This window comes from Brevibacterium sp. (assembly GCF_052105255.1).
Taxonomy (GTDB): domain Bacteria; phylum Actinomycetota; class Actinomycetes; order Actinomycetales; family Brevibacteriaceae; genus Brevibacterium; species Brevibacterium linens_B.
Genome location: NZ_JBQDYQ010000022.1, coordinates 1 through 50,041, shown reverse-complemented (window position 1 = coordinate 50,041; position 50,041 = coordinate 1). Strand labels below are relative to the sequence as shown.

General features: G+C 65.5%; 45 protein-coding genes, 1 tRNA gene, 1 other RNA gene and 2 pseudogenes. 23 read left to right on the top strand and 26 right to left on the bottom strand.

Going from position 1 to position 50,041, the window contains the following annotated elements:
- Positions 1–138 precede the first annotated feature (138 nt).
- Entirely contained in the window at positions 139–1,128 is a 990-nt protein-coding gene (locus ACTIIH_RS08325) for a DUF559 domain-containing protein (protein WP_441451390.1), read from the top strand.
- A gap of 70 nt (positions 1,129–1,198) precedes the next feature.
- Here the strand turns inward: ACTIIH_RS08325 and bcp are convergent.
- Both bcp and ACTIIH_RS08315 read right to left on the bottom strand, forming a co-directional pair.
- A pseudogene (gene bcp, locus ACTIIH_RS08320) lies at positions 1,199–1,677 on the bottom strand (thioredoxin-dependent thiol peroxidase).
- On the bottom strand, positions 1,674–2,867 hold the full coding sequence (locus ACTIIH_RS08315; RefSeq protein ID WP_441451389.1) for a glycerate kinase: 1,194 nt from the start codon (positions 2,865–2,867) through the stop codon (positions 1,674–1,676). The pseudogene bcp and the gene ACTIIH_RS08315 overlap by 4 nt, the downstream one beginning before the upstream one ends.
- A 198-nt stretch (positions 2,868–3,065) precedes the next feature.
- Between ACTIIH_RS08315 and uraD the strand changes: the two genes are divergently transcribed.
- From uraD to aceE, 4 genes are all read left to right on the top strand, one after another.
- Positions 3,066–3,557 (top strand): 2-oxo-4-hydroxy-4-carboxy-5-ureidoimidazoline decarboxylase, encoded by a 492-nt coding sequence (gene uraD / locus ACTIIH_RS08310; RefSeq protein ID WP_441091113.1) that lies wholly within the window; start codon positions 3,066–3,068, stop codon positions 3,555–3,557.
- The gene (gene uraH / locus ACTIIH_RS08305) at positions 3,554–3,877 is read left to right on the top strand and encodes a hydroxyisourate hydrolase (RefSeq protein WP_169251509.1); all 324 of its coding nucleotides are present in this window, start codon (positions 3,554–3,556) and stop codon (positions 3,875–3,877) included. The genes uraD and uraH overlap by 4 nt, the downstream gene beginning before the upstream one ends.
- A 155-nt stretch (positions 3,878–4,032) precedes the next feature.
- Positions 4,033–4,917, top strand: a complete 885-nt coding sequence (gene pucL / locus ACTIIH_RS08300) for a factor-independent urate hydroxylase (protein ID WP_441451388.1) — start codon at positions 4,033–4,035, stop codon at positions 4,915–4,917.
- A 95-nt stretch (positions 4,918–5,012) separates the two neighbouring features.
- Positions 5,013–7,757, top strand: a complete 2,745-nt coding sequence (aceE, locus tag ACTIIH_RS08295) for a pyruvate dehydrogenase (acetyl-transferring), homodimeric type (RefSeq protein ID WP_441451387.1) — start codon at positions 5,013–5,015, stop codon at positions 7,755–7,757.
- Positions 7,758–7,776: 19 nt separating this feature from the next.
- On the opposite strand, the gene ACTIIH_RS08290 is transcribed toward aceE, so the two are convergent.
- Positions 7,777–8,556, bottom strand: a complete 780-nt coding sequence (locus tag ACTIIH_RS08290; protein WP_441451386.1) for an IclR family transcriptional regulator — start codon at positions 8,554–8,556, stop codon at positions 7,777–7,779.
- 379 nt (positions 8,557–8,935) lie between these two features.
- On the opposite strand from ACTIIH_RS08290, the gene ACTIIH_RS08285 reads away from it, so the two are divergent.
- On the top strand, positions 8,936–10,243 hold the full coding sequence (locus tag ACTIIH_RS08285) for a DUF6986 family protein (RefSeq protein WP_441091109.1): 1,308 nt from the start codon (positions 8,936–8,938) through the stop codon (positions 10,241–10,243).
- Positions 10,244–10,277: 34 nt separating this feature from the next.
- Positions 10,278–11,102 (top strand): bifunctional allantoicase/(S)-ureidoglycine aminohydrolase, encoded by an 825-nt coding sequence (locus ACTIIH_RS08280; protein ID WP_441451385.1) that lies wholly within the window; start codon positions 10,278–10,280, stop codon positions 11,100–11,102.
- Between the two features lie 82 nt (positions 11,103–11,184).
- Here ACTIIH_RS08280 and ACTIIH_RS08275 read toward each other — a convergent pair whose 3' ends face one another.
- A complete protein-coding gene (locus ACTIIH_RS08275; protein ID WP_441451384.1) occupies positions 11,185–12,660 on the bottom strand; it encodes a malate:quinone oxidoreductase in 1,476 nt (491 codons plus the stop codon).
- A gap of 214 nt (positions 12,661–12,874) precedes the next feature.
- Between ACTIIH_RS08275 and ACTIIH_RS08270 the strand changes: the two genes are divergently transcribed.
- Positions 12,875–13,936 carry an aminotransferase class I/II-fold pyridoxal phosphate-dependent enzyme gene (locus ACTIIH_RS08270; RefSeq protein WP_441091106.1) on the top strand — a complete coding sequence of 354 codons (1,062 nt, stop codon included), beginning with the start codon at positions 12,875–12,877 and terminating at the stop codon, positions 13,934–13,936.
- A gap of 2 nt (positions 13,937–13,938) precedes the next feature.
- Positions 13,939–15,345 (top strand): FAD-binding oxidoreductase, encoded by a 1,407-nt coding sequence (locus ACTIIH_RS08265; RefSeq protein ID WP_441451383.1) that lies wholly within the window; start codon positions 13,939–13,941, stop codon positions 15,343–15,345.
- Positions 15,346–15,363: 18 nt separating this feature from the next.
- Here ACTIIH_RS08265 and ACTIIH_RS08260 read toward each other — a convergent pair whose 3' ends face one another.
- A complete protein-coding gene (locus ACTIIH_RS08260; protein ID WP_441091104.1) occupies positions 15,364–15,969 on the bottom strand; it encodes a flavin reductase family protein in 606 nt (201 codons plus the stop codon).
- 146 nt (positions 15,970–16,115) lie between these two features.
- Here ACTIIH_RS08260 and ACTIIH_RS08255 point away from each other — a divergent pair, with 146 nt between their 5' ends.
- A complete protein-coding gene (locus ACTIIH_RS08255) occupies positions 16,116–17,123 on the top strand; it encodes an isopenicillin N synthase family dioxygenase (RefSeq protein ID WP_441091103.1) in 1,008 nt (335 codons plus the stop codon).
- A 39-nt stretch (positions 17,124–17,162) separates the two neighbouring features.
- On the opposite strand, the gene mmuM is transcribed toward ACTIIH_RS08255, so the two are convergent.
- Positions 17,163–18,101 (bottom strand): homocysteine S-methyltransferase, encoded by a 939-nt coding sequence (gene mmuM, locus ACTIIH_RS08250; protein WP_441451382.1) that lies wholly within the window; start codon positions 18,099–18,101, stop codon positions 17,163–17,165.
- A 21-nt stretch (positions 18,102–18,122) separates the two neighbouring features.
- Between mmuM and tgt the strand changes: the two genes are divergently transcribed.
- The gene (tgt, locus tag ACTIIH_RS08245) at positions 18,123–19,379 is read left to right on the top strand and encodes a tRNA guanosine(34) transglycosylase Tgt (RefSeq protein WP_441451381.1); all 1,257 of its coding nucleotides are present in this window, start codon (positions 18,123–18,125) and stop codon (positions 19,377–19,379) included.
- A gap of 218 nt (positions 19,380–19,597) precedes the next feature.
- Here tgt and ACTIIH_RS08240 read toward each other — a convergent pair whose 3' ends face one another.
- Complete coding sequence (locus tag ACTIIH_RS08240; RefSeq protein WP_441451380.1) at positions 19,598–20,365, bottom strand: queuosine precursor transporter; 768 nt, start codon at positions 20,363–20,365, stop codon at positions 19,598–19,600.
- Positions 20,346–22,928 carry a M3 family metallopeptidase gene (locus tag ACTIIH_RS08235; RefSeq protein WP_441451379.1) on the bottom strand — a complete coding sequence of 861 codons (2,583 nt, stop codon included), beginning with the start codon at positions 22,926–22,928 and terminating at the stop codon, positions 20,346–20,348. The genes ACTIIH_RS08240 and ACTIIH_RS08235 overlap by 20 nt, the downstream gene beginning before the upstream one ends.
- Before the next feature lie 94 nt (positions 22,929–23,022).
- Here ACTIIH_RS08235 and ACTIIH_RS08230 point away from each other — a divergent pair, with 94 nt between their 5' ends.
- Positions 23,023–24,093, top strand: coding sequence for an AI-2E family transporter (locus ACTIIH_RS08230; RefSeq protein ID WP_441451378.1), 1,071 nt, complete (start codon positions 23,023–23,025; stop codon positions 24,091–24,093).
- Positions 24,094–24,110: 17 nt separating this feature from the next.
- On the opposite strand, the gene ACTIIH_RS08225 is transcribed toward ACTIIH_RS08230, so the two are convergent.
- Positions 24,111–24,335 carry a hypothetical protein gene (locus tag ACTIIH_RS08225; protein ID WP_441091097.1) on the bottom strand — a complete coding sequence of 75 codons (225 nt, stop codon included), beginning with the start codon at positions 24,333–24,335 and terminating at the stop codon, positions 24,111–24,113.
- Between the two features lie 482 nt (positions 24,336–24,817).
- On the opposite strand from ACTIIH_RS08225, the gene ACTIIH_RS08220 reads away from it, so the two are divergent.
- Positions 24,818–25,237 carry a DUF779 domain-containing protein gene (locus tag ACTIIH_RS08220; RefSeq protein WP_441091096.1) on the top strand — a complete coding sequence of 140 codons (420 nt, stop codon included), beginning with the start codon at positions 24,818–24,820 and terminating at the stop codon, positions 25,235–25,237.
- A gap of 70 nt (positions 25,238–25,307) precedes the next feature.
- Here the strand turns inward: ACTIIH_RS08220 and ACTIIH_RS08215 are convergent, their stop codons facing one another.
- The 6 genes from ACTIIH_RS08215 to ACTIIH_RS08190 are packed head-to-tail and all read right to left on the bottom strand — an operon-like array spanning position 25,308 to position 33,038.
- Complete coding sequence (locus tag ACTIIH_RS08215) at positions 25,308–26,645, bottom strand: alkylhydroperoxidase domain protein (RefSeq protein ID WP_441451377.1); 1,338 nt, start codon at positions 26,643–26,645, stop codon at positions 25,308–25,310.
- A 1-nt stretch (position 26,646) separates the two neighbouring features.
- Entirely contained in the window at positions 26,647–27,699 is a 1,053-nt protein-coding gene (locus ACTIIH_RS08210) for a putative FMN-dependent luciferase-like monooxygenase (protein ID WP_441451376.1), read from the bottom strand.
- Between the two features lie 5 nt (positions 27,700–27,704).
- A complete protein-coding gene (locus tag ACTIIH_RS08205; RefSeq protein ID WP_441451375.1) occupies positions 27,705–29,399 on the bottom strand; it encodes a dipeptide ABC transporter ATP-binding protein in 1,695 nt (564 codons plus the stop codon).
- The gene (locus tag ACTIIH_RS08200; RefSeq protein WP_441451374.1) at positions 29,396–30,256 is read right to left on the bottom strand and encodes an ABC transporter permease; all 861 of its coding nucleotides are present in this window, start codon (positions 30,254–30,256) and stop codon (positions 29,396–29,398) included. Before ACTIIH_RS08200 ends, ACTIIH_RS08205 begins: the two co-directional genes overlap by 4 nt.
- The gene (locus tag ACTIIH_RS08195; RefSeq protein ID WP_441451373.1) at positions 30,253–31,332 is read right to left on the bottom strand and encodes an ABC transporter permease; all 1,080 of its coding nucleotides are present in this window, start codon (positions 31,330–31,332) and stop codon (positions 30,253–30,255) included. The genes ACTIIH_RS08200 and ACTIIH_RS08195 overlap by 4 nt, the downstream gene beginning before the upstream one ends.
- Positions 31,329–33,038: a TIGR04028 family ABC transporter substrate-binding protein gene (locus tag ACTIIH_RS08190; RefSeq protein ID WP_441091090.1), complete on the bottom strand. Its 1,710-nt coding sequence runs from the start codon at positions 33,036–33,038 to the stop codon at positions 31,329–31,331. The genes ACTIIH_RS08195 and ACTIIH_RS08190 overlap by 4 nt, the downstream gene beginning before the upstream one ends.
- A gap of 190 nt (positions 33,039–33,228) precedes the next feature.
- On the opposite strand from ACTIIH_RS08190, the gene ACTIIH_RS08185 reads away from it, so the two are divergent.
- The 3 genes from ACTIIH_RS08185 to ACTIIH_RS08175 all read left to right on the top strand — a co-directional run bounded on the left by ACTIIH_RS08185 (position 33,229) and on the right by ACTIIH_RS08175 (position 35,475).
- Positions 33,229–33,930 (top strand): VOC family protein, encoded by a 702-nt coding sequence (locus ACTIIH_RS08185; RefSeq protein WP_441451372.1) that lies wholly within the window; start codon positions 33,229–33,231, stop codon positions 33,928–33,930.
- On the top strand, positions 33,918–34,586 hold the full coding sequence (locus ACTIIH_RS08180) for a VOC family protein (protein WP_441451371.1): 669 nt from the start codon (positions 33,918–33,920) through the stop codon (positions 34,584–34,586). The genes ACTIIH_RS08185 and ACTIIH_RS08180 overlap by 13 nt, the downstream gene beginning before the upstream one ends.
- A gap of 103 nt (positions 34,587–34,689) precedes the next feature.
- Positions 34,690–35,475 carry a DUF3152 domain-containing protein gene (locus ACTIIH_RS08175; RefSeq protein ID WP_441451370.1) on the top strand — a complete coding sequence of 262 codons (786 nt, stop codon included), beginning with the start codon at positions 34,690–34,692 and terminating at the stop codon, positions 35,473–35,475.
- 81 nt (positions 35,476–35,556) lie between these two features.
- Here the strand turns inward: ACTIIH_RS08175 and ACTIIH_RS08170 are convergent, their stop codons facing one another.
- The gene (locus tag ACTIIH_RS08170; protein ID WP_441451369.1) at positions 35,557–37,305 is read right to left on the bottom strand and encodes a DHA2 family efflux MFS transporter permease subunit; all 1,749 of its coding nucleotides are present in this window, start codon (positions 37,303–37,305) and stop codon (positions 35,557–35,559) included.
- Positions 37,302–37,952, bottom strand: a complete 651-nt coding sequence (locus ACTIIH_RS08165) for a TetR/AcrR family transcriptional regulator (RefSeq protein ID WP_441091085.1) — start codon at positions 37,950–37,952, stop codon at positions 37,302–37,304. The genes ACTIIH_RS08170 and ACTIIH_RS08165 overlap by 4 nt, the downstream gene beginning before the upstream one ends.
- 176 nt (positions 37,953–38,128) lie before the next feature.
- Here ACTIIH_RS08165 and ACTIIH_RS08160 point away from each other — a divergent pair, with 176 nt between their 5' ends.
- The gene (locus tag ACTIIH_RS08160) at positions 38,129–40,678 is read left to right on the top strand and encodes an ATP-dependent Clp protease ATP-binding subunit (RefSeq protein WP_441451368.1); all 2,550 of its coding nucleotides are present in this window, start codon (positions 38,129–38,131) and stop codon (positions 40,676–40,678) included.
- Between the two features lie 127 nt (positions 40,679–40,805).
- Here ACTIIH_RS08160 and ACTIIH_RS08155 read toward each other — a convergent pair whose 3' ends face one another.
- The 3 genes from ACTIIH_RS08155 to ACTIIH_RS08145 all read right to left on the bottom strand — a co-directional run bounded on the left by ACTIIH_RS08155 (position 40,806) and on the right by ACTIIH_RS08145 (position 42,750).
- Positions 40,806–41,618, bottom strand: a complete 813-nt coding sequence (locus tag ACTIIH_RS08155; RefSeq protein ID WP_441451367.1) for a YidC/Oxa1 family membrane protein insertase — start codon at positions 41,616–41,618, stop codon at positions 40,806–40,808.
- A 135-nt stretch (positions 41,619–41,753) separates the two neighbouring features.
- Complete coding sequence (locus tag ACTIIH_RS08150; RefSeq protein ID WP_441091082.1) at positions 41,754–42,059, bottom strand: hypothetical protein; 306 nt, start codon at positions 42,057–42,059, stop codon at positions 41,754–41,756.
- A gap of 52 nt (positions 42,060–42,111) precedes the next feature.
- The gene (locus ACTIIH_RS08145) at positions 42,112–42,750 is read right to left on the bottom strand and encodes an endonuclease (RefSeq protein ID WP_441451366.1); all 639 of its coding nucleotides are present in this window, start codon (positions 42,748–42,750) and stop codon (positions 42,112–42,114) included.
- Between ACTIIH_RS08145 and ACTIIH_RS08140 the strand changes: the two genes are divergently transcribed.
- The gene (locus ACTIIH_RS08140; protein WP_441451391.1) at positions 42,749–42,955 is read left to right on the top strand and encodes an ATP-dependent Clp protease proteolytic subunit; all 207 of its coding nucleotides are present in this window, start codon (positions 42,749–42,751) and stop codon (positions 42,953–42,955) included. The genes ACTIIH_RS08145 and ACTIIH_RS08140 overlap by 2 nt on opposite strands.
- A gap of 135 nt (positions 42,956–43,090) precedes the next feature.
- Entirely contained in the window at positions 43,091–44,119 is a 1,029-nt protein-coding gene (locus tag ACTIIH_RS08135; RefSeq protein ID WP_441451365.1) for an iron-siderophore ABC transporter substrate-binding protein, read from the top strand.
- Positions 44,120–44,166: 47 nt separating this feature from the next.
- On the opposite strand, the gene ACTIIH_RS08130 is transcribed toward ACTIIH_RS08135, so the two are convergent.
- From ACTIIH_RS08130 to ACTIIH_RS08120, 3 genes are all read right to left on the bottom strand, one after another.
- Entirely contained in the window at positions 44,167–45,678 is a 1,512-nt protein-coding gene (locus tag ACTIIH_RS08130) for a L,D-transpeptidase (protein WP_441451364.1), read from the bottom strand.
- 191 nt (positions 45,679–45,869) lie between these two features.
- Positions 45,870–45,965, bottom strand: an RNA gene (ffs, locus tag ACTIIH_RS08125) — signal recognition particle sRNA small type.
- Positions 45,966–45,967: 2 nt separating this feature from the next.
- Positions 45,968–46,678: a hypothetical protein gene (locus tag ACTIIH_RS08120; RefSeq protein WP_441091077.1), complete on the bottom strand. Its 711-nt coding sequence runs from the start codon at positions 46,676–46,678 to the stop codon at positions 45,968–45,970.
- A 95-nt stretch (positions 46,679–46,773) separates the two neighbouring features.
- Between ACTIIH_RS08120 and ACTIIH_RS08115 the strand changes: the two are divergent.
- The 4 genes and pseudogenes from ACTIIH_RS08115 to ACTIIH_RS08100 form a co-directional block, all read left to right on the top strand.
- Positions 46,774–46,923 (top strand): annotated as a pseudogene (locus tag ACTIIH_RS08115) (helix-turn-helix domain-containing protein); the annotation flags it as partial.
- A 75-nt stretch (positions 46,924–46,998) separates the two neighbouring features.
- On the top strand, positions 46,999–47,349 hold the full coding sequence (locus tag ACTIIH_RS08110) for an MmyB family transcriptional regulator (RefSeq protein ID WP_441091115.1): 351 nt from the start codon (positions 46,999–47,001) through the stop codon (positions 47,347–47,349).
- Between the two features lie 269 nt (positions 47,350–47,618).
- A tRNA-Ser gene (locus ACTIIH_RS08105) sits at positions 47,619–47,706 on the top strand.
- A gap of 341 nt (positions 47,707–48,047) precedes the next feature.
- The gene (locus ACTIIH_RS08100) at positions 48,048–48,221 is read left to right on the top strand and encodes a hypothetical protein (protein ID WP_441451363.1); all 174 of its coding nucleotides are present in this window, start codon (positions 48,048–48,050) and stop codon (positions 48,219–48,221) included.
- Positions 48,222–48,239: 18 nt separating this feature from the next.
- Here the strand turns inward: ACTIIH_RS08100 and ACTIIH_RS08095 are convergent, their stop codons facing one another.
- The 3 genes from ACTIIH_RS08095 to ACTIIH_RS08085 form a co-directional block, all read right to left on the bottom strand.
- On the bottom strand, positions 48,240–48,413 hold the full coding sequence (locus ACTIIH_RS08095; protein ID WP_441451362.1) for a hypothetical protein: 174 nt from the start codon (positions 48,411–48,413) through the stop codon (positions 48,240–48,242).
- Between the two features lie 17 nt (positions 48,414–48,430).
- Positions 48,431–49,735 carry a SpoIID/LytB domain-containing protein gene (locus ACTIIH_RS08090; protein ID WP_441451361.1) on the bottom strand — a complete coding sequence of 435 codons (1,305 nt, stop codon included), beginning with the start codon at positions 49,733–49,735 and terminating at the stop codon, positions 48,431–48,433.
- A gap of 124 nt (positions 49,736–49,859) precedes the next feature.
- On the bottom strand, positions 49,860–50,041 hold a 182-nt coding region (locus ACTIIH_RS08085), incomplete at its 5' end, for a DJ-1/PfpI family protein (protein ID WP_441451360.1).

The window sequence follows — 50,041 nt, the reverse complement described above, 5'->3', positions numbered from 1 at the left end:
AGTTCCTACTCTGCCAGCCAGTCCCAGACCAGCCACCATCAATACTCACAGTAGTTCTGGGGAGAAGTTATCCACAGATTAGTACGGACTATTGCCGTATGATGCCGGATAGTGCAATTTGGTTTCATGTACCTAAGTATGACGACTCAAAAGCTCTATCGGCTCGGGTTCACCAAAGACGAGATCCGGCGCGGGGAGAAGTGCTGCCTCGAACGCGTAGCGCGAGGACGATATGTGGCCACCGGCTCCTGTGCGGACGCGCGACATGAGCCGATCTGGGCGGCCCTGACCGAAGCCGACTTCGAGGAATTCGGCTACCAGGGCGATATGCGCGATGAGATCGAACCCCTGAGAGTGCTCATTCGCACGCGGGCCGAGAAGATCCACTCCGCATCGGGGCGATGGCGGGTGACGAAAGGGCGCGAGGTCTTCTCCCATGTGTCGGCGGCACTCATCCACGACCTCCCGATCGCCTATCCGGTCGGGACGAGGGTGGAGGTGTTCCGGCCGAACGTCAGTCGAAAGTACCGGCACCTCTATGTGCGCAATCGCGAGATTCCGTCTGCTCACCGGAAGATGGTCGGCATCTATGCGGTGACGACGATGGAGCGCACGCTCATCGACATCGCCCGAGACTATGGTCCGGACGTGTCCGTGCCGATGCTCGACGAGGCGATCCGCCGGCGCCGCACCACGCGTTTCCGCATCGAAGCGGTGCTGGCGGAGTGTCCCGAATCCCGCGGGGGCGCCGCGGTGCTGCGTGCTCTCGACCTCACCGACGGCAGGCGCGAGGCCCCCTCGGAGTCGATCGCAGCGGTGCGCTTCTTCGAACACGGCATCACCGGATTCGAACCGCAGGTGGAGTTCTTCGGCCACCTCGGCGAGGTCATCGCCCGCGTCGACTTCTGCAACCACGATGCCCGACTCATCGTCGAGATCGACGGGATGGAGAAGTACACGATGGAGGGCCGTTCGACACGAGAGAGCCTCGCCGCAGAGAAGGCGCGTGAAGCAGCGCTCGAGGCCCGGGGGTACAAGATCATCCGGCTGACCTTCGGAGACCTGTTTCGCACCGCGCCGTTCGAACGCATCCTCGGGACCCTTGCCGCGCGTCTGCGCACCGGATGATGTGCCCAGAAGCACCTGACGGCGGCCCAGCAACCTCGCGCGCGGTTGCTGGGCCGCCGTCAGGTAGCAATTAGGGGAGGAGTTGGGTGCGGAGGCGGGCGACGTGGCCGCGGGCGTCGACGTCGTACTCGGCGTGGCTCAGCGTGCCGTCGGCGCCGATGACGAAAGTCGAGCGCTGGGTTCCCTGGAACGTGTGCTCCCCGATCGTCTTCTGCCCATAGCTGCCGTAGGCCTTCGCCACCGCCGCACGGGGGTCGGACAGCAGCGAAAACGTCAGTCCCTCCTCGGCGGCGAATTCCTTGAGCGACTCGGTGTCATCGGGGAGACGCCGAGGACCTCGAAGCCGGCGGCTGCCAGCGCAGAGAGATTGTCCCGGAAATCGCAGGCCTCCGTCGTGCAGCCCGGCGATGCCGCCTTCGGGTAGAAGTAGACGATGACGCTGCGGCCGGCGAAGTCGTCTTTCGATAAGGTCCGCCCCTCGGCGTCGGTGAGGATGAAGTCGGGAGCGATGTCTCCGACGGTGAGCTGAGTCTGAGTAGTCGTGGTCACGGTGCGTCCTTTCGTCGTTGAAATGGTCTGTTCAGCGGCGAGCTGAGTGCGCACGCCTGCGCGGCCGTGTCCTCGATGAGCGCTTCGGCGCGCTCGGACAGGGTGGTGAGGTCCGCCGGTCCCGGTGCGATCGACAGCGCCGCCGTGATCCCGGCCTCCCGGCACTCCGCGGCGGACAGGCCGACCCGACCGGCGATGACGATCACCCTCGCCGAGGCGGGGGCGTGGTCCCGTACGGCCGCGACGACCTTCCCGCCCAAGGATTGGGAATCGAAGGATCCCTCTCCCGTGAGCACAAAGTCGGCATCGGCCAGCGCCTCGGACAGTCCCGCAGCCTCGGCGACCATCGTCGATCCGGGGACCACCTCGGCGCCGAGCAGCGTCGTCAGCGCCAGCGGAATCCCGCCGGCGGCCCCGAATCCCGGAGTCGCTGCCAGGTCTCTCGCCTCGGTGGAGCTGCCGGTGAGCAACCCCGCCAAATGACCGAGTCCGGAATCGAGCACGGTCACCGAGTCCGTATCCGCTCCCTTCTGCGGGCCGAAGACCGAAGCGGCCCCGCGGGGCCCGGTGAGCGGATTGTCGACGTCGACGGCGATGCGCCACCGCACCGTCGTGGCCCGTCGGTCCAGCTCCGAGGTGTCGACCGCGGAGATCGATGCCAGCCCGCCTCCGCCCGGTGTGACCGGCTGACCTGCGGCGTCGGTGAAGCGTGCGCCGAGGGCGGCCAGGATTCCGGTCCCGCCGTCCGTGCTCGCCGAGCCGCCGATGCACAGCAGGATCTCCTCGACCCCGAGTTCGAGTGCCGCGGCTGCGATGAGCCCGACGCCGTAGGTATCGGCGCGTTCGGGCTGCAGCCCCACATCCGAGACCTGTGGCAGGCCATTGGCTTGGGCGGCTTCGATGACCGCGGTCCGTCCGTCCGGGGAGAGACCGAAGTCCGCCGAGGTGGTCCTGCCCAGGGCATCGACCGTGTCCACGGTGCGCGGCCGAGTTCCCCAGACGGCGAGCAGAGCGTCGAGCGTGCCCTCCCCGCCGTCGGCGAAAGGCAGCTCGGCGACTCGCGCGTCGGGGAAGACCGCCCGGGCGCCCCGGGCCATGGCGGCCGCGGCGGCAGGGGCGGAGGCCGAACCTTTGAAGGAATCGGGCGCACAGACGATCGTCGGGGTCTGATCATTGGGATACAGGCTCATGCACTCATTCAACCTCATCGTCGATGGCCGGACATGCGGCGGTTGCCATACACCCAGTATCCACCATGCGAAATAAATTTTCCACAAAAGTGTGTGAGCAATTTGACATTGCCGATGACGCCCAGCAGACTCGGAGCAGTTGTTCGGAAATGGTATTCCGAACGGTGAAAGTCATTCAGCCCTGCCAAGGAGGTCACCGTGGACCTGGCCGAGTTCAACCGACTCCCAGCCGATGATGCCCGCGGAATTCTGCGTCCCTGCCTCGACGTCGACCGGTGGATCGACGCGGTCGTCGACGCCCGCCCCCTGGCTGACCTCGACTCCGCCAAGGCCGCATCACGAACTGCGACACCGCTGACCACCGTCGAGATCGACGCCGCGATGTCCCATCATCCGCGCATCGGCGAGAAGGCGAAGGGCGACAGCGCCGAGGCAGCCCATTCGAGCAGTGAACAGGCCGGACTGGGCACCATGGAAGCCGATGTGCAGTCCCAGCTGGCCGCAGGCAACGCCGCCTACGAAGCCCGCTTCGACCGCGTCTTCCTCATCCGCGCCGCCGGGCGCACCCCTGAGGAGATACTGTCCGAACTGCAGCGCCGCATGGACAACACCGCAGAGGATGAGACCGCCGAGGTCGGGCAGCAGCTCATCCAGATCGCCGAACTCAGACTCGAAGGAATCCTCGCATGAGCTTCATCACCGCCCACGCGCTCGACTCGATGGTCGGCACCCCTGCCGCCGACCTCGAGGTCACTCTCTACTCCGGTGACGAGGTCATCGTCTCGGCCCGCACCGACGACAACGGACGTGTCTCGGACTTCGGCCCCGACCACCTCGAGCCGGGCAACTACCGGATCGTCTTCGGCACCGGCGAATACTTCGCGGCCCGAAAGGTCGACCACTTCCATCCCGTGGTCACCATCGACTTCACCGTCCAGGCCGGCCAAGAGCACTATCACATTCCGCTGCTGCTCAGCCCCTTCGCCTACAGCACCTACCGCGGCAGCTGAGCCGCGCCTACAGCCGCTCACAGGGGAAGCAGGCCCCCTGCAGGATCGCCATCCTCAACAAACCGCCGAAGCCGACCGGCAACTGCCGGCAGGCCTCGCCAATCGAATGGTCACGGTGTGCGCTGGGCCGCACGCCGACGAATTGGAGGAAGAAAATGAGCAAGGTCCGACTGACATCGAACCAGTACGGCAAGGCGGAGAACCGACTCATGCGGGTCTACCGCGATACCGACCGCCACGAGATCCGCGATCTCAACGTCACCTCGCAGCTGTGGGGCGATTTCGAGACCGCGCACACCCAAGGCAACAACGAGCACGTCGTCGCCACCGACACCCAGAAGAACACGGTCTTCGCGAAGGCCAAGGAGCTGGGCGTGAGCTCGCCCGAGCAGTTCCTCATGGGCCTGGCCGACCATTTCACGTCGAGCTTCGACTGGGTCACCGGCGGGCGCTGGGAGGCCGAAGAATACGGCTGGGATCGGATCAACGACCACAAGCACTCGTTCTTCAGGTCCGCACCCGAGGTCCGCACCGTCGTCTTCACCCGCGACGGCGACAAAGACACGCTGATCTCCGGCTTCAACGGGCTCACCGTGCTCAAGACCACGGAATCGGGCTTCGTCGGCTACCCGAAGGACAAGTACACGACCCTGCCGGAGACCGACGACCGGATCCTCGCCACTGATATCGCCACCCGATGGATCTACAACACCACCGACCTCGACTTCGAGGCCGTCTACACGAAGGTCAAGGAGATCATCCTCGACTCATTCACCGACCACTTCTCCCATGCCCTGCAGCATACGCTGTACCAGATGGGGGAGAAGGTCATCGAGGCCGTGCCGGAGATCGACGAGATCCGCTTCTCGTGCCCGAACAAGCACCACTTCGTCTATGACATCGACCGTTTCGGGCTCGAGAACCCGAACGAGGTCTTCATCGTCGCCGACCGTCCCTACGGCCTCATCGAAGCCACCTTCACCCGTGAAGGCGTCGACGAGAACAAGGACGCGTGGGCGCAGGTCGCCGGCTTCTGCTGAGACCTGACCATCACCTGCTGAGACAGGACTTTCCATCTCCGGGCTCCCGGGGTACTGTTCCGGGAGCCCGGATCCCGTGAGAAGGAAACCCCGATATGACACAGGACACAACCTCGTCGAGTTCGAGGGGAATCACCGACGAAGAGGTCGATGAATGGATCGAGTCCTGGGAAGGGCTCGTCGACGCGCGCGGAACCCAGCGCGCGGCCGAGATCATGGAGGCGCTGCGTGCACGCGCGGCCACGAACTCCGTCGCCCAGCCCAAGGTCACCACCACTGACTACGTCAACACCATCCCCGTCGACCAGGAGCCGTTCTATCCGGGTGAGGAGAAGGTCGAACGTCGCTTCCGGAAATGGCTGCGCTGGAACGCCGCCATGCTCGTCCACCGGGCGCAGCGGCCCGAGATCTCCGTGGGCGGACACATCTCCACCTACGCCGGCGCCGCGACACTCTACGAAATCGGATTCAACAACTTCTTCCGCGGCCAGGACCATCCCGGCGGCGGCGACCAGGTCTTCTTCCAGGGCCATGCTTCACCGGGGATGTACGCCAGGGCGTTCCTCGAAGGCCGCCTGTCCGAGGCTGACCTCGACGGGTTCCGGCAGGAGGTCTCCCGTGCCCCGCATGGACTGAGCTCGTATCCGCACCCACGGCTGATGCCGGAGTTCTGGCAGTTCCCGACCGTGTCGATGGGGCTCGGCCCGATCAACGCGATCTATCAGGCGCAGATGAACCGCTACCTCCACAACCGCGGCATCTCCGACACCTCGGATCAGCGGGTGTGGGCGTTCCTCGGCGACGGTGAGATGGACGAACCCGAATCGCGCGGCGCCCTGCAGCTGGCCGCCAACGAAGGGCTCGACAACCTCACCTTCGTCGTCAACTGCAACCTCCAGCGCCTCGATGGACCCGTGCGCGGCAACGGCAAGATCGTCCAGGAGCTCGAGGCGACCTTCACCGGCGCCGGCTGGGACGTCATCAAGGTCCTGTGGGGACGCGAATGGGATGACCTGCTGGCCGCCGACCGCACCGGCGACCTCGTGAAGATCATGAACGAGACCCTCGACGGGGACTACCAGACGTTCAAGGCCGAATCCGGCGGATTCATCCGCGACAACTTCTTCGGCCGCACCCCTGCCACGAAGGGCCTCGTCGACCACCTGTCCGATGACGAGATCTGGAATCTCAAGCGCGGCGGCCACGACTATCACAAGGTCTTCGCCGCCTACCAGAAGGCCGTGAACACCAAGGGCAAGCCGACCGTCATCCTCGTGCAGACCGTCAAGGGCTACGGTCTGGGCACGACGTTCGAGTCCCGCAACGCCACTCACCAGATGAAGAAGTTCACCGCCGACGACGTCAAGGCCTTCCGCGATCGGATGGACATCCCGATCAGCGATAAGGTCATCGACGAGGATCCGTATGCCGTGCCCTACTACCACCCGGGCAAGGACTCCGAGGAGATCCAGTACATGCTCGACCGTCGGCGTCAGCTCGGCGGATTCCTGCCGGCGCGGAAGCCGGAGAACAATCGGATCACCCTGCCCGCACCGAGTGACAAGGCGTTCGCGCAGACGAAGAAGGGCTCGGGGCAGCAGATGGCCGCCTCGACGATGGCCTTCGTCCGGCTGCTCAAGGACCTCATGCGAGAGAAGGGGCTGGGCGAGCGGATCGTGCCGATCATCCCCGATGAGGCCCGCACCTTCGGCATCGACGCGTTCTTCCCGACCGCGAAGATCTACAACCCGAACGGGCAGAACTACCTCGCCGTCGACCGCGAGATGTTCCTCTCCTACAAGGAAGCCACCAGCGGTCAGCTCCTCCACGTGGGCATCAACGAGGCCGGTGCCGCCGCCGGATTCACCGCTGCGGGTACCGCGTACTCGACCCACGGCGAACCGATGATCCCGGTCTACGTGTTCTACTCGATGTTCGGGTTCCAGCGCACCGGCGACGCCTTCTGGGCCGCCGGTGACCAGATGACCCGCGGGTTCATCATCGGCGCCACCGCCGGTCGCACGACCCTGACCGGCGAGGGCCTGCAGCACGCCGACGGCCATTCCCCGGTGCTCGCGGCCACGAATCCGGCCGTGCGCGTCTTCGATCCGGCCTTCGGCTACGAGATCGGGCACATCGTCCGCGACGGACTGCATCGCATGTACGGCGAGCACGACCTCGGCGAGGACGAGCGCAACGTCATGTACTACCTCACCGTGTACAACGAACCGATGCTCCAGCCGGCCGAACCGGACGACGTCGACGTCGAGGGCATCCTCAACGGCATCCACCGCGTCGCCGAGGCGTCCCCGGGTGACCGTCCGCATGCGCAGCTGCTCGCCTCCGGTGTGGCCGTGCCGTGGGCGCTCGAAGCCCGGGACCTGCTCGCCGCCGACTGGGGCGTCGACGCCGCCGTCTGGTCGGTGACCTCATGGGCCCAGCTGCGCCGCGACGGCCTCGACTGCGAGGCAGCAGAGCTCAACGCCGCCGACGGCACCGAGGCGGCCGACCGCGTGCCGTACGTGCGGCAGAAGCTGGAGGGCCAGCCGGGACCGATCGTGGCCACGAGCGATTTCGACTCGACTCAGCCGGATCTCATCCGGCCGTACCTCGACCACGATTTCGCGACCCTCGGCGCCGACGGGTTCGGCTTCTCCGACACTCGCGCCGCCGCACGCAGGCACTTCAAGATCGACGCGCACTCGATGGTCGTGCGCACCCTGCAGCTGCTTGCCAAGCGCGGTGAGATCGACGGATCCATCCCCGCCGAGGCGGCTCGACGTTATCGTCTGAACGACGTCAACGCCGGCACTTCGGGAACGGCCGGCGGAGACTCCTGACCCGATCGGAGAACTGAAGTCAGCGGCCGCTCTGCATCTCTGCGGAGATGCGGGCGGCCGCGTCTTTGAGCAGGGGCACGGCGCGATCGGCGAACGACTGGTCGACGCGGCTGATCGGTCCCGATACGGAGATCGCCAGAGGAACGGGGGAGTCGGGGATGGCCATGGCAAAGCAGCGCACTCCCAGCTCCTGCTCCTGCTCGTCGATGGCATAGCCGCGCTCACGGATGCGGCCCAGCTCGGCCTCGAGCTCGTCGATCGTGCCGATGCTGTATTCCGTGGGGGTGGGCATTCCTGCGGTGGCGGCGATACGCCTCACCTGCTCGGAACCCAGGCCCGCGAGGATGGCCTTGCCGACCCCGGTCGCGTGCATATGGGCACGTCGTCCCACCTCGGTGAACATCCGCATCTGTCGTTCGGAGGCGACCTGATCGACGTAGACGACCATGTCTCCGTCCATCGTCGCCACATTCGCCGACTCCCCGAGTTCGGCGACGAGCTCGCGCAGATAGGGTCGGGCGATCGCGCCGAGCTGAGAGCCGGCGATATCGCCGAGCCGCACCAGACCGGGTCCCAGCGCATAGCCGCGGTCGGGCAGCTGCCGGACCACGCCGAGGTTGACCAGGGTGTTGAGTAGGCGGTGGATCGTCGGCAGAGGCAGATTGACGTCCGCGGCGATATGGCTCAGTGTCGCCGATCCTGCGGAGTTCGCGATGCATTCAAGCAGCCCGAACGCACGTTCGACGGACTGCACTCCGCCCTTGGACTGGCGGACCGCCGGGGTGTCGTTGCTGCTCATCGAAGTTCCTTAATCTGTGGTGAGTCTCAGCAGTGAAACTCCGTTCAGTGTAGTCGTGAATGGAAGAAACTTTCCGAATTCAAGGGTACCGTCTAGAATTTCCGCCAGGCAAAAGTGGACATCCATAATACGGAAATTCGATATCAAGGAGGATATTTCCCATGGTCGCCACCAGCCCCGGATACTCCACCCGGCTGCGTCATCCCCTCGGTCATCGACCCGGAGGTTGCGAAGAAGGTCGCCGAGGCGGTCGCCCACGTCTCGTCCTGATGGCCCAGAGAGCCTTACGTGCCTGGGGGTGGAGAATGAGAGACAATGAGGCCGGGCCGGGCGTTGCCGCCTCGCCGTCGAACCCCGTGCAGAGAAAGAGAATGTGAAAGTGGAACGATCAACACTGGCCGATATCGACTCGCTGCTGGGGGACACGGACGAGCTTCTGGCGACCGCGTATCCGGGAGATCGCGACGTCCGACAGCCCGTGCACACCGTGTACGTGCCCGGACACCGCACGAGTGCGGACCTGCCGTACCAGTGGGGTCAGCAGGCGCTTGAGTGCGTCGAGGCCCACGGCGGAATGCTGCAGCTGGCCGAACGTGTCATCACCGCCGCCAACAAGGAATCCGGGCCCGCGATCCCCGGCCAGGTGGCCAGCATCCATCAGGTTGCCCGAGAGGCCGAACTCCTCGCCGAGGCGGTCACCGCGAAACTCGAACGTGAGCCGATCGAGGACCTGCGCCTGGACTTCGAAGACGGTTTCGGCGACCAGGGCGATGAGACCGAGGACCGGTGGGTCGTCCAGGCCGCCCGCGATGCGGTGGCCGGGCGCACCGAGAAGGGAGCCCCTGGCTTCGTCGGCATCCGCTTCAAATGCATGGAGAAGGCCACCCGGGAACGCGGTCTGCGCACCCTCGACCTGTTCCTGACCGAGCTCATCAAGGCCGGCGGCAGTCTGCCGGACAACCTCGTGCTCACCCTCCCGAAGGTCAGCACCGTCGACCAGGTGAGGGCGATGGTGCTCGCCGCTCGTGCGCTGGAAGCCGAGCACCGCCTCGGCGAGGGGACGATCACCTTCGAGATCCAGGTCGAGACCCCGCAGATCGTCCTCGCCGCCGACGGCACCGTGCCCCTGGCGACGGCACTGCAGGCCGGGGCCGGGCGCGTGACCTCGCTGCACTACGGAACCTATGACTATTCGGCGTCGCTGGGCGTGGCCGCGGCCTACCAGGCGATGGACCATCCGGTTGCGGACTTCGCGAAGAACCAGATGATGCTCGCCGTCGCCGGCACCGGAGTCCACCTCTCCGACGGGTCGACGAACATCCTCCCGCTCGGCGAACCCGCAGAGGTCCACCACGGTTGGGCGCTGCACGCCGGCCTCGTCCGCCGCCACCTCAAGCGGGGGATCTACCAGGGCTGGGACCTGCACCCGCACCAGCTGCCGACCCGGTTCCTGGCGACTTTCGCCTTCTACCGCGAAGGCGGGGCCAGGGCGGCGCAGCGCCTGCACGACTATGTGTTCAAGGCGGATTCGACGGTCCTCGACGAACCCGCCACCGCGAAGGCGCTCGCCCGCTACCTCGATCGGGGGCTCGTCTGCGGAGCCCACACCGAGGAGTTCGTGACCTCGCGGACGAACCTCAGCCTCACACAGCTCGGGCAGCTCGCCCGCACCGGCTCGCTCGACTGAGCGCACTGACCACCGACCGAAGGAGACCCCGCCCATGACGACGACCGACCCGTACACCTACTGGGCCCCGACCGGCGGACACCCGCCGCAGTCCGATCTGCTCACCGACCGTGCTCTCGTCACCGAGGCCTATACGGTCATCCCGCGCGGAGTGCTGCGCGACATCGTCACCTCGAATCTGCCCGAATGGACCGGGACCCGGTCGTGGGTGCTGAGCAAGCCCGTGGCCGGGGGAGCGGTGACGTTCTCGCAGACGATCCTCGAAGTCGCCCCCGGGGGCGGCTCCGAGAAGCCGGAACCGCAGCCCGAGGTCGAGGGGTTCCTCTTCGTCATGGCGGGAACGCTCGAGGTCACTCATGAGGGCACCGCGCACACGCTGACCCCGGGAGGGTTCGCGTTCCTGCCCGCCGGATCGACGTGGTCGGCGACGTCCACCGGCACCGAGGCGGCCCGCTTCCATTGGGTGCGCAAACGCTACCAGCCCGTGGCCGGGCTGACCCCGGAGGCGAAGTTCGGCAACGAAGCCGATATCGAGCCTTCGCCGATGCCCGGCACCGACGGACGCTGGCGCACGACCCGTCCGCTCGACCCGGACGATCTCGCCTATGACATGCACGTCAACATCGTCACGTTCGAGGCCGGAGCGGTCATCCCGTTCGCGGAGACGCACGAGATGGAGCACGGCCTCTACGTGCTCGAAGGCAAGGCCGTCTACCGTCTCAACGGCGACTGGGTCGAGGTGCAGGAGGGTGACTTCATCTCCATGCGCGCCTTCTGCCCACAGGCCTGCTATGCCGGCGGTCCCGGACGCTTCCGCTACCTTCTCTACAAGGACGTCAACCGCCAAGTCGAGCTCTGAGAGACGCGATGAAGCGGCTGGCCGGAACGGATTCCGGCCAGCCGCTTCTGTCTTTGTCAGTCGGCTGAGTGTGTCAGTCCACTCAGATGAGCTGCAGCGTCCGGGAGGTGTACTCGGAGACCTCCTTGAGCAGCGTCTCGTCGTCGACGAGGTCGCGGCCCAGCGAAGGGATCATGTTCTTGAAGCTCTTCTCCCAGCCCGCGTACTCACGCGGGAAGCAGGTCTTGAGCAGTTCGATCATGATCGGCACCGCCGTCGACGCACCCGGCGAGGCGCCGAGGAGGGCGGCGATCGAACCGTCGGCCGATGAGATGAGCTCGGTGCCGAACTGGAGCACACCGCCCTTCTTCGGATCCTTCTTCATCACCTGCACGCGCTGACCGGCCTGGATGAACTCCCAGTCGGATGGGTCGATGTTGGGGATGAACTGGTTCATCGCCTCGAAGCGCGCCTTCTTCGTCGCAGCCAGCTCGCCGAGGAGGTAGGTGATGAGATCCGTGTTGTCCTTGGCGACGTTGAGCATCGTGGCGAGGTTGTTCCCGCGCACGGAGAACGGCAGGTCGGTGAAACGGCCCTTCTTGAGGAACTTCGGCGAGAAGCCGGCATAGGGTCCGAACATCAGGTAGTCCTTGCCGTCGACGACACGGGTGTCGAGGTGCGGCACGGACATCGGGGGAGCGCCCTGCGCCGCCTGGCCGTAGACCTTCGCCTGGTGGCGGGCGACGAGATCCTCATTGCCGGTGCGCAGGAAGATTCCGGAGACCGGGAAGCCGCCGTAGCCGCGTCCCTCGGGGATGCCGGACTTCTGCAGCAGCGGCAGCGCGCCGCCGCCGGCGCCGACGAAGACGAACTTCGCGCCCACCTGGTGGGTCTCGTGCGAGAGCAGGTCCTTGACGGTGAGAGTCCATCCGTCGGAGGAGCGCTGCAGATCGGTGACCTGGTGGCTGGTGCGCACGGTCGCGCCCTTGTCGGCGATGTAGCTGAGCAGCTGAGTCGACAGAGAGCCGAAGTCGACGTCAGTGCCCTTCTTGATCCGCGAGATGCCGTTGACCTGTCCCGGTCCGCGGCCTTCGAACATCAGCGGCAGCCAGTCCGCCTGAGTCGCCGGGTCGTCGGTGTACTCCATGTCCGCGAACAGCGGGTTGCGCACCATCGTCTCGTAGCGCTTCTTGATGTAGTCACGGCCCTTGTCGCCGCGGCCGTAGCTGACGTGGGCGACGGGATTGATGAACGACTTCGGGTCGGTGATGACACCGGTGTCGACCAGGTGCGACCAGTACTGGCGCGAGTGGTGGAACTGCTGGTTGATCGTCGAGGCCTTCTTCAGGTCGATCTGACCATTGGAGTCCTCGGGGGTGTAGTTGAGTTCGCAGAGTGCGGCGTGGCCGGTGCCGGCATTGTTCCAGGGACCCGAGCTCTCGGTGGCCACATGGTCGAGCTTCTCGTAGACACGGATGTCCCATTCGGGCTGAAGTTCGGTCAGCATGGCGCCCAGAGTGGCGCTCATGATGCCGCCGCCGATCAAGACGACGTCGACTTTTTCCTGCGGTGAGGGCATTTGGACTCTCATTCCTCGTCTCTGACTACGTGTATTCGTCTCTCAGGGTACTCTCCGGCATCAGCACTCCTGTAACCCGGGCAGTGGCAACAGCCCGTTCCGAGAGCATTCTCACAGCGGATGAGTGTCCGCACCAGCCGTCGGAATCCGACCATTCGGACGCTTTGGCAAGACAGTCTGTGTTGCTCGCCACAAGGTGTGCAACTATGGGCACATGTCCAAACGTTTCCTGCTCCGTGACGCGCTGGCCGAATTCCCTCCCTATGTTCCCGGCAAGCCTCCCGTCGCATCCCCGGGCCTGACCCCGTTCAAACTGTCTTCGAACGAAAATCACCTGCCGCCGCTGCCCGGCATCGTCGAATCGGTGGCGACCGCCTCGGCGACTCCGGGGAACTACCCCGATCCCACCGCGGCCGCGCTCGTAGCCGACATCGCCTCCCACCTCGATGTCGAACCCGCCGAGGTGGTCCCCGGCGCCGGTGCCTCCGAGGTCCTCACGGCGCTGACGAACATCACCCTCGAGGCGGGCACCTCCGTGGTCTATCCGTGGCCGTCGTTCGAGATGTACCCGATCCTCGCCTCGGCGAGAGGTGCCCAGAAGCGCCCCGTCGATCTCCTGGCAGACGGTCGCCACGACTTCGCCGGTCTGGCTGCGGCGATCGATGACACCACTCGCCTCGTGCTGCTGTGCTCGCCGAACAATCCGACCGGTCCGACGATCACGGACGCCGAACTCGACGGGTTCCTCGCCGAGGTGCCCGAGTCCGTCGTCGTCGTCCTCGACGAGGCGTACCTCGAATTCGCCACCGAGGCGGCCGACGGTCTGGCCGCGCGGAAGAGGCACCCGAATCTCGTGCTCGCCCGCACCTTCTCGAAGGCGCACGGCCTGGCGGGTCTGCGTGTGGGCTACGGCATCGCCGACGTCGAGATCGCCTCGGCGATGCGACAGGTCATCGCTCCGTTCTCCGTCACCGCCGGCGCTCAGGCCGCGGCTCGGGAATCGCTGTCCCGGGTCGACGAGGTGGCCGTGCGTGCGAAGGAGATCGCTGCGGTGCGCGACCGGTTCGCGCACGATCTGCGGGAGCTGGGCCTGTCCGTGCCCGACGCTCAGGGCAATTATGTGTGGATCGCACTCGACCCCGAGGCGGCCGTCGCCTTCGAAGGCGAGTGTGCGAAGCAGGCCGTGGCCGTGCGTCGCCTGCAGGGCGGCGTGCGTGTGAGCATCGGCCCCGATGAGGCACTCGAGCGCGTGCTCAAGGTCGCTGCGTCGCTGTGACGATGAGTGCAGACGCTGCAGTGACTGCGGATCTGTCCGGCCTCGCCGCCGAGCTGAGTCCGGGAGGGTTGGTGACCGACCGTGACGTCATCGATTCGTATTCGGCGGACAAGGCCCTGTTCTGTCCGGTCGGCCAGGCGGCGGCCCTGGTCCGGGCGGTCAGTGTCGATGATGTCGTCGCGGTGATGCGTTTCGCCACCGAGCATCGGATTCCCGTGGTCACTCAGGGTGCCAGGACGGGGTTGTCGGGGGCGGCGAACGCCACGGACGGGGCGATCCTGCTCAACGTGGCGAAACTGGACGCGATAGTCGACATCGACGAGGTGAATCAGACGTGCCGGGTCCAACCGGGTGTGATCAACCAGGATCTCAAGCAGGCTCTGGCCGAGCGTGGTCTGTCGTATCCGCCGGATCCGGGGTCGGTGGCGATCTCGACGATCGGTGGGAACGTCGCCACGAACGCCGGCGGCATGTGCTGTGTGAAGTACGGGGTGACGCGGGACTATGTGCGGGGCATGACGGTGGTCCTGCCCGATGGGACCGTGACTCGGTTGGGGCGGCAGACGGCGAAGGGTGTGGCCGGTCTCGATCTGGCGGGTCTGTTCGTCGGCTCCGAGGGCACTCTGGGCGTCATCGTCGAGGTCACTTTGGGGCTGAAACCCTTGTTGGCGCCGCCGGTGACCGGTGTCGGGATCTTTGCGGATATGGAGTCGGCCGGGCATACGGTCTCTGAGTTCATGGCCTCCGGTGCGGCGCCGTCGCTGCTCGAGCTCATGGACGGAGGCACCGTGGGCATGATCAATGCGTATGGGGATTTCGGTCTGCCCGATGGGGCCGGTGCACTGCTGCTTGTCCAGTCCGATGCTCCGGGCCCTGCCGGTGTGACCGAGCTGGAATCGTTCGAGGCGATCGCCAAGGGCCAGGGGGCTGATGAGGTGTTCTTCTCCGAGGATCCGGCAGATTCGGAGATGTTCGTCGCGGCTCGGCGGGCGGTGTCACCGGCGATGGAGAAGTACGTTGCTGGCCTCGGCGGAGGAGAGCTCATCGATGATGTGTGTGTTCCCCGGTCCCGCCTCGGCGAGTTCTTCGCCCGGTTGGATGAGATCGCAGCTGCGCACACGGTGGAGGTGGCTACGGCCGGGCATGCCGGAGATGGGAATATGCATCCGAGTGTGCTCTTCGATGCCTCCGATGCCGCGAGTGTGGCCGAGGCGAAGGAGACGTTCGCTGAGATCATGCAGCTGGGTCTGGATCTGGGTGGGACGATCACGGGTGAGCACGGAGTCGGATATCTGAAGAAGGACTGGCTGATGCGCGAACTCGATCAGGGTGCGCGGGCGCTGCAGACCTCGATCAAGGCGGCGGTGGATCCGTTGGGGATCCTCAACCCGGGCAAGATGCTCGGCTGAGACCTCGGGTGATCGAACTCAGCCCGGTCGACGCATGTCGAAACGCTGATCCGAGCGGATCCCGAAGTATGCGGTCGGTCCTCCGCCGCGCAGCACCGGTTCGGCGGCGACTGTGTCGACGATCCCGTCGTCGAGCAGGGATTCGTCGAGATGGACACCCACCACTTCGCCCACGGTGAACCACGAACCCGAGCCTTCGCCGTCCGAGGTGCGGAGGTCGATGATCTGGGTGACTCGGCATTCGAAGGTCGCCGGTGAGGCTGCCACGCGTGGCGCAGAGATCTCCACGGACTCGGCCGCCTCGACTTCTGCGGCGGAGAACTCGTCGACCTCAGCGGTGGTCGACGAGGCGTTCATCGCCTCGGCGAGGGCCCGAGTGACGAGATTCCACGTGAACTCCCCAGTCTCCCGGCAGTTGGCGACGGTGTCCTTCCACGCGTTACTGGAGAAGCCTACGAGCGGTGGAGAGTAGTTCAGCGCATTGAAGAACGAATAGGGCGCGAGGTTGCGACGGCCGTCGGCATCGAGGGTGCCGATCCAGCCGATGGGACGCGGCGCGACGATGGCGTTGAAGGGGTCGTGCGGCAGGCGGTGGCCCTCGGACGGGCGATAGAAGTGGGTCACCCGACCTATTCAAGCAGGTGTTCCGGGAGAGCGCACTGTGCGGGACGGTCTCTGTCTGGTTTCGTCCGTGACAAGATGATGACGGAGTGTGGCGTTCCGTGACACCGCTCACACACTGGCAACCTGTCGCGGTCTACCGTGATGGCGTGACTCTCACCCAGCTGCCCGTCCTCGACCTCAGCCTCGCCGATGACCCTGCGACCGCGGCCGACTTCCGCGCCGAGCTGCGTCGTGTCACCCACGAGATCGGCTTCTTCTACCTCACCGGCCACGGCCTCCCTGACGCCGAATTCTCCCGCATCATCGACACCGCTCAGCGGTTCTTCGCCCTGCCCGAGGCTGACAAGCTCGCGATCGAGAACACGAACTCGCCCCACTTCCGCGGCTACACCCGCACCGGCGGGGAACGCACCCGCGGCAAGGTCGACTGGCGCGAACAGATCGACATCGGACCCGAACGCGCACCCGTGGCCGAACCCGTCCACGACTACGACCACCTCACCGGCCCCAACCAGTACCCGAAGGCACTGCCCGAACTGCGGGAGGTCACCGACTCGTGGCACGCCCGGCTGAGCGAGGTCGGCAACCGACTGCTCAGCGACTGGGCACTCAGCCTCGGCCAGAGCGCCGACCACTTTGACGAGGCGTTCGCCACCGATCCCGAATCCTTCATCAAGATCGTCCGCTACCCCGCGGCCGAGGACGACACCGTCACCCAGGGCGTCGGCGAACACCGCGACGGCGGCACCCTCACCCTGCTCTATCCGCAGCCAGGAACGACGGGTCTGCAGGTGCTCACCGACGACGGCTGGATCGACGCCGACCCGATTCCCAACTCCTTCGTCGTCAACATCGGCAAACTCCTCGAAGTCGCCACCGACGGCTACCTCAAGGCCACCGTCCATCGGGTGCTGCCGACGAAGCCCGGCGAGGATCGGATCTCGATTCCGTTCTTCTTCAACCCTGCGCTCAGCTCACAGCTGCCGCCGGTCGAGTTGCCCGCCGAATTCGCCGAGCAGGCTCGCGGAGTCTCCGTCGACGAACTCGACGCGCTGCACTCGGTCTACGGAGAGAACGCGTTCATGTCCCGCGTCCGCTCCCACCCGAACGTCGCCGAGAAGTTCTACCCGGAGCACGTGAGCACCACGCCCTGAGGTCTCTGGCCAAATCGGTCAGGGCTGGGCGCTCAGCGCTCAGCGCTCAGTCTGCTCCGCCAGCCCCGCAATATCCGTCGCACGCACCCGGCAACAGCCGCCGATGAGGCGGGCACCGAGGCGGGCCCACGGCTTCAGCGGCCACGATCCGATACCGGCCTCTGTGCCGTCTTCCCGCCATTGCATGGCGGTCGCGTCGTAGGTCTCGCCTGAATTCGGGTAGGCGATGAGCGGCAGCTCGGAGTGCGCGGCGAGCTCGGTCAGCGCCGGGGCGACGAGGGATGGTGGCACGCAGTTGACTCCGACCGCCCTCACCGCCGCCGAGGCGGCCACCGCCTCGGCGAGGTCCGCCAGGGTGCTTTCGTCGGGCATGGTGGGGGCGGTCATGTCCGTGGTGCCCTGTAGAGTCACTGTCACCCAAGCCGGGAGGCCGGTCTCCTCGGCCAGGGCGATGAGTGCGCGGATCTCATCGAGGCGCGGTTGGGTTTCGATGGCGAGCAGGTCCGCGCCCGCCTCGGCGAGGGCTTCGATGCGCGGACGATGGAAGGCGGTGTAATCCTCAGGACTCCGGTGATAGCTTCCCGTGTACTCGCTGCCGTCGCCGAGCCCCGCACCATACGGGCCAACGGACCCGGCGACGAGGATTCTAGTGCCTGGTGCGGCACTGTGATCTGTCGCAGCCCGCGCGATTCGCACGCTGTCGCCGATGATCCGGCTGCCCTCATCGGCGCTGATTCCCGCCTCGGCGAACCCGAGCGGCGTCGCCTGGTAGCTTGCGGTCGTGAGTATTCGGGCTCCTGCGTGCGCGAAGGCGGTGTGCACCGCGAGCAGAGTGTCCGGATCACGGCGGATGAGCTCGGCCGACCACAACGCATGGTCGAGGTCGATGCCGCGATCCTCGGCGGCACTGCCCAGCCCGCCGTCGATGACGATGGGGGCGGCCGCCTCGGCGTGGGTGAGCATCTGGGTGAACGTCATGGACTTAGTTAAGCTTGTCTGGTGACTACAGACGAAACTCCGGCAACATCCGAGACCGCGCCCATCAACGACCGATCGCAGTTCGGCTTCGAGGTGGGCACGCGTCTGGACACGGGCGGACGCACCGGAGTCATCCACACCCCGCACGGGGACATCCAGACCCCCGCGTTCATTCCCGTCGGCACGAAGGCCACGGTCAAGGCGGTGCGCCCCGACGAGGTCGCCGAACTCGGCGGTCAGGCGGTGCTCTCGAACGCCTACCACCTCTACCTGCAGCCGGGCTCGGACCTCATCGACGAGGCCGGCGGGCTGGGGAAATTCATGAATTGGCCCGGACCCACCTTCACCGACTCCGGCGGATTCCAGGTGATGAGTCTCGGCTCGGGGTTCAAGAAAGTCATCTCGATGGAGTCGACGGGGGAGCAGAACGACGAACTCGTCGCCGTCGGCAAGGAACGGCTGTCGAACGTCGACGATGATGGGGTCACGTTCAAGTCCCACCTCGACGGATCGATGCACCGGTTCACCCCGGAGATCTCGATGCGCGTCCAGCATGAACTCGGCGCCGACATCATGTTCGCCTTCGACGAGCTCACCACGCTGGTCAACACCCGCGGGTACCAGGAGGAATCGCTCGAGCGGACCCGGCTGTGGGCGCTCCGCTGCATCGACGAGCACTTCCGCCTCACCGAGGCGCGGTCGCACCGGCCCTACCAGGCCCTCTTCGGGGTGCTGCAGGGTGCGCAGTACGAGGATCTGCGGCGCAAGGCGGCCCGGGACCTGGGGGCGATGGACTTCGACGGCTTCGGCATCGGCGGGGCGCTGGAGAAGGAGAACCTCGGCATCATCATCCGCTGGGTGTGCGAGGAGCTGCCGGAGAACAAACCGCGGCACCTGCTGGGCATCTCCGAACCCGACGACCTGTTCGAAGCGATCAAGACCGGCGCGGACACCTTCGACTGCGTCTCGCCCTCCCGCGTGGCCCGCAACGCCGCGATCTACACCCGCGACGGCCGGTACAACCTCACCGGCGCGAAGTACCGCCGTGATTTCGGCCCGCTCGATCCCGACTGCACGTGCTACACGTGCCAGAACTACTCACGGGCGTACCTGCGGCACCTGTACAAGGCGAAGGAGATGCTCTTCTCCACCCTGTGCACCATCCACAACGAGCACTTCGTCGTCTCGCTCGTCGCCGAGATCCGGCAGTCGATTGTCGGCGGCCGGTTCGACGAGCTCGAAACCGAGGTCCTCGGCCGGTACTACGCGAAGAAGTAGGCGCGCTTTCGGCGAACGCTGCGGTCGCTCCGGCCCCACATGCTGCCGCCCGCAGGTGAGTCATCGACCTCTGATCAGCGCATCGAGTTCAATCCCGATGACCTGATCAGAAGTCGATGCGTTCAGGGACGGAACTCGATGAGACCAGGGACGAAACTCGATGACACTTGCCGTCGGCCCCCTCTCGTACAAGGCCGGCCGCACTGCGTCCGGTCGGCCTAAGCCCGGGCCTTGTCGAGTTCGTAGCTGGGTTCGTGGCGCTTGACGAGCTTGATGACCCGGTAGGTCACGGGCAGGAAGATGATCTCGACGGCGACTTTGTAGACGAAGCCGACGATGATGTAGTTGAGGAAGTCGAGCCCCGGGATGACCCCGGCGAACGCGATGATGCAGAACAGCAGCGTGTCGACGAATTCGCCGACACCGGTCGACGTGAGCAGACGCACCCACAGCTTCGATTCGCCCATGCGCTTCTTGACCGCCACGAGCACCCATGAATTGAGCAGCTGGCCGACGAAATACCCGACGAGGGAAGCCGCGACGATGCGAGGGTAGAAGCCGAGCACGGCGGCGAACGCGTCCTGGTTCTCGTAACCGGGTCCCGGAGGCGAGATGAGCACGAGCCAGAAGACGAAGGTGGCCAGGATCTGCAGGGCGAAACCGGTGATCACGGCCTTGCGAGCGGCTTTGAAGCCGTACACCTCGCTGATCACATCGCCGAGGATGTAGGCAATGGGGAAGAGGAACGCGCCGCCGTCGGTGACGATCGGTCCGAAGCCGATGACCTTCGTGGCCGAGATGTTCGAGATGATGAGCACCGTGCAGAACACGGCGAGGAAGACCGCGTAGTAGCGGCCCCGGGAGGAAGCGAAAGCTGCGAATCGTGCAGCCGAGGTGGTGGTGTGCGCCGGATCGGTGGTGCGATCCGGCTGCCCAGACTCTGCTTCGGAACGTCCGGACTCAGCCTCAGGCCTCTTCTGCGACAACGGTGATTTCCTTCCCTCCGGTGACCGTGAGCAGCTGCTCGTACGTCAGAGGCACCATCGAATTCGGTGTCCCCGCGCCGGCCCAGAGAACAGGATAGTCCTTCAGCGACACATCGACATAGGTGGGAATCGGCTCCGGGTGTCCGCAGGGAGCGACCCCGCCGATGACCTGCCCCGTGGCCTCGCGGACGAGTTCCTTCGACGCCCGGTCGAGGGAGTCGACGCCGATGAGTTCGGCGACATGTGCGGTGTCGACCTGGTGGGCGCCCGAGGCCATGATGAGCACGGGGTCGCCGCCGGAGGAGAAGATGAGGCTGTTCGCGATCGCCCCGACCTCGATGCCCAGCGCTTCGGCCGCCGCGGCCGCCGTCGGCGTCGAACCGTCGAAGATCTCTATGCGCGGATCGATGCCCGCAGCCGCGAGATCAGCGGCGACCGCCTCGTGGTTGGGGTGGTCCCACTTCGCCGAGGCGGCTCCGGACTCGGTCTCGGTCGTTTCCACCTCGTCCTCCCCGTCGACCTCGGTGACGGGTTCCGCGAGGCCGCGACGGCGCAGCAACGGGGCGACATCCGGGCGGGTGCCGAAGAAGCGTTCGATCGCCGCCATCGGGTCGACCGAATAGCCGGGGGCGAGGATCGCCTCGCGGAAGGCATCTCCGGCCTCCCGGTTGAGGCCGCCCTGGGATTCGAACCATTCGCTCACCCAGGCGGCGATGACCTCGGAGTAGAGGTAGGAGTAGTAGCCCGCCGCATACCCGGAGGCGAAGATGTGCCCGAAGTAGGTCGACCGGTAACGCGGCGGCACGAGTGGCGAGAAGCCGGCGGCGGCGAGCACCTCGGATTCGAAGGACAGCACATCGGTGATGTGCTCACCGGCCTCGAGCGAATGCCAGGACAGGTCGAGCATCGCGGCGGCGAGGTATTCGATGGTGTCGAAGCCCTGCCCGAACTTCTCGCTGGCAATGAGGGCGTCGACGAGTTGGGCCGGCATCGGCTCACCCGTGTCGACGTGTTTGGCGAAATGTGGGAGGACCTGCGGGTGGAAGCCCCACATCTCGTTGAGCTGCGAGGGGAATTCGACGTAGTCGCGGGGGACCGCTGTGCCCGCCGTCGACGGGTACGTCGAGTTCGCGAACAGTCCGTGGAGCACGTGTCCGAACTCGTGGAACAGGGTCGTCAGCTCGGTCGGGTTGAGCAGGGTGGGCCGGCCCGGTCCGGGCTTGGCGAGATTGAGCGAGAGTGTGACGACCGGCAGCAGACCGGTCAGCCGGGAGGCGGGAACCAGCTGGTCCATCCAGGCTCCGCCGCGTTTCGTGTCCCGGGCGTAGGGGTCGATGAGGACGAGTCCCAGGGGGCGTTCGGTGACGTCGGTGACCTCATAGGCGCGGACGTCCTCATGCCAGGCGGTGACGCCGTCGTAGGGGGCGAAGGTGATTCCGTACAGGCCGGTGGCGGCCCGAAAGACGCCTTCGGTGAGGACGGTGTCGAACTCGAAATACTTGGCCATCTCGTCGGGGTCAATGCCGAATTCGTCGGCCCGGTACTTCGCGAGGTAGTACTTCACGTCCTCGGGCGCGACGTCGTCGAGTCCGTAGCGGTCCCGAACCAGGCCGAGCTCCTCGTCGAGCTGAGCCTTGGCGGGGTTGATCAGGGAGGACACGATGTCTGCAGCGGCGTCCGGATTGCCGGCCGTCTGATTGTCGATGGCGAAGGACGAGTAAGAGGGGTATCCGAGCAGATGCGCCTTGAGCGCACGCAGCGCCGTGGTGTCGGCGACCTGGGTGCGGGTGTCGCCGTCGCCGCCGCGGGATCCGCGGGCCATCGAATTATTCAGCACATGCCGGCGGGTCTGGGTGGTGTCGAGGGATTCGAGCACGAGCTGCTGGGTGAAGTTGTTCAGCGGCAGCAGGTAGCCGTCGACACCGCGTTCGGCGGCACGATTCGCCGCTGCCGCGATCTGATCGTCGTTCATCCCGGCCAAGGATTCGGCCTCGCTGAGGTGGACGGCCAATTCGCGCGTATCGAGCTGCAGCGCGCGGGAGAAGGAGTTCTCCAATGTGGTCAGTTCGGCCGCGATCGTGGCCATCTGCTCGCGTTCTTCTTCGCCGAGGCGGGCTCCCGCACGCACGAACTGATCGATGGTCAATTCCTGCTGACGCTTGTCCTCAGGGTTGAGGTCGGAGACCGAGACCTGTTCGATGCGGTGGAAGAGGTCGACATTCAGCAGGATCTCCGTCTGGGTGGCCGACAGGAGCTGCCAGGTCTCGGAGATGGCGTCAGTGAGTTCGGGACGGAGATGATTCGACTCGATGGCTGCCGCGACGGAGGCGATGCGGGTCATCGGCACGGACGCGGATTCGAATCTCACGGTGGTGGAGAAGAACGTGGACTCGGAATCGTCGGCGATGATGGCAGCCACCTCGGCGCGGGCGAAATCGGTGGCCGTGTGAACCGCGGTCAGCAGCGTCTCCGGGGTGACTGCGGCGAAGTCGGGTAGCGAATAGTCGGTCTGCGGGTCGAGGAACGCTTCCCAGACATCGATGCTGTTCGGATCTGCGTTCATTCTCGACGATTCACTTTCTTAGCGGTTGAGGGTTCGCTCCGATCCTAACGCGAGTCGACCGTCCGGTGCATGATCGCTGGTTACACTGGTTTCCATGGGCACTGGGCAGGGCAAGTCCCTCACACTCAACAGCGCGTTCCGGCTCGGTTTCACCGGCGCCCTGGGCGTCGGGTTGGCGATCCTGGTGATGACGGCGCTGCAGTCCGTGGCGACCGTGATCATCTACATCGGTCTGGCGCTGTTCCTCGCCCTCGGGCTCGAACCGATCGTGCAGTGGCTCGTCGATCGCAAGGTACCGCGGTCGCTGTCGGTGCTCATCGTCGTCGTGGCCTTCATCCTCATCGTCGTCGGCGTCGCGCTGCTCATCGCTCCGGCCGTGATCAGTCAGATCCAGACGTTCATTGCGGATCTGCCCGGAATCGTGGCGAACCTCGCCACGACCGGGTGGGTCACCGAACTCGAGGAGCAGTTCACCGGCGCGATCGACATCGATGCGGTGTTCGCCAACATCTCGGACTGGGCTTCGGATCCGAAGAATGTGCTCTCCCTCGGCGGCGGCGTCGTGTCGATCGGGGCGGGGATCTTGAGCTTCCTCACCGGCGTGATCATCGTCGTCATCCTCACCATCTACTTCGCCGTGTCCATGCCGACGATCAGATCCGCGATGTTCTCCCTGGTCGCGGCCTCATCGCGACCGACGGTCGAATCCGTCACCGAGGAGGTCACCCGATCCATCGGACGTTACGTCCTCGGTCAGGTGTCGCTGGGTGTCATCAACGGCGTATGCTCGGCGATCTTCCTCACCATCATCGGCGCCCCGCTGCCAGCGTTGTTGGCGTTCGTGGCGTTCCTCGCCTCGCTCATTCCCCTGGTCGGTCCGATCACCGGTGCGATCATCATCACCGCGTCCTGCCTGATGGTCTCGCCCGGGCTGGGCATCACAGCCGGAATCTACTACCTCGTGTACATGCAGGTCGAGGCGTATCTGCTCAGCCCACGGATCATGAACAAGGCTGTCGACGTGCCCGGTGCCCTCGTCATCATCGCCGCGATCGCCGGCGGAACCCTCGGCGGCGTGCTCGGTGCGGTGGTCGCGGTGCCGGTGGCCGCCTCGGCGCTCATCATCATCCGCAAGGTCGTCGTCCCGGCGCAGGCGAAGAAGTAGGAGCGGCTGGCCGACTGTCAGTCGTGGTCGTCGTGGTGGTCGGAACCGATCCGGGTGACGAGGGCGTGGATGATGAGCTTGACGATGAAATATGTGCCGAAATAGCCGACTGCTGCGACGACGAGCGTGACGAGCAGGTTGGACTCCCCCGTGCCGACCACTGACAGTGTGGCGAACACCGTGACGGTGATCGCCGCGAGATACGGGATCAGTCGGAGGACGGGGGAATCGGGCTCGCTCATGGGGCTGAGTCTAGCAACGGGGTACCGGCGCATCGACGTGGAGTCTAAGGTGCCCATGACTGAAGCGGGCCGTAGAGCGGGGGCCTAGAGCCTGACGACCGCATCGACATCTTCTCGGATTCCCGCCGACGATATGCGACTTCTCCCTGGCAGGGTGCCACCTGCGAACTTCCTCAACGGCTGTTGTCCGCGCCTGGGTTCCGGCTTAGGATGAGAGGACACAGACATATCCGCTCCGCGCCTCCGAGCGGCACCCGACGAGGCGCGTGATGCTGGTGGATGGACCCACACGAAGGAGTGTCATGGCAGTCTGCTCAGCGCCCGGTGCCGACGGCGCGCTCGTCACGGTCACGCTCCGCTATGCGAACTGCACCGGGGGAGAGTGGTTGCCGCCGTGAGAACCACAAGATGATGCTCGACCACTACCAGCAGACGAAGAACCTGCTGGTCAGCTACTCCGAAAATGCTTAAGGATTCTTCTGATGAGTGAAACAACCGAAACAGCCGCTCTCGAATCGACACCGACGATCGAGGGCGAAGAGAAATCGCGAGTGGCGATGACTCAGGCCGCCATCGACCTGCTCGCCGACCTTGTCGACAAACACGGACAGCTCATGTTCCACCAGTCCGGTGGTTGCTGTGACGGCTCGTCGCCCATGTGCTTCCCCGAAGGCGACTTCCTCACCTCCGAGGCTGATGTGCTGCTCGGCCACTTCGACCTGCCCATCGACGATGCCGAGAAGGCCGGACTGGATTTCTGGATGTCGACCGAACAGTTCGAGTACTGGAAGCACACGCATCTGACCATCGATGTGGTGCCCGGACGCGGCAGCGGCTTCAGCGTCGAATCACCGACGGGAAACCGCTTCATCATCCGCTCGACGCTCATGGACGTCGGCTGAGCCGAGGCGCGACCGGGGAACACAATCGATGCCGCAGAACGCGTGTAGCCACCGCGCCTGCGAGATGAGGTCACTTCCCGGCGTTCAGCTGCTCCGGCTCGCCGAGGGAGAGCATCAGTCGGTTCGCCCAGTTGAAGAAGGCGGCACAGCTGAGTGCGTCGATGATGTCGCCGTCGTCCAGACCCGCCGCACGCAGCCGCTCGACGTGTGCGAGGCCGAACGCCTGCGGGGTCAGGGTCAGTGCCACTGAGGCATCGACGACGGCATCCCACGCCTGATCACCGAGGCGGCTCTTCGTGCCGATTCCCTCGTCGAGGAGGCGCTGGACGACGTCCCGACGCCCGGATTCCTCGGTGGCCCGATCCGCGTGGACCGACGCACAGAACAGGCACCCGTTGAGCCGCGAGGCCGCGGTCGCGGCGAGTTCGCGTTCGGCCCGCCCGAGTCCGTCGGTGGTGTTGAAGAAGATGTCGAAGTCGGTCAGGGTCCGTGCCTTGAGTGCGGCAGGATCCCTCGCCAGCAGCCGGAAGTACGGGTTCTTCGCCCGTCCGGCCTCGATCAGGGCATCCCGTTGGTCATCGCTGAGGTCCGCCTCGGCGACGGGAGCGATCCACGGCACCCACCCGAGCCCACCCTGCTGGAACAGCTTCGGGCGGTGGAGATTCGGATACGTCTTCACCCGATCTCCGACGGCCCGCAGCGCTTCGTCCACCCTCGCCGAGGCGAGGCTGTCGTCGGCATCGTCCGTCTCGTTCGCGGATTCGCCTTCTGACCGGTCCACCTGGTGCGGTTGGGCATCCGCGGTCGCTGAAGCCGCATCGGTGAGCGCGGCGAGTCCGGTGCTGATGCGGATCTGGAAGTTGAGGAACGACACGAGCTGAGCGAGGGTGACGATGCCGTCCTCGTCCCATCCCGCCTCGAGCAGAAGCGCGAGGTGACCCGGGCGGCTGTCGCGCGGATGGAGGACGAGAAGATGAGCGAATTCGAGTCCTGCCGTCAGCTTCTCACCGATTCTCGCCGCCGTCGCCTCGGCGGCAGTCAGCCACGGCCCGGGGACGTTCTCTTCGGCCAACGCCGCGGATTCGAAGACTCCGTAAGGACCGCGCCTGACCGAACCCGCAGCGGTTGCCTCGTCGAGGAGTTCGGCGACCGCCCAGGATGCGGACTCGTCTTCGTCACGCAGGAGATCACGGTAGAACTCCTCGGCCCGCGCGGAACCGAGCAGACCCGCGGTGAACGCGGCGACCGCATAACGGTCGCGGAAGCTCACGTTCTTCGGATCAGCGGGTTCGAGCAGAGCTTCGAAACTCAGCTGCGCGTTCTCCTTCGCCTGCGCCCGGTGGTCGCGCAGCTCATCGAGCGGATCGTTCGCCGCGATTCCGGCGAGGAGGTTGATGATATCGGCCATCTCAGCGCACCTTCTCCTGGGTCACGGAGAACCCGAGCGCGGGTGCCACCTCAGTGGCCAGCAGTTCGATGGACCGCAGCGCGGTCTCGTTCGTCGCCGGCACCGAGTGCACCTGGAAGCTGACGTCGGTAGCCCGATGGGGGACGCGGTCATGCTGCAGACGTTCGCTCACCTGCTCGGGCGTGCCGAGGTAGGTGTCGGTGGCGACGAGGAGCTCATCGAGGCTGAGTCCGGAGGTGTCATAGCCGACGAGGCGGTCGGCCTCGGCCCGCAGCGCCGGTTCGGTGATCTCGCGCAGCCGGGGCAGATCCTCGGCATCGGCGACCACGGCGGTACGAGAGGCGAGGATGCGCGGTTCGGCCCCCGCGGGCAGCTGTGAGAGGTAGGTATCGATGACCGGCAGCTGCACCTCGTCGAGGAGTGCCGCCGGATTGTCCTGGGGACGCGGCTGAGTCCGCGAGAGCATGAGACCGTCACCGGCAGCGCCCGCCGCACCGGCACCGCCTGAGGAGAACGTCGCCTGCCACAGTCGTCGCTCGAGGCTCGGACGCTGCCCAGCGGGAGCAGGGTAGAGACCATGGTCGGTGGGCAGCCGGTCGCCTGAGAACAGTGTGCGCAGGGTCGCGAGATTGTCGGCGAAGACCTCACGACGCTCATCGAAGCTCGTGCCGAAGGCGGGGAACGACTTCGGGTTCCCGCCCGAGCCCAAACCGATCTCGAGGCGACCGCCGGAGAGTTCGTCGAGGACGGCGGCGTCTTCGGCCACGCGCACGGCATTCTCCATCGGCAGGGTGATGATCGCGGTGCCCAAATTGATCCGGGTGGTGTGGGCTGCGGCGTGGGAGAGGAAGACGAGCGGGGACGGCAGTCCGCCCTCGGCCGCGGAGAAGTGATGCTGGGCGACCCAGGCCGAATGGAAGCCGAAGTCCTCGGCCGCCTCGATCTGTTCGAGGGCAAAGCGATAGCGGTCTGCGGCCGGGGCATCTTCGAGCAGGCGGGTGAAGAATCCGAGCTTCGGTCCGGTCGTCTGGGTGTCGGTGGGTTGCAGGGTCATGGTTCTCAGCTTTCTGCTGCTGCGGTGAGCAGGGTCGGGGTTGCCGGTCGATTGTTCGCAGGCGCTGCGGCGACCGACAGCGTCGCGGGACGGGGGATCGCCTCAAGCAGAGTGCGCGTATAGGCGGAGCGTGGGCGAGTGAAGATCTCTTCGGTCGCGCCGTCGTCGACGAGGTGTCCGTGCGACATCACGGACACCGTATCAGCGATCTGACGGACGACGGCGAGGTCGTGGGTGATGAAGACGTAGGTCAGGCCGAGCTCCCGCTGCAGCTCGTCGAGCAGCGTGAGAATCTGCGCCTGCACGGTCACATCGAGAGCCGAGACCGCCTCGTCGAAGACGACGAGTTCGGGTTCGACGATGAGAGCCCGAGCGATCGCCACCCGCTGCAGCTGCCCGCCGGAGAGTTCGGCGGGACGCCGGTCGAGGAACTCATTCGGCAGCGCCACCCGATCCATCGCCTCGGAGACACGCCTGGGCCGGGACGCACGATCGCCGAGGCGGAAGTTGCGCAGTGGTTCGATCAAGGTCGACCGGATCGAATGTTTGGGATCGAGAGCGGAGAACGGGTTCTGATGCACGAGCTGGACGGTGCGCCGGAACTCCCGCAGCCGCTGCCGGGAGGGACGACCGCGCCCGAGCTCCGCGGCGTCGAAGTCACCGATGCGCACATGCCCGGACTGCGGGGTGAGGAACCCGGTCAGCGCCTTGCCCGTGGTGGTCTTGCCCGACCCGGACTCGCCGACGAGACCGTGCGTGGTCCCGCGCGCCACCGTGAAACCCACACCCTCGATGCCGGTGATCCGATCATCCGTACGGTCGAAGACATGGGTCAGCGATTCGACGGTGACGAACGGGTCTGTAGACTCCTTGGTCGCCTCGGCACGGGCAGGTCGTGCCTTCGTCTGCAGTGCGGGAGCATCGGAGATGAGACGGGAGGTGTAATCGGTGGCCGGGTCGGAGAGGACCCGTCCGGCCGGTCCCGATTCGACGATGCGTCCGCCCTGCATGACCACGACCTCGTCGGCGCGTTCGCCGGCGACGGCGAGATCGTGGGTGATGAAGAGGATGCCCATCCCGGTTTCGGCGCGCAATTCGTCGAGGAGGTCGAGGACCTGCTTCTGCACCGTCACGTCGAGGGCGGAGGTGGGTTCGTCGGCGATGAGCAGGCGCGGGCGCAACGCGATGGCAGCGGCGATGAGCACACGCTGCCGCATCCCACCGGAGAGCTCATGCGGGAACTGGTCGGCCCGTTTCTCCGGCTGGTCGATGCCGACCCGGCCCAACAGCTCGACGACCTGGGCGCGAGCCTCGGCGCGGCCCGCGCGACGGTGGATGCGCAGCGCCTCGGCGACGGACTTGCCGACCGTCTGCAGCGGGTTGAGCGAGGACCCCGGATCCTGTGGGACGTAGCCGATCTGAGATCCGCGCACACCGCGCCAACCGGAGGTGCCCAGGCTGAGCAGATCAACCTCGCCGAGGCGGATCCGCCCGGCCGCGACCCTGGCCGAGGAGGGCAGGAGACCGATGACGGCGTTCGCCGTCGTCGACTTCCCCGAACCGGATTCCCCGACCACGGCGGTCATCGAACCGGGACGGACCACGAGATCGAGCTCGCTCACGGCCGGTGCCGCGGAGCCGCCTCGGTGGGAGTAGTCGACGGACAGGTCGTCGATGCGCAGCAGTGAGTTCTCGGTCATGATGTCACCTTTCGCAGGGTGTTGCCGATCTGGTGGGTGGCGAGCACGATGGCCATGACCACGAGGCCGGGCAGCACGGTCAGCCACCAGGCGGTGGCGACGAAGTTACGGCCCTCGGCGATGATGAGCCCCCATTCCGGGGTGGGCGGCGGAGTGCCGTAGCCGAGGAACCCGAGCGTGGAGATCTGGAGGATCGCCGAACCGACCTGCAGCACCGCGAGCGAGAGCACGGGAGAGATCGAATTCGGGAGGATATGGCGAGTGAGGACGGAGAAGTAGGTGCCGCCGGACCCGTAGGCCGCGGCCACGAAGTCGCTCGTATTGATCTGCACCGCCTGTGACCTGGCGAGACGTGCGAACTGGGCGATGGCGGTGACGCCGACGGCGACGGCCGCGTTGATCGTCCCGAAGCCGAGGACCACGACGATCGACAGGCTGAGCAGGATCGCGGGGATCGATAGCAGCACATCGATGAACCGCATGAGCACATCGTCGACGAGCCCGCGCCGGGTGCCGGCGATGAGTCCGATCGTGGTGCCGACGATCAGCCCGACCCCGACAGCCACGAGCGCGGCCAACAGGGACTGGGAAGCGCCGTAGACGACTCGGGTGAAGGCGTCGCGGCCGGTCTGGTCGGTGCCGAACCAATGCTCGAGGCTCGGGGCCTGCAGCGCGGGGGTGTCTCCGCCGTCGATGGGGTCGAAATGGGTGAAGAGGCCGGGGGCCAGCGCCCAGGCGATCGCGATGAGCAGAACCAGAGCGGAGACGATGGTCGCCGGGGAGAGCGCGGCGCGTGCCCGTCCGGCGCGTGCGCGCCGGGTCTCAGTGCTCTGACCGCGGGTGAAGACGATGCTCATGAGTTCTTCTCCTTCGACTCGTCGTCCCAATCGAGGTCGACGCCGACGCTGGCCGCAGTCGCCGTCATGGCGCGACGGGTGGGTTCGTCGTGGCTGCGCAGGGCCCTGCCCGCCGAGGCGGCGCTGCGTTTCGTGCGCAGGCGGACGTCGATCACGGGGTAGAGGAGGTCGACCGCGAGGTTGATGATGACGTAGCCGAAGGTGGCGATGACCACGACGGCCAGCAGGATCGGATTGTCCCGGTGGGTGACCGCTTGGGCGGTGATGAGTCCGATGCCGTTGCGGCCGAATACGGTCTCGGTGACCACGGCGCCGGCGACGAGTTCGCCGAAGACGAGGCCGATGATCGTCAGCCCCGGCAGCACCGCATTGCGGGCGACGGTGTGGACGAGGATCCACAGTTCGGAGGCGCCTTTCGCGGTGGTGACCTTGACGAAGCCGGAGGCCTGCACCTCGGTGATGGAGCGGATGAGCACCTGGGCGATCGGGGCCGAGAGCGGAACCGCCACGGTCAGGGTCGGCAGCACGAGCGCCTCGGCGGGGCCGGGATCGACGACTGAGACGACGCCGAGCTGGAAGGAGAAGACCTGGATGAGCAGGATTCCGAGCCAGAACACCGGGATCGAGATGAAGAGGCTGGGCACCGAGTCGAGGACCCGGCGCACCCGAGCAGTCGGCCCGGTTGACGGTCCGAAGGTGGCGAAGACGGCGATGGCCACGGCGAGGACGAGGGCAGTGACGAAACCGGAAGCCGCGAGCACTGCGGTCGACGGCAGAGCCGCCGCGATGATCGTCGACACGGCCGCGCCGGTCTGGACCGAATAGCCGAAGTCGCCGGTGAGGAACCCGGTGAGGCTGGTGAGGTACTTGCCGAACCAGGAGTCGTCGGCGCCGGTGGCCGCGCAGATCTCGGCGATCTGGTCATTCGACAGACCCAGGGCGGGATCGGCGAAGCGGGCGGTGACGCCGTCGCCGGGGATGAGGCTGAGCAGGATGAATGCCGCGGTGAACGCGAGCAGCAGCACGAGGACGGCTTGGCCCAGGCGCAGGATGAGGTAACGGGTGTCGAGGATCATTTCTCTCCTGCCAGCCAGGTGCTGTAGAAGTCGGGTCGTCCCACAGGTTCGGTGGCGAAGCCGTGGACGCGGCGGCGGAAGGCGAAGACCTGCGGTTCTTCGAAGAACGGCAGCACATAGGCCTGGTCGACGAGGTAGTTCTGGACCGCCTCGGCGGCCTGTTGGCGTTTCTCCTGGTTCGGTTCGGCAGCCAGCGTCTCGAGGAGCTCGTCGATCTTCGCATCGATCGAGTCATCGTCGGCGTCGGGGCGGTCGGCTCCGTTGAGGAAGACGTCGCGGTTGATCGAGGAGTAGTTCGAGCGCAGATTGTCGAAGTCCGCGCGGGCGACCATCGAGTGGTAGATCTGCACGGTGTCGAGTTCGAGGGCGTCGAGGGTCTGCTTCGATTGGTCACCGGGGTTGATCGACAGGCGTACGCCCACACGGCGCAGCTGCTGTTGGATGAGGGTCTGGACTTCGTTCGACCGGGGCTGCGGCAGGGCGATATTCACCGTCAGCGCCAACGGCTGGCCGTCCTTGACGCGGTAGCCCTGTCCGTTGCGCTCACTCCACCCGGCCTCATCGAGGAGGCGATTCGCCTCGTCCGGGTCGAAGTCCCACGACCCCGACTGGTCGACATACCCCATGGCGCCCTTGGCCAGCAGACCAGTGGCCAGCGGGTAGTTCGGGGTGAAGAGCTTGTCGACGATCTCCTGGCGATCAATGGCGGCGATGAGCGCTCGCCGGACGTCGATTTCGGCAAGCAGGTCGTGGCGGAACCGGAAGTTGATGCTGTTGTTGATTCCGTTCGTCGCCTTCGCATAGAGGCGCAGCCCCTGCTCGGTCACACGGGGCTCGTCCGGAGCCTGGACGTCGCGGACGCCGTCTGCCTGTCCGGAGAGCACGGCTCCGATGCGCACGGAGTATTCGTTGTTCGTCAGATAGTCGATGCCGTCGAGGTGGGCTCGGCCCTGGTGCTTCAGATGTGGAGGAGCCCAGTCGTAGTCCTCGCGGGCACGCACGGAGAGCTTCGTGCCGATAGTCTCAGCCGTGATGTGGAAGGGGCCGCAGGTGTGGATCTGCGTGGCTCCGCCCGGGCCGAAGCCTGCGGCATCGAGGTCGAGAGTGGAATCGGCGAGCAGTCCTGCGTTCATCGTCGACGTTGCCTGCGCGAAACCGGGGGAGGGGGCGGAGAAGTGGAACCGAACCCGATGCTCGTCGAGGACTTCGCTGCGCTCGTAGTTCGAGATCTGTTCGGACACCGGCAGCGTGCGTGCTTCGTCGCCGCGACCGAACAGGTCGAAGTTCTTCGCCACATTCTCAGGTGTCAGCGGCGAACCGTCCGAATAGGTCACACCCTCACGGATGGTGAATGTGTAGGTCGTGGCATCGGCGTTCGTCTCCGGCAGTTCGGTCGCCAGCCACGGATAGAGCTCGAGGCTCTTCGGGTCTTGCCACAGCAGGCGTGCGGAGATGTTGTTCATGATCCCGCCGTTGGGGTAGAAGCCGACCGACGGCGGGTAGAGCAGCGTCCAGGTCTGGGGTTCGAAGTAGGTGAGCACTCCGCCGCGGACGGGTTCGCCCTCGGCCAGCGAACCGGAATCGTGGGGTGTGCAGGCGCTGAGGGTGAGCAGAGTGCCGAAACCGAGACCGAGGCTGAGGACCGAACGGCGGTCGAGGAGGCGCTGAGTCAGACGTGCGGAGGTGGAGAGACGGTGATCCGTCATGGAAGGGATCCTTCGGGCAAGTGGGATGGAACGGAGATCTAAGCGGGATAGTTCAACAATATGTGGACATCGCGGGTGCCGTTGACGGCAGACAGAGGCGGTGTCCGGCATGGAGCCCGAAGTGGATGTGCATGCCATGAGTAAAACGCATCCGTGCAATCGCCGTCAATCCGGGGCTTAATATTGAGACATGTTGAACAGTGTGGAATTCGATCATCTCGTCATTGCCGTCCCAGATCTGCAGGAATATGTTGAGCAATGTGAGGGTCTTCTGGGGGTGAGGCCCGTCGATGGTGGTGCGCATCCGGGGTTGGGCACGGCCAATGCGCTGCTCGGACTCGAGCTCAGCGATGAACTCTCCGATTCGCTGGGACTCACACGTCAGAGCGGCCCGAAACCGCTCACGTACCTCGAGATCCTCGGCCCAGACCCCGAGCAGGACCCGGCGCTGGCGGCCACCCGGTTGGCCGGGATCACCGGGCCCGCGGTGCAGAGGTGGGCGATCCGTGCGGACGATTTCGACGGTCTCGTTACGGCCGCTGCGCGGTCACGGGAACCGCGCGTCCGCCTCGGCGAGGTCCATGACATGACCCGCCGCAGACCGGACGGAACCGTCCTCGACTGGCGCCTGACCAGGCGCACCCCGCTGCCGTGGTCGGGGATCCAACCGTTCCTCATCGATTGGAAGGACTCCGAGCATCCCGCGATGCAGGAGATGCCGTCGGTTCGGCTCGAGCGCCTGTGGGGCACGAGCGAGGACCCGGATGCTGTAGCTTCGGCCCTCGACTTCTTCGGCATCGGACTCGACATCATTGCCCTCGATGTCGAAGAAGGGGAGACTGAGGGCCTACACGCTCATCTGAAAGGTCCGGGTGGAACATGGACGCTCTGAACACCATTCCCGCGCAGCTCGACCACCTCATCATCACGGTGCCCGACCTCGATGCCGGGGTCGCCGCCGTCGAAGAGGCCACCGGGGTGCGTGCGGTTCCCGGCGGCTCGCACCCGGGGCGAGGGACCGCGAACTATCTGCTCGGGCTCACCCCGAATGGTTGGCCGGAGGGAGCCCACACCTACCTCGAGATCCTCGGCCCCGACCCGCATCAGGTGCCGCCCGCCGACGGCACCCTGCCGCTCGACGCTCATCTGGCCGCCGAGCCGACCCTGCAGACCTGGGCCATCCATCCGCCGGCGTTCCTCGCGAAGATCGCGGCCGCGAACACCGCGGGCATCGATTTCGGCGAGGTCCAGGACATGGCCCGCGACACCGCCGAGGGTGACCGTCTCGAGTGGCGGCTGACCACGCGTTCCCCGCTGCCGCACTCAGGTGCGCAGCCGTTTCTCATTGACTGGGGCGAATCCGTCCATCCCGCCGAAACGGCCCTGCCCGCCCTCGAACTGCTCGATTTCCGTGTGGAATCGCCGGAGCCCGAGGCGGCGCGGCAGGTGCTCGAGGTGCTCGGGGCCGGTGACACCGCGGTGGTCGAGGGGCCGGACTGTCGACTGCGTGCCAGGTTGCGCGGGCCCGGCGGCGTACTCGAGTTCTGATCAGTCGCCGAGAAACGGGCTGAGTGTCGAGAAACGGGTGTGCGCGCGTTTCTCGACACGCAACCCGTTTCTCGATGAATCGTCAGGGGATAGACTCTCAGGCGTGCCCATTCGAATCCGTCTCGTCTCTCGTCCACGCCTCCGCACCCTGACCTCGTTTGTCGCTGTCTCGCTGCTCGTCGGACTGAGCGCCTGCGCGCCCGCCGCCGACGAAGAGACGCGGCCGACTCCGAAGGCGACCGAATCGCAGGCCGCCTCGTCGGACCCGAGCGGCTCAGCCGAGGCCAAGCCGAGCGAGTCGCCCACGCCCACCGAGACCGCGAATGTCGAGGATGCAGGAGCGGCCGGAGTCAGCGAAGACGATATCGACACCCATGGCAGCGGGAAATGGGACCGGCCGAAAGAGGAGACCGGACCCAACCGCGACGAGGGCAAGACGTTCAAGGTGGCCCTGCGCGTCGAGGACAACCTGCCGATCGACGTCGATGAGGCCGGAGACTTCATCATCAAGACCCTGCAGGACGAGCGCGGCTGGCAGGACCTGGACAACGTCGCCATCGAGCTCGTCGATGAAGGTCAGGACACGATGATCTCCATCGCCAGCCCCGATACCGTCGACGAGATGTGCCTGCCGCTGCGGACCCTGGGCAAGCTCTCGTGTCGCAACGGTCCCAACGTCATCCTCAACGCCAAACGCTGGGTCTCTGCCACCGAAGAGTTCGACGATATCGTCCAGTACCGGCAGTACCTCATCAACCACGAGGTCGGTCACGCTCTCGGCCACGGCCACGAATCCTGCCCCGGACCAGGCAAGACGGCCCCGCTCATGCAGCAGCAGACGAAGGGCCTGCAGGGGTGTGAACCGAACGGATGGCCCTCGAAGGGCTAGTCCGCGGCTGCCGTGGACTGACTCCGGTGGATACAGCGCCCCAATTGCGGGGCCTTTGCTGTCATGGCGTGGACGTGCGCATCAGTGCTTGGGCGAGCGGGGCCGCAGAGAATAGTCTTCGGCACCCTGCGTGGCCTTCTCGTACTCGATCTCACCGCTGACGGAGGTCGTACCCGAGGGGGTCAGTGATCCAGGCTGTTCGACGGCAGCGATGCTGTCGGTCGCGACGACCTCACGCTGATGGTCCGTCGGGGCACCCGCATCGATCTTCGTGGCCAGAGCCTTCTCACGAACGAACATGAGGACGACTGCCGCGATGATTCCCAGCGGGCAGACCCACAGGAAGATCGGCACCAGCGCATCGCTGTACGCATTGACGATGATCGAGTGGATCGGCTCGGGCAGCGACTTGACCACTTCGGGGGTCAGCGAATTCGACCCCGTGCCCTTCATCGCCTGAGCGCCCTGGGGTCCCAAGGACTTGATGCCGTCCTCGAGGTTGGATGCCAGCCGCGAGGTGAAGAGCGAACCGATCAGCGACATGCCCAGCGTGCCGCCGATCTGGCGGAAGAAGTTGTTCGACGCCGTCGCCGTGCCGACCATCGCCACCGGGAACGAGTTCTGGACGATGAGCACGAGCATCTGCATCGACAGTCCCAGACCGAGGCCCAGCACACACAGGCAGCCGATGACGACGAGAACGTTCTGATCAGCCGTGACGAAGGTCCCCATGAGGAAGAGGGCGACGCCGACGATCGCGCTGCCGAGCACCGGGTACCACTTGTACCGTCCCGTCTTTGAGACGACGAAGCCGATGATGACCGAGCTCGGCAGCATCACGGCCATCATGGGCACCATGAGGAGCCCGGCCTTCGTCGCTTCGATCCCGTGGGCCATCTGCAGGAACGTGGGCATGTACGAAAGGACGCCGAACATGCCGATGGCGATGCACATGCCGGCGATCGTGCAGAGGACGAAGTTCGTGTCCTTGAACACGAACATCGGGATCACGGGTTCGGGCACAGACTGTTCGACGAAGACGAAGACGACGGCGCTGATGACGGCGATGGCGATGAGTCCGATGATGATCGGATCGTCCCAGTCGTACTGATGCCCGCCCCACGAAGTCGTGAGGATGAGCGCCGAGGTGAATTCGGCGATGAGGACCATTCCCGCGACATCGACATGGCGTCTGACCGACCGATCCGACTTCGGGACCTTGAGGAAGAGGATGGCGGCGATGAGCGCGAGCACGCCGAACGGAAGATTGAGAGCGAATGTCCAGCGCCAGCCCGGACCCTCGGTGATCCAGCCTCCGATCAGCGGTCCGGCCACCGAGGTGACCGCGAAGTTCGCGCCCATGATGCCCATATAGGGACCGCGTTTGCGCGCCGGCACAACCGCGGCGATGAGAGCCTGCGAGAGGATGATGAGACCCCCGCCGCCGAGGCCCTGAATGACGCGTGCAGTGATGAGGACGGCCATGCTGTGGGCGAGGAAGCCGACGATCGAGCCGAGGATGAACATGCAGATGGCGAAGATGAAGATCTTCTTGCGGTTGAACGAATCGCCCAACTTGCCGTAGATCGGCATCATGATCGTCGCCGCCAACATGAACGCCGTCGAGACCCACAGCATCTGGTCGACGCCGTTGAGGTCGCCGACGATGGTCGGCAGGGCCGTGGCCAACATGGTCTGGTTGAGCGAGAACATGAACATCGCCAGCATCAGGCCGACGAACAGCAGGACCACTGACGGGGTCTCGATCTCCGGCTCCTCCTCGGCGCTGTGCTGCTTCTCGGCAGCGGGCTCTGTGGCGGTAGTGGTCATCTCAGCCTTTCTAAGAGGGTCAGGAACAGTTCGATCGAGGAGGTGAACGCCTGGTCCACCCGTTCGTCGTCCAACTCGTGTTCGGTGTCGAATCGCGCGGAGGCGAAAGCATGCTCGAGCGGAATGCTGCACAGCTGCGCGAGCATCCGCGCGGCCCGTGTGGCGGTGTCTTCATCGGCAAAGGTGATTCCGCGACGTTCGATCCGCCGGCGGATGCCGGTGATGATCTGCTCGGAGTAGTGCCGCTTCGTCTCCATGCTGAGCATGCCGAGGTGCGGATGCCGAGCCTGGATTGCGCGCAGCTTCTGTTTGTTCGCCGACCGCGGCAGCAGGAATTCGAACGCGGCGCGGATGGTGAAGGAGAGATCCTCCGCCAGACGCTCGCGCCGGGGCTCGAAGTCCTCGATGAATCGCTGCAGTGCGGCTGCGATATCGTCCGAGGCCGTCAGTCCGACGATCGCCATCTCCTTGGTGGGGAAATAGTTGAAGAACGTGCGCGTCGAGACCTCCGCAGCTTCCGCGATCCGAGCCACAGTCACCTCGTCGAGCCCATGATCGAAGACGAGATCGACGGCCGCGACGTGGATGGCGGCGCGGCGCTCACGGGTCTGACGCTCGCGCAGGGATTCGGTCGGTTCGGAACTCACCAGAAAATTATGCACCTCTTGCAAAGTTGCACAAAATGCAGAAATGCATTCGATGCATTCGTCGACGGTGATGTTATTCACACTCCGTCGTCGGGCGAGCGACACGTGGGAATATAAGTCCGCATGCACCTGTTGATTGAGTCGTATACGCTCAACTTTGAAAGAGGAGGTCAGCTTTGGCCACATTCCACGGACCCGCAGGCTCGGGCGGCGACTCGTTCGACGAGTTCCTCGCTCGCTACCTCCAGGGTCAGAACGGAGCCCGTCGAGGACGCTCCGTCGACATCAACCGGCTGCTGAGCAAGCGCAGCCACGCGATCCTCGAGGCGGCCGCGGAGTTCGCAGGGCGACACGGTCAGTCCGAGGTCGACGCGCTCCACATCCTGCGCACCATGGTCGATTCCGAACCCGGAATCTCCGCCGTGCGCCAGGCCGGCGCCGATCCCGAGGCCATCGCCCATGCAATCGAAGAGCGCCTTCCGGCGACCACCGACACCGAGGCGGATTCCTCCCCCTCGCTGACCGGTTCCGCCCAGCGCGCCCTGCTCGAGAGCTACCAGGTGGCGCGAGCATTCGGGTCGACCTACATCGATCCCGAACACATGTTCTTCGCCTTCGTGCTCAACCAGGAGATGCCCGCCGGTCGGATCCTCGCCCAGGCCGGCGTCACCCAGGCTGCACTGCAGGCTGGTGCCGAGGCGGCCGAAGCCGCAGGCATGCACCCCGGCCAGGAGGCCGAAGCCGAGGGTGGTCAGGAATCCGTGCTGGAGAAGTTCGGCACGGATCTCACCGAGCTCGCAGCCGAAGGCAAGCTCGATCCCGTCATCGGACGCGCGGAGGAGATCGAACAGACGATCGAGATCCTCGCCCGGCGGACCAAGAACAACCCCGTCCTCCTCGGTGAGGCCGGCGTCGGCAAGACCGCGATCGCCGAAGGGCTCGCGCAGGCCATCCACTCCGGTGAGGTGCCCAAGCAGCTCCACGGCAAGCGCATAGTCTCCCTCGATCTGCCCGGCATGCTCGCCGGCACCCGCTACCGCGGTGACTTCGAGGAGCGGCTGACCGGGGCGCTGAACGAGATCGCCGAGGACGGCGACATGATCGTCTTCGTCGACGAACTCCACACCCTCGTCGGAGCCGGCGGCAACGGCGAATCGAACTCGATGGACGCCGGCAACATCCTCAAGCCGAGGCTCGCGCGCGGAGATCTGCACATGATCGGCGCGACCACGCTCAAGGAGTACCGCACCATCGAGAAGGATTCGGCCCTCGAACGCCGCTTCCAGCCGGTGACCGTGGGTGAGCCGAGCGTCGAGGATGCGGTGACGATCATCGACGGGCTGAAGGACCGCTACGCCGAATTCCACGAGGTCACCTACACCGCCGAGGCGATCCGCGCCGCGGTGGAACTGTCGAACCGCTACATCACCGACCGGTTCCTCCCGGACAAGGCCATCGACCTCATCGACCAGGCCGGCGCCCGAATGTCGCTCAGGCGTGCGCCCGCTGCCGATATCGACGCGCTCAAGCTCAATCTCTCTGAACTCGAAGCGGATAAGAAGTCCGCTATCGAGGCGGAGGACTACGAACGTGCCGGCCGGCTCCGCGATGAGATCAATGAGGTGACCGCCCGGATCGAATCTGCCGAGAATCCGGACGCGGAGGCCGCGAAGACCGCTGCAGCCGAGGCGATCATCGGTGAACAGGAGATCGCGCAAGTCGTCTCCCGGGCCACCGGAATCCCGGCAGCACGGATGACGCAGAGCCAGAAGGCACGACTGGCGAATATGGAAGAGGTCCTCCACGACCGCGTGGTCGGACAGGACGAAGCCGTGACCGCCGTGTCGCGCGCGATCCGCCGCAGCCAGACCGGTATGGCCGATCCCAACCGACCCATCGGCAGCTTCCTCTTCCTCGGCCCCACCGGTGTCGGCAAGACTGAGCTGGCGAAGGCTCTGGCGCAGACCCTGTTCGACGACGAGTCGGCCATGATCCGCTTCGATATGAGCGAGTTCGGCGAACGCCACACGGTGTCCCGCCTCGTCGGTGCTCCTCCCGGCTACGTCGGCTACGACGAGGCGGGGCAGCTGACGGAGAAGGTCCGGCGTCGCCCGTATTCGGTCATCCTCCTCGACGAGGTCGAGAAGGCCCACCCGGATGCGTTCAACCTGCTGCTGCAGGTCCTCGACGACGGACGGCTCACCGACGGTCAGGGCCGCACGGTCGACTTCCGCAACACCGTGGTCATCATGACCTCGAACCTCGGCTCCGAGTTCATGTCCGGCACTCCGCTGGGCTTCGCCTCAGGGGCCGCGGGAGATGCGGAGAAGGATCTCAAGGCCAAGGTCATGGGCCGGCTCAAGGAGTTCATGCGTCCGGAGTTCATCAACCGCATCGACGACACCGTGATGTTCGCCCGCCTCGATCGCGAGCAGCTGCGCTCCATCGTCGATCAGCAGCTGGCTGCGTCGAAGCAGCGTCTCGAGGCTCAGGGCATTGCCCTCGACGTCTCGGCAGAGGCTCTCGACTGGCTTGCCGACGAAGGGTATGAACCCGAGTTCGGTGCCCGTCCGCTGCGTCGCGCGATCCAGCGCGAGCTCGACGACCGCATCGCCGATCTCCTCGTCACCGAGGCGGTCGATGAGGGCGGCACCGTGCGCGCCACGGTCGTTGACGGCGCACTCAAGGTCGTGGCTGGCACCCGCCCGGAGCCGATCATCGCCTGATCACCGAGGCGGCCCTGCACCGGCGGTCGCTTCTCAGTGACGCGTTCGAACCGGAGAGCCCGGGACGAAAGATTCCGTTCTTTCGTCCCGGGCTCTGTCGTTGCTGCGGGCAGCGTAGCATCCCGGTTCAGCCGCGGGTGGCAGAGGACTGTTCGGGATGGGGATCGTTCGCTCCGAGGAGCTTGTTGAGGACGAGTCGTTCGCCGAGCGTCCACGTGGTCGTCGTCGCCAGATAGAGCGCAGCGGCCAAGGGGACGAAGAGCGCGAAGATCGCCGTGAGGAACGGCATGAAGCTCAGGGTCTTCATCACTCCGGACAGATCCGGCATCGCCGGAGCATCTGCCCCGTTCTTCGCCGGGGGAGCGGTCGGAGTCTCGGGTGTGGCCGGGGTGAGCAGGTGTCGGGAGAACCCCGCGACGACTGCGATGAGGACGACGAGGATGAGGTAGACCGTGATCGCGGTGCCGGTCAGATCGCCGGCGCCGAGCAGTTTGACGAAGCTCGTGTCCAGCGGCAGACCGAAGAGCGTATGCCCGAGCAGCTCATTGGCGTCTCCGTCGATCGTCGCATTGATGAAGAGACCATAGACGGCCATGAGCACGGGCATCTGCGCGAGCACCGGAAGGCATCCGGCGAAAGGGGACGCGTTCTCCTCCTTGTACAGTTCCATGAGCTTCTGCTGCATGAGTTCGGGCTGCTTCTTGTATTTCTTCTGCAGCTCGCTGATCTTCGGCGCCAGTCGTTTCCGAGTGATGCCGGCTCTGACCTGGGATACCCCGACGGGGATGAGCACGGCGCGGACCAGGACGGTGAGCACGATGACGGCCAGGGCGGCGCTGAAGCCGCCGGCGAGTGGTTCGAGGATGTCGCTGATCCCCGTGACCACCGTGTAGGCGGCCTCGACGAGCAGGCGGATGGGCAGGAATTCGTAGATGTTCACAGGTGATCGTCCCTCGGACTTAGGCGCGCTGAGGCGCGGTTGGATGGGCCGTTGCAGGCCATCACCGTGACGTTTGATGACAATTGCCCGCGCCGAGGCGGGGAGACGTTCCGTACGGAACGTGATCGAGGTCGTTCAGGCGATGGCGTGAACGACGGAAGAGGGGGCTCTGGGCAGTGCCGTACCCGGAGTGCCGGGTTCCGCCGGCATGCGGAATTCGCGGATGCTTCGGCGCGTGTCCGGCAGAGACGGCGGGTGCGCCGACAGCGAGAGCACACGCAGCAGAGCCATGCTCGCCCATGCGGCGATCGGTGTCAGCAGCGCCGCACCGAGGAGAGCCAGGACGATGAGATGAGTGGGGGACTGGGGCACGACCGATTCGAGGTCGGAAGAGAGCACGACGACGAGCAGCTGCAGAGTCAGCCACATATTCGCCATCATCTCGTCCCCTTCCCGGTGCGTCGATGCTAACACGCGGGCCTGCGCGGAGGTCTCAGTCCTCTGCGTCGGCGGCGAGGTCCGGATCTCGGGCGAGACGCACGAGCGCGGCCGCGAGGCCGGCGAGGTCGTCGTCACCGACCAATGCGGTCAGCTTCTCGTCCTGCTCCGGCAGCCCGGCCGTCTTCGCGCCCTTGCGGACGAGTGTGTCGAATGCAGGCCTCACCGAGGGCCAGACCTGCTGGGCCTCTCGGAGGAAGATGGATGCCCCGGTCGGACCGATCCCGGTGAATTCCTGCAGCAGCCTCGCAATCCGACCAGGCTGCCCCTCGGCCTCATCGCGCAGTTTCCGCAGGTCCCCGTCCCAGCGGTCGATGAGCAGATCGGCGGCCTCGGCCAGACGCGTGGCGGTGCTCTCGTCGTAGCGCCGATATCCGCCTCGACCGAGCGCATCGACCCGTTGCTGCCACGTGCTCGCGCGCAGACGCTGCGGCGTCCTCCACTTCGCCGAGAACAGCTCGCGCGCGCTCGCGAGGGCGATGTCGGAGCTGATGCGCGTGGACAGGAGCAGGCTGAGGACGAGCAGCTGCCACAGCGGGGCCGGCTTGTCTCGGAGTGTGATCCCGGCCGCCGCGGCGAAGGTGCGCCCGTGCGCATCGATGAGTCGAGCGGCGTGTTCTCGCTGTGTGCTCATGCGGCCGATCCTATGTCCGGGCCCGGTCGAAGAGTCAAGGGCCACCGGAGCCTCAGCCGCCGGTGCCCGTCCGCTCACAGCGGCACGGTCCCGCTCCTACGACCGCATCTTCGGCGACTCCCTGCGTGACCGGTGGTTCACCGCCGAGGAGGGGATCGAGTATGGACTCATCGATCGCGTCATCGACTCCCAGTCCGACCTGTGAGCTCAGATCGGAATGAGGATGACTGAAGTGAAGTGGCTCACAGGTCTTGCGGAAACGGCAGTAGGTTAAGTTAGGCTGGCCTATGTTAATGTCGAGGGGCCGCAACCGGCTCCGACCACTGTCGAAAGGACAGGAATGTCAGTTCCTCACAGCCGCCGGACCGTCATCGCCGGAGCGCTGGTCGCGCTCTCGCTCATCGCCACCGCCTGCGGGCAGGGATCGCAGGCCGCGGAGGAATCCGGGTCCGCGAATTTCGAGACCGTGACGATCAAGCACGCACTCGGCGAAGCGGTCATCGAATCCGAGCCCGAACGCGTCGTCACCCTCGGCCAGGGATCGACGGAGACTGCGATCGCGTTGGGCAAGACTCCGGTCGGTATGGAGGAATACGCCTGGGGATCCGATGACACCGGCTATATGCCGTGGATCTACGAGGCCGTGAAGGACAATGGCGAGAAGCTGCCCGAACAGTTCCAGGGCGATACGGAACTCGATGTCGAGGCCATTGCCGAACTCGAACCCGATGTCATCCTCGCTCCCTGGTCGGGAATCACCGCCGACCAGTATGAGCAGCTCGATGCCATCGCCCCGACCGTGGCGTACCCGAAGCAGCCGTGGACCATCGAATGGGATGAGCAGATCACCACGATCGGCAAGGCTCTCGGTCAGGAAGAGGAATCCGTTGGGCTCGTCGACGACATCAAGACACAGCTGAAAGAGGCCGAGCGGGACGAGTACAAGGACCTCACGTTCTCCTATATCTACAACTCCGGTCCCGGCACCCTCGGCGTTTTCTATCCCACCGAACAGCGCGTGGCGATGGTCTCGGCTCTCGGGCTGACCCCGGATCCGGTCATCGACGAACTGAAGAAGGAGTACGACAAGCCGGGAACGGACTCCGCGCTCATCGGCCTGGAGAACGCGGACAAGCTCAACGACTCGGACCTCATCTTCACCTTCTACTCCGATGCGAAGAACAAAAAGGAGATCGAATCGCAGGGACTGTATAAGAACATTCCGGCGATCAGGTCCGGAGCCGTCGTGGCCTCCGACGATCAGGCGTTCGTCACCGGATCCTCGATCATCAACCCGCTCACCGTCCCCTGGGCGCTGGAGCGCTATGTGCCGATGATCGACAAAGCTGTGGAGAAGCTCGACAAGTAGGTCGACGGCGAAGCAGCAGCCGAATCAGCCGGGCGAGCTGGGCGCTCTCAATCGAGGGCGCTCAGCTTCTTCCATTCATCCCAGGAATAGACCCAGTCTGAGATGTCGCTGTCATTGGTCGACAGGCTCACCTGCGAACCGGTGATCTCGACGGGATCACCGAAGATCGCGGAGTCATAGTATTCCTTCGCCCGTGCGGTGGTGAGGTTGACGCAGCCGTGCGAGACGTTCTGAGAACCCTGCACGCCTGCCGACCAGGGAGCAGCGTGGATGAATTCGCCGTTGTTGTGGATGCGCACAGCCCACTGGACATCGGTCTCGTAGTCCCACTGCTCGGAGGTCATCGTATAGTCGGCGGCCTTCGACATCACCACGTGCGTGCCGTTGTACGAGGGTGACTTCGGTGCGCCGAGGGAGGCCGGGAAGTCCATGACCGTCTTGCCGTCACGGGTGACGGTCATCCGGTGGGTCTTCACATCGGCCTTGGCGACCTGTTTGCGCCCGATCTCGAAATCGAGGGTGAGATCGTTCTGCCCCACGCTGTTCTCGCCCGTCGGCACGTCCTTGAGCGGAACGTCGACGGAGACCTTCGAATGAGCGGGCCAGAACTCCTTCGGACGGAAATGCAGGCGGGACTGCGGATCGTCATAGAGCCAACCCCACGAGCCTTCGACCTCACGCTCCTCGCCGTCTTCGTCGGTGACCTTGACCGAGAGTCGACGTTCCACATCGTCACGGAATTCCTCGGACACGGTGGAACCGAAGTTGAGCATGATGGGGGCTGCGACGCCGACTGTCTGGTCATCGGCGAGTGTCGTGCGCACCGACATCGGTGCCCCGTCGCTGGCGCCGACAGTGATCATTGCGTCGAGGTCGACTTCGTCTCCGTCGGCGGTGGTGGCGGTGACCTTCACGGTGTATTCGCTGTCGCCGACGAGGCCGTAGGTCGAGATCCAGGCGGCGGAGTCATCCGGGGCGGAGACCGCTTCGGCATCATCCTTGCTCTCTGAATCGCTGCCCTTCGACTCTTCCGTGGACTCGTCGTCGCTGGATCCGGATGCGGTGGAGCTCGGTGTCGACGAACCGGCTTGGGCGTCCTCCTCTGACTCGAGCGCGGTGCCGGAAGCATCGAAGAATGTGCCGGGATCGTGCGCGATTCGGGGGTGGGCCTCCTCGGTGACGGAGATGTCACTGAGGTCGGCGTTCTCGACGGAGATGCCGATCCTCTGACCGGCCTCCAGATCGATCTCGTCGCCGGATTCGGTTACCTCGCCGAAGTCTTCGGCGCCGGGCATCGCGGTCGCAGCATCGGTGGCCGGACTCGGTTGCGCAGTGGAGGTCGCATCCTCGCTGGGCTGGGATGTCGACGTCGATTCGGACGCGGATTCTGCTGCTTCGGCGGTGACGGATCCGACGCGGAAAACGGGGTCAGCGGCCGCCTCGGCGGTCGTTTTCGCGCCGTTGCGGGTCGCATCGGGATCATCACTCGTCGGCGTGCACGCCGTGAGCAGGGCCAGTGCCGACAGGGCGGCAACGGCCCCGTAGATCTTCGTGGACAACAGGGAAACCTCGTTAGAGCACAGGGATGAGAACTGCGATTCATGGTAATGAAGCAAAATCACGAAAGTATTAACGCTTTCGCTTCTTCGCCCCGAATCCGGTGACCGGATGGCCGTGGAGGCAGAGCTGACCTGCGCAGATGGGGGATCAGGGGAGTTGTGGAATTGTGATGTTGGGGAGTTGCCGGGGAATAGAGGACTCCCCGTGCACCCGACAGAGCTCGCTTACCCTTGCTGCCTTCCGGCCCTGGGGGAGTTCACAAGATGACGCCGCACGGGGAGCCGTGGATCAGTCTAGTCGAGAGCGGCCTCGGCGGACAAAACGAGTGTGCGAGGCCACACGAGGACGGGCCGCACGGCGCAGATACCACCCGCCGGCGCCGAAGACGATGCTCAGCAGAATCTGCACCAAGCAGGCGAGGCCGAACGCCATGTCGAACCCGAAGACAGCGGTGAACGAGTGGAAGAGTGCGCCGAGGAGTGCGACACCCACGGCGATCCCCGCTTGCTGCATCGTTGCGATGAGGCCGCCGCTCAATCCTGCCACTCGGTCGGGGACGGCGCCGACGATTGTGCCCACCAAGGGGCCGAACTGCATGGCCTGCCCCGCACCGTGGATGAGGGCAGCGGCCTGGAACCACAGGTGCCACCCGGCTCCCGCACTCGAGGAGACCCATGCGATGCCGAGAAGTCGGGGCCGGTGAACGATGCGACCGGGCGGTGGACGTGCAGGGAGACGACGAGGAACGCAATGCAGAACACGGCGAGGCTGAGACCGGAGACATACGCCGGAATGTCCGGTCTGGGAGACCGGTGAGAAGTTGAAGAGGAAGGTGCCGAAACCCGGAAAGAAGACGAAGGCCATGAGCATACCCACCCACGCGGCCGGTACCGCGACGACGTCGGGTGGGATGAACGGGAACCGGCCGGTCGCGTCGGCGCGCGACTGCCACAGGGCGAGAGCCGCAATGCCCAAGGCGCTGACCGCCAGCAGGATCACCGGAACCGGCAGTCAGCCTGTGGCGGGTCCCAGAGCCAGTCCGATGACGAGGCACATCATGCCCAGGCCGAGGAGGATCGCGCCGGGGACGTCGAGGGGTGCCGGGGCTGCGGCGCGAAGAGGTCGCTGTGCTCGCGAACATCGGCACCAGTTGGTACACCCGGCTTGAGCAGGGGCGCGAGGTCCACCCCTCGGAGTCGGTGCTCGAATCCATCGCCGAGGCGCTGCTGCTCGACCGGGAGGAGCGTGCCCATCTCTTCCTGCTGGGCGGATACCCGGACCGGGTGGCGAACCCCGGGGACTCGGCGGTCGGCGAGCAGATGCGCAGCCTGCTCGACGAACTGCTGCCGCTGCCGGCGATGCTCACCGACCCGGGGTACACGATCCTTGCGTTCAACTCCGTCGAACGGTATCTCGTCTCCGACCTCGAAGCACTCACTCCGGCCGACCGGAACTGCGCGATCCAATCCTTCGAGAACCCGGAATGGGCGCGGACCTTCCACTCCGATGACGGTCACCGGGCGCAGGTCGTGGCGAAGCTGCGTGCCTCGTACGCGGAGTCGATCGACGATCCCGAGTGGTCGCCGCTGCTGTCGCGGCTGCGCAGGAATCCGGAATTCTGGCGTCTGTGGGATTCGGGATCGGTCGGCCGATCTGTCGGGCGGGTCTAGACCATTGAGACCCCGTACGTGGGCACGCTCAAGCTGACGATGAGGACGCTCATCGCGGAGGAGAACCAGAGGCTGACGCTTTCGGTCTATCAGCCGGTGGACACGGTGACGCGGTCCCGCTTGCAGACGCTGCACGGCTGGATCAACGACGGGAGCATCGAGCGCAGACGGGAGGACGGGGTCGACTGTTCACCTGCGGGAAGTGGGATGCTTCACACTCGGCCACCGCGATTTCGCATTGTCGTCATGACTCGGATAAGCTGATTCGCGGAGGATTCGCCTAGTGGCCTATGGCGCTCGCCTGGAACGCGGGTTGGGTTAACGCCCTCAGGGGTTCGAATCCCCTATCCTCCGCCACGGAAGTCCCGGTCTCGCAGAATCTGCGGGCCGGGACTTCGTCGATTCACCGCGGGTCTCTGCGCTGGACGGGGGAGGTTCGTTGTCAGGCATCCCCCACCGGTCCTGACCCGATGCACCGGTGCAACGAGGTGGTGTGCCGCCAAGGGTGAGGGATGCGGAGCTGGGTGCAGCAGACGGCCGTTGCCGGAACGCAAATCGGATGACGGTTCTTGGCGAAGTGCGTCATTGTGACGGCGTGCGTCGCTTCGCGAAGTCTGTGCGCCGCGTGTGGTCTGCATCTCAGTAGTCTCGCACAGCACACCTGCACACCTCACGAGCGACCTCAGGGAACTGGCCCGATGATGTCGCAGCAACCGGTCCGGGGCGGACAGATCGGCGTCGACCTCATCCTCACCGGCTTCCTCCAATGCCAGGAGGAACTCGAAGCGTTCGGCAAGACCGTCATCCCGATCGTGCGCGAGAAGGAAGCCGAACTCGTCAACAGGGGACTGCTCACCCCTGCCGGAGTCTGAACCTGGAGGCGAGGTTCCTCAGGCCACGCTGAAGGACGCGGACCTGAGCGTCAGCTTCGTCCGCAGCTGATCGCCGGTGAGGCTCGCGGTCTTCCCCTTCACCGAGGTGGCTTTCACCGTCTTCACCAGACCTGAGCCGGTCTTCGCCACCGCCACAGACCGGACGTCTGCCAGCCCGAAGGCCCGTGCCATGTCGGCCTGCTTGGCCGTCACCGACCACAAGGCGTTTGGGTTCTGCGCCGAGGCATACTTCGACGGTGAGTCATCGACGGAGACGAGGTAGGGCACGGGTGATCCCCACACCTCGCGGACTTCACCGTCGAACCGCTCATCGTCTGGGTCTCCGCCACGGCCGTGCGCCACGGACCCGAATCGCCTGCATTCTCATGAGTCCACCCGAGGAAACGCTGGGAGGCCACCTCGTCATAGACGTTGCACCCGCAGGCCGGCTTCACCGCACCGAGGTTGCGGTAGGCGTAGGTGCGCGAAGCGATGGCCTGAGAACGCAGCGCCTCGGACTGCCATGATGCCGGCATCTCGGCGATGCCCGGCAGATATTCCTTGTTGAGACCCACCACGTTGATGACGTTGAGCGAGCTCTTCAGCTGACCGATCTCGAGCCGTCCGTGTCGGTAGATGCCGGTCGCCCCGTTCTGGGCACCGCTGACCGACACCGTCGTCGCCGACGAACTCTTCCAATATCGGGTGCCCTGCCATTCGAGGGTGAGCTTCGAGCCCGAATAGCTCTTCGACCCGACGGTCGCCTTGACCGAACCGGACGACGTCCGTTCGATAGCGACCTTCGAGCCCGATTCGATGGTCTTCGACCCGACCTTGACCCGCAGACGGCCGGACCGCGGAGTGACCGTCACGGACTTCTTACCGGTCAGCAGCTGCACCTTGAGACTGGCGTCGGCGTTCTTCGACATCGTCGTGACCTTGGCACCCGTGTAGTAGTGTTGCAGGATCTGCGTCGACGACTTTCCGGCTGCCGCCATTCCGCGCGCTCCGTACTGGCTCATCCCGACCCCATGGCCGAACCCCGACCCCCTGATCGTGAACGAAGACGGCGCCTTCGCCAGCGTCACTTTCGCCCCGGACTTCGCCGTCCACACGATCATGCCGTTCTGGAACTTCTGCCGGGTCTCCGAACCTGAGCGGTATTCGTTGCTCGTCGGATAGCCCAGAACTCCGCGTTCCCAGCTGGACTTCTTCCACGCGGTGCGGATCGCACCCCATGTGGCATGCGCACCGGTCGACTTCGTCCAATGCATGCTGCCGTTCGTGAACGTCTGATAGCAGCCCTTCTGGACCAGCGTGCAGCGCTGCGGACTGACGGCAGGACCGAGCTTGCCGCCGTTTCCGCCGAGCAACTTGTGCATCGCCCCGATCGCCCCCGCGGTCGGATCCGCGGCGTTCGCGGGGGACGGGGCTGCGACGAGCGTGAGGAGCAGTCCGATGAGAACGGCCGCGAGGGCAGGAGTCGTCGCCTTGACGGACGGGGAAGCTGGCATGAGTAGATCATAAGCGCGGCTGTCAAGACCCCAGGTGACGAACAGACGAACTCCCCGGAACGATCGTTCCGGGGAGTTCTTCGCCGAGGTGGTTCCGCCTCGGCGAAAGAGGCATCGTTCCGGGTCAGCTGAAGTTATCAGCGATTGCCTTGTTGAAGGCGTCGAGGTCGTCGGGGCTGCGGGAGGTGATGAGGTTGCCGTCGACGACTACCTCGGTGTCGGCCCAGTCGGCTCCGGCGTTGATGAGGTCAGTCTTCGTCGAGATGAACGACGTCAGCTTCCGTCCCTTGGCCACTCCCGCCTCGG

Excerpts from the sequence above, each read along its gene's own strand:
- ACTIIH_RS08265 (WP_441451383.1), top strand. The coding sequence starts at position 13,939 with ATGAGTGCAGACGCTGCAGTGACTGCGGATCTGTCCGGCCTCGCCGCC.
- ACTIIH_RS08220 (WP_441091096.1), top strand. The coding sequence starts at position 24,818 with ATGAGTGAAACAACCGAAACAGCCGCTCTCGAATCGACACCGACGATC.
- ACTIIH_RS08325 (WP_441451390.1), top strand. The coding sequence starts at position 139 with ATGACGACTCAAAAGCTCTATCGGCTCGGGTTCACCAAAGACGAGATC.
- ACTIIH_RS08230 (WP_441451378.1), top strand. The coding sequence starts at position 23,023 with ATGGGCACTGGGCAGGGCAAGTCCCTCACACTCAACAGCGCGTTCCGG.
- ACTIIH_RS08095 (WP_441451362.1), bottom strand. The coding sequence starts at position 48,413 with ATGGCACGGGCCTTCGGGCTGGCAGACGTCCGGTCTGTGGCGGTGGCG.
- ACTIIH_RS08110 (WP_441091115.1), top strand. The coding sequence starts at position 46,999 with ATGCGCAGCCTGCTCGACGAACTGCTGCCGCTGCCGGCGATGCTCACC.
- ACTIIH_RS08215 (WP_441451377.1), bottom strand. The coding sequence starts at position 26,645 with ATGGCCGATATCATCAACCTCCTCGCCGGAATCGCGGCGAACGATCCG.
- ACTIIH_RS08200 (WP_441451374.1), bottom strand. The coding sequence starts at position 30,256 with ATGAGCATCGTCTTCACCCGCGGTCAGAGCACTGAGACCCGGCGCGCA.
- ACTIIH_RS08195 (WP_441451373.1), bottom strand. The coding sequence starts at position 31,332 with ATGATCCTCGACACCCGTTACCTCATCCTGCGCCTGGGCCAAGCCGTC.
- ACTIIH_RS08280 (WP_441451385.1), top strand. The coding sequence starts at position 10,278 with ATGACGACGACCGACCCGTACACCTACTGGGCCCCGACCGGCGGACAC.
- ACTIIH_RS08090 (WP_441451361.1), bottom strand. The coding sequence starts at position 49,735 with ATGCCAGCTTCCCCGTCCGTCAAGGCGACGACTCCTGCCCTCGCGGCC.
- ACTIIH_RS08315 (WP_441451389.1), bottom strand. The coding sequence starts at position 2,867 with ATGAGCCTGTATCCCAATGATCAGACCCCGACGATCGTCTGTGCGCCC.
- ACTIIH_RS08210 (WP_441451376.1), bottom strand. The coding sequence starts at position 27,699 with ATGACCCTGCAACCCACCGACACCCAGACGACCGGACCGAAGCTCGGA.
- ACTIIH_RS08185 (WP_441451372.1), top strand. The coding sequence starts at position 33,229 with ATGTTGAACAGTGTGGAATTCGATCATCTCGTCATTGCCGTCCCAGAT.
- ACTIIH_RS08275 (WP_441451384.1), bottom strand. The coding sequence starts at position 12,660 with ATGCCCTCACCGCAGGAAAAAGTCGACGTCGTCTTGATCGGCGGCGGC.
- ACTIIH_RS08190 (WP_441091090.1), bottom strand. The coding sequence starts at position 33,038 with ATGACGGATCACCGTCTCTCCACCTCCGCACGTCTGACTCAGCGCCTC.
- ACTIIH_RS08205 (WP_441451375.1), bottom strand. The coding sequence starts at position 29,399 with ATGACCGAGAACTCACTGCTGCGCATCGACGACCTGTCCGTCGACTAC.
- ACTIIH_RS08270 (WP_441091106.1), top strand. The coding sequence starts at position 12,875 with ATGTCCAAACGTTTCCTGCTCCGTGACGCGCTGGCCGAATTCCCTCCC.
- ACTIIH_RS08100 (WP_441451363.1), top strand. The coding sequence starts at position 48,048 with ATGATGTCGCAGCAACCGGTCCGGGGCGGACAGATCGGCGTCGACCTC.
- ACTIIH_RS08170 (WP_441451369.1), bottom strand. The coding sequence starts at position 37,305 with ATGACCACTACCGCCACAGAGCCCGCTGCCGAGAAGCAGCACAGCGCC.
- ACTIIH_RS08180 (WP_441451371.1), top strand. The coding sequence starts at position 33,918 with ATGGACGCTCTGAACACCATTCCCGCGCAGCTCGACCACCTCATCATC.
- uraH (WP_169251509.1), top strand. The coding sequence starts at position 3,554 with ATGAGCTTCATCACCGCCCACGCGCTCGACTCGATGGTCGGCACCCCT.
- ACTIIH_RS08145 (WP_441451366.1), bottom strand. The coding sequence starts at position 42,750 with ATGAGCACACAGCGAGAACACGCCGCTCGACTCATCGATGCGCACGGG.
- ACTIIH_RS08290 (WP_441451386.1), bottom strand. The coding sequence starts at position 8,556 with ATGAGCAGCAACGACACCCCGGCGGTCCGCCAGTCCAAGGGCGGAGTG.
- ACTIIH_RS08225 (WP_441091097.1), bottom strand. The coding sequence starts at position 24,335 with ATGAGCGAGCCCGATTCCCCCGTCCTCCGACTGATCCCGTATCTCGCG.
- mmuM (WP_441451382.1), bottom strand. The coding sequence starts at position 18,101 with ATGACGTTCACCCAGATGCTCACCCACGCCGAGGCGGCCGCCCCCATC.
- ACTIIH_RS08135 (WP_441451365.1), top strand. The coding sequence starts at position 43,091 with ATGTCAGTTCCTCACAGCCGCCGGACCGTCATCGCCGGAGCGCTGGTC.
- aceE (WP_441451387.1), top strand. The coding sequence starts at position 5,013 with ATGACACAGGACACAACCTCGTCGAGTTCGAGGGGAATCACCGACGAA.
- ACTIIH_RS08235 (WP_441451379.1), bottom strand. The coding sequence starts at position 22,928 with ATGAACGCAGATCCGAACAGCATCGATGTCTGGGAAGCGTTCCTCGAC.
- ACTIIH_RS08140 (WP_441451391.1), top strand. The coding sequence starts at position 42,749 with ATGCGGCCGATCCTATGTCCGGGCCCGGTCGAAGAGTCAAGGGCCACC.
- ACTIIH_RS08150 (WP_441091082.1), bottom strand. The coding sequence starts at position 42,059 with ATGATGGCGAATATGTGGCTGACTCTGCAGCTGCTCGTCGTCGTGCTC.
- pucL (WP_441451388.1), top strand. The coding sequence starts at position 4,033 with ATGAGCAAGGTCCGACTGACATCGAACCAGTACGGCAAGGCGGAGAAC.